Annotated in this window: 43 protein-coding genes, 1 tRNA gene and 11 pseudogenes (1 of these 55 running past the window's edge); 44 read left to right on the forward strand and 11 right to left on the reverse strand. The window is 54.8% G+C overall.

The features are described 5' to 3' along the window. Together JCM25143_RS15785 and mgrA are read left to right on the forward strand one after the other, a co-directional pair. Positions 1-512: pseudogene (locus JCM25143_RS15785) on the forward strand (hypothetical protein); the annotation flags it as partial. Between the two features lie 64 nt (positions 513-576). Next, entirely contained in the window at positions 577-1,575 is a 999-nt protein-coding gene (gene mgrA / locus JCM25143_RS01420) for an L-glyceraldehyde 3-phosphate reductase (RefSeq protein ID WP_025859777.1), read from the forward strand. A 40-nt stretch (positions 1,576-1,615) separates the two neighbouring features. Here the strand turns inward: mgrA and JCM25143_RS15790 are convergent. Next, positions 1,616-3,725: pseudogene (locus JCM25143_RS15790) on the reverse strand (TonB-dependent receptor domain-containing protein). Positions 3,726-4,001: 276 nt separating this feature from the next. Further along, positions 4,002-4,541, reverse strand: coding sequence for a hypothetical protein (locus JCM25143_RS20535; RefSeq protein ID WP_025859778.1), 540 nt, complete (start codon positions 4,539-4,541; stop codon positions 4,002-4,004). Positions 4,542-4,675: 134 nt separating this feature from the next. On the opposite strand from JCM25143_RS20535, the gene JCM25143_RS01435 reads away from it, so the two are divergent. Both JCM25143_RS01435 and JCM25143_RS01440 read left to right on the forward strand, forming a co-directional pair. Then, positions 4,676-5,416 carry an energy transducer TonB gene (locus tag JCM25143_RS01435; RefSeq protein ID WP_081773431.1) on the forward strand — a complete coding sequence of 247 codons (741 nt, stop codon included), beginning with the start codon at positions 4,676-4,678 and terminating at the stop codon, positions 5,414-5,416. Between the two features lie 51 nt (positions 5,417-5,467). After that, positions 5,468-5,542, forward strand: a tRNA-OTHER gene (locus JCM25143_RS01440). Positions 5,543-5,856: 314 nt separating this feature from the next. Here JCM25143_RS01440 and JCM25143_RS15800 read toward each other — a convergent pair. After that, positions 5,857-6,749, reverse strand: a pseudogene (locus tag JCM25143_RS15800) (LysR family transcriptional regulator). A 212-nt stretch (positions 6,750-6,961) separates the two neighbouring features. Here JCM25143_RS15800 and metF point away from each other — a divergent pair. After that, entirely contained in the window at positions 6,962-8,020 is a 1,059-nt protein-coding gene (gene metF / locus JCM25143_RS01450) for a methylenetetrahydrofolate reductase [NAD(P)H] (RefSeq protein ID WP_025859780.1), read from the forward strand. Between the two features lie 56 nt (positions 8,021-8,076). Here the strand turns inward: metF and JCM25143_RS01455 are convergent, their stop codons facing one another. From JCM25143_RS01455 to JCM25143_RS01465, 3 genes are all read right to left on the reverse strand, one after another. Then, on the reverse strand, positions 8,077-9,105 hold the full coding sequence (locus JCM25143_RS01455; protein ID WP_025859781.1) for a methionine synthase: 1,029 nt from the start codon (positions 9,103-9,105) through the stop codon (positions 8,077-8,079). An 11-nt stretch (positions 9,106-9,116) separates the two neighbouring features. Beyond that, positions 9,117-10,115, reverse strand: a complete 999-nt coding sequence (locus JCM25143_RS15805; RefSeq protein WP_234394847.1) for a putative oxygenase MesX — start codon at positions 10,113-10,115, stop codon at positions 9,117-9,119. A 665-nt stretch (positions 10,116-10,780) separates the two neighbouring features. Continuing rightward, entirely contained in the window at positions 10,781-11,506 is a 726-nt protein-coding gene (locus JCM25143_RS01465; protein WP_025859782.1) for a peroxiredoxin-like family protein, read from the reverse strand. 303 nt (positions 11,507-11,809) lie between these two features. Here JCM25143_RS01465 and JCM25143_RS22210 point away from each other — a divergent pair, with 303 nt between their 5' ends. From JCM25143_RS22210 to JCM25143_RS01495, 7 genes and pseudogenes are all read left to right on the forward strand, one after another. After that, positions 11,810-11,974 (forward strand): hypothetical protein, encoded by a 165-nt coding sequence (locus JCM25143_RS22210; RefSeq protein ID WP_159101572.1) that lies wholly within the window; start codon positions 11,810-11,812, stop codon positions 11,972-11,974. Then, positions 11,974-13,014, forward strand: a complete 1,041-nt coding sequence (locus tag JCM25143_RS01470) for an NAD(P)-dependent oxidoreductase (protein ID WP_025859783.1) — start codon at positions 11,974-11,976, stop codon at positions 13,012-13,014. Before JCM25143_RS22210 ends, JCM25143_RS01470 begins: the two co-directional genes overlap by 1 nt. A 67-nt stretch (positions 13,015-13,081) precedes the next feature. After that, positions 13,082-13,880: pseudogene (locus JCM25143_RS15810) on the forward strand (class II aldolase/adducin family protein). Positions 13,881-13,958: 78 nt separating this feature from the next. Next, entirely contained in the window at positions 13,959-14,942 is a 984-nt protein-coding gene (locus JCM25143_RS01480) for an ABC transporter substrate-binding protein (RefSeq protein ID WP_035370320.1), read from the forward strand. Between the two features lie 211 nt (positions 14,943-15,153). Then, the gene (locus tag JCM25143_RS01485; RefSeq protein WP_025859785.1) at positions 15,154-16,485 is read left to right on the forward strand and encodes an LLM class flavin-dependent oxidoreductase; all 1,332 of its coding nucleotides are present in this window, start codon (positions 15,154-15,156) and stop codon (positions 16,483-16,485) included. A gap of 623 nt (positions 16,486-17,108) precedes the next feature. Continuing rightward, positions 17,109-19,301, forward strand: coding sequence for a TonB-dependent receptor (locus JCM25143_RS01490; RefSeq protein ID WP_234394848.1), 2,193 nt, complete (start codon positions 17,109-17,111; stop codon positions 19,299-19,301). Positions 19,302-19,397: 96 nt separating this feature from the next. After that, positions 19,398-20,540 carry an acyl-CoA dehydrogenase family protein gene (locus JCM25143_RS01495; protein WP_035370322.1) on the forward strand — a complete coding sequence of 381 codons (1,143 nt, stop codon included), beginning with the start codon at positions 19,398-19,400 and terminating at the stop codon, positions 20,538-20,540. Positions 20,541-20,885: 345 nt separating this feature from the next. Here the strand turns inward: JCM25143_RS01495 and JCM25143_RS01500 are convergent, their stop codons facing one another. Beyond that, entirely contained in the window at positions 20,886-21,539 is a 654-nt protein-coding gene (locus tag JCM25143_RS01500) for a 2-hydroxychromene-2-carboxylate isomerase (protein ID WP_025859788.1), read from the reverse strand. A 450-nt stretch (positions 21,540-21,989) separates the two neighbouring features. On the opposite strand from JCM25143_RS01500, the gene JCM25143_RS23090 reads away from it, so the two are divergent. The 17 genes and pseudogenes from JCM25143_RS23090 to JCM25143_RS23140 all read left to right on the forward strand — a co-directional run bounded on the left by JCM25143_RS23090 (position 21,990) and on the right by JCM25143_RS23140 (position 33,095). Then, positions 21,990-22,532, forward strand: coding sequence for a Plug domain-containing protein (locus JCM25143_RS23090; protein ID WP_234394849.1), 543 nt, complete (start codon positions 21,990-21,992; stop codon positions 22,530-22,532). Then, positions 22,496-23,704 (forward strand): TonB-dependent receptor domain-containing protein, encoded by a 1,209-nt coding sequence (locus JCM25143_RS23095; RefSeq protein ID WP_234394850.1) that lies wholly within the window; start codon positions 22,496-22,498, stop codon positions 23,702-23,704. Before JCM25143_RS23090 ends, JCM25143_RS23095 begins: the two co-directional genes overlap by 37 nt. Positions 23,705-23,832: 128 nt before the next feature. Next, the gene (locus JCM25143_RS23100; RefSeq protein WP_234394851.1) at positions 23,833-24,381 is read left to right on the forward strand and encodes a TonB-dependent receptor domain-containing protein; all 549 of its coding nucleotides are present in this window, start codon (positions 23,833-23,835) and stop codon (positions 24,379-24,381) included. 6 nt (positions 24,382-24,387) lie between these two features. Beyond that, positions 24,388-25,365, forward strand: coding sequence for a LysR substrate-binding domain-containing protein (locus tag JCM25143_RS01510; RefSeq protein ID WP_035370311.1), 978 nt, complete (start codon positions 24,388-24,390; stop codon positions 25,363-25,365). After that, a complete protein-coding gene (locus JCM25143_RS23105; RefSeq protein WP_234394852.1) occupies positions 25,352-25,540 on the forward strand; it encodes a hypothetical protein in 189 nt (62 codons plus the stop codon). Before JCM25143_RS01510 ends, JCM25143_RS23105 begins: the two co-directional genes overlap by 14 nt. 5 nt (positions 25,541-25,545) lie before the next feature. Next, positions 25,546-25,836: a hypothetical protein gene (locus JCM25143_RS23110; RefSeq protein ID WP_234394853.1), complete on the forward strand. Its 291-nt coding sequence runs from the start codon at positions 25,546-25,548 to the stop codon at positions 25,834-25,836. A gap of 50 nt (positions 25,837-25,886) precedes the next feature. After that, positions 25,887-26,807 (forward strand): SidA/IucD/PvdA family monooxygenase, encoded by a 921-nt coding sequence (locus tag JCM25143_RS15820; protein ID WP_234394854.1) that lies wholly within the window; start codon positions 25,887-25,889, stop codon positions 26,805-26,807. An 86-nt stretch (positions 26,808-26,893) separates the two neighbouring features. Next, positions 26,894-27,806 (forward strand): annotated as a pseudogene (locus tag JCM25143_RS15825) (dipeptidase). Continuing rightward, complete coding sequence (locus JCM25143_RS01525) at positions 27,803-28,864, forward strand: extracellular solute-binding protein (protein WP_234394855.1); 1,062 nt, start codon at positions 27,803-27,805, stop codon at positions 28,862-28,864. Before JCM25143_RS15825 ends, JCM25143_RS01525 begins: the two are co-directional and overlap by 4 nt. Then, positions 28,857-29,639 (forward strand): ABC transporter ATP-binding protein, encoded by a 783-nt coding sequence (locus JCM25143_RS22560; protein ID WP_051542728.1) that lies wholly within the window; start codon positions 28,857-28,859, stop codon positions 29,637-29,639. The genes JCM25143_RS01525 and JCM25143_RS22560 overlap by 8 nt, the downstream gene beginning before the upstream one ends. A 5-nt stretch (positions 29,640-29,644) precedes the next feature. After that, positions 29,645-29,932: a TOBE domain-containing protein gene (locus JCM25143_RS23115; RefSeq protein WP_051542731.1), complete on the forward strand. Its 288-nt coding sequence runs from the start codon at positions 29,645-29,647 to the stop codon at positions 29,930-29,932. An 8-nt stretch (positions 29,933-29,940) separates the two neighbouring features. Continuing rightward, complete coding sequence (locus JCM25143_RS01535) at positions 29,941-30,795, forward strand: ABC transporter permease (protein WP_234394856.1); 855 nt, start codon at positions 29,941-29,943, stop codon at positions 30,793-30,795. Continuing rightward, on the forward strand, positions 30,792-31,148 hold the full coding sequence (locus JCM25143_RS23120; RefSeq protein WP_234394857.1) for an ABC transporter permease: 357 nt from the start codon (positions 30,792-30,794) through the stop codon (positions 31,146-31,148). The genes JCM25143_RS01535 and JCM25143_RS23120 overlap by 4 nt, the downstream gene beginning before the upstream one ends. 82 nt (positions 31,149-31,230) lie before the next feature. Beyond that, positions 31,231-31,584, forward strand: a complete 354-nt coding sequence (locus JCM25143_RS23125; protein WP_234394858.1) for an ABC transporter permease — start codon at positions 31,231-31,233, stop codon at positions 31,582-31,584. A gap of 21 nt (positions 31,585-31,605) precedes the next feature. After that, a complete protein-coding gene (locus JCM25143_RS23130; RefSeq protein WP_234394859.1) occupies positions 31,606-32,232 on the forward strand; it encodes a carboxylesterase family protein in 627 nt (208 codons plus the stop codon). Positions 32,233-32,379: 147 nt separating this feature from the next. Further along, positions 32,380-32,691 carry a hypothetical protein gene (locus JCM25143_RS23135; protein WP_234394860.1) on the forward strand — a complete coding sequence of 104 codons (312 nt, stop codon included), beginning with the start codon at positions 32,380-32,382 and terminating at the stop codon, positions 32,689-32,691. Beyond that, positions 32,646-33,095 (forward strand): hypothetical protein, encoded by a 450-nt coding sequence (locus JCM25143_RS23140; RefSeq protein WP_234394861.1) that lies wholly within the window; start codon positions 32,646-32,648, stop codon positions 33,093-33,095. The genes JCM25143_RS23135 and JCM25143_RS23140 overlap by 46 nt, the downstream gene beginning before the upstream one ends. A 248-nt stretch (positions 33,096-33,343) precedes the next feature. On the opposite strand, the gene JCM25143_RS01550 is transcribed toward JCM25143_RS23140, so the two are convergent. Then, positions 33,344-34,789, reverse strand: coding sequence for a sensor histidine kinase (locus JCM25143_RS01550; RefSeq protein ID WP_025859792.1), 1,446 nt, complete (start codon positions 34,787-34,789; stop codon positions 33,344-33,346). Between the two features lies 1 nt (position 34,790). After that, positions 34,791-35,552, reverse strand: coding sequence for a response regulator transcription factor (locus JCM25143_RS01555; RefSeq protein ID WP_234394862.1), 762 nt, complete (start codon positions 35,550-35,552; stop codon positions 34,791-34,793). Positions 35,553-36,076: 524 nt separating this feature from the next. Between JCM25143_RS01555 and JCM25143_RS21210 the strand changes: the two genes are divergently transcribed. The 4 genes and pseudogenes from JCM25143_RS21210 to JCM25143_RS15850 all read left to right on the forward strand — a co-directional run bounded on the left by JCM25143_RS21210 (position 36,077) and on the right by JCM25143_RS15850 (position 41,391). Beyond that, a complete protein-coding gene (locus JCM25143_RS21210) occupies positions 36,077-36,799 on the forward strand; it encodes a TonB-dependent receptor plug domain-containing protein (RefSeq protein WP_159101573.1) in 723 nt (240 codons plus the stop codon). 5 nt (positions 36,800-36,804) lie between these two features. Then, a complete protein-coding gene (locus JCM25143_RS15845; RefSeq protein WP_051542738.1) occupies positions 36,805-38,361 on the forward strand; it encodes a TonB-dependent receptor in 1,557 nt (518 codons plus the stop codon). A gap of 545 nt (positions 38,362-38,906) precedes the next feature. Next, a complete protein-coding gene (locus JCM25143_RS01570; RefSeq protein WP_234394863.1) occupies positions 38,907-40,403 on the forward strand; it encodes an amino acid permease in 1,497 nt (498 codons plus the stop codon). Between the two features lie 50 nt (positions 40,404-40,453). After that, positions 40,454-41,391: pseudogene (locus tag JCM25143_RS15850) on the forward strand (hypothetical protein). A gap of 64 nt (positions 41,392-41,455) precedes the next feature. Here JCM25143_RS15850 and JCM25143_RS25030 read toward each other — a convergent pair. After that, positions 41,456-42,417 (reverse strand): annotated as a pseudogene (locus JCM25143_RS25030) (multidrug resistance efflux transporter family protein); the annotation flags it as partial. Positions 42,418-42,662: 245 nt separating this feature from the next. Here JCM25143_RS25030 and JCM25143_RS01585 point away from each other — a divergent pair. From JCM25143_RS01585 to JCM25143_RS15865, 3 genes and pseudogenes are all read left to right on the forward strand, one after another. After that, a complete protein-coding gene (locus JCM25143_RS01585) occupies positions 42,663-43,127 on the forward strand; it encodes an Lrp/AsnC family transcriptional regulator (protein ID WP_025859796.1) in 465 nt (154 codons plus the stop codon). A 184-nt stretch (positions 43,128-43,311) separates the two neighbouring features. Continuing rightward, positions 43,312-44,693: pseudogene (locus JCM25143_RS15860) on the forward strand (NRAMP family divalent metal transporter). Between the two features lie 179 nt (positions 44,694-44,872). Beyond that, a pseudogene (locus JCM25143_RS15865) lies at positions 44,873-47,148 on the forward strand (TonB-dependent receptor). A gap of 41 nt (positions 47,149-47,189) precedes the next feature. On the opposite strand, the gene JCM25143_RS01600 reads toward JCM25143_RS15865, so the two are convergent. After that, the gene (locus JCM25143_RS01600) at positions 47,190-48,101 is read right to left on the reverse strand and encodes a LysR family transcriptional regulator (protein ID WP_025859797.1); all 912 of its coding nucleotides are present in this window, start codon (positions 48,099-48,101) and stop codon (positions 47,190-47,192) included. A 242-nt stretch (positions 48,102-48,343) separates the two neighbouring features. Here JCM25143_RS01600 and JCM25143_RS01605 point away from each other — a divergent pair, with 242 nt between their 5' ends. From JCM25143_RS01605 to atzF, 8 genes and pseudogenes are all read left to right on the forward strand, one after another. Further along, positions 48,344-48,823 carry a lipocalin-like domain-containing protein gene (locus JCM25143_RS01605; protein WP_051542751.1) on the forward strand — a complete coding sequence of 160 codons (480 nt, stop codon included), beginning with the start codon at positions 48,344-48,346 and terminating at the stop codon, positions 48,821-48,823. A 477-nt stretch (positions 48,824-49,300) separates the two neighbouring features. After that, a pseudogene (locus tag JCM25143_RS15870) lies at positions 49,301-50,259 on the forward strand (ABC transporter permease). Further along, positions 50,259-51,170 carry an ABC transporter ATP-binding protein gene (locus JCM25143_RS15875; protein ID WP_035370312.1) on the forward strand — a complete coding sequence of 304 codons (912 nt, stop codon included), beginning with the start codon at positions 50,259-50,261 and terminating at the stop codon, positions 51,168-51,170. Before JCM25143_RS15870 ends, JCM25143_RS15875 begins: the two are co-directional and overlap by 1 nt. Before the next feature lie 15 nt (positions 51,171-51,185). After that, on the forward strand, positions 51,186-51,665 hold the full coding sequence (locus tag JCM25143_RS01625; protein WP_025859799.1) for a CopG family ribbon-helix-helix protein: 480 nt from the start codon (positions 51,186-51,188) through the stop codon (positions 51,663-51,665). A 71-nt stretch (positions 51,666-51,736) separates the two neighbouring features. After that, positions 51,737-52,540 (forward strand): urea amidolyase associated protein UAAP1, encoded by an 804-nt coding sequence (locus JCM25143_RS01630; RefSeq protein ID WP_025859800.1) that lies wholly within the window; start codon positions 51,737-51,739, stop codon positions 52,538-52,540. Between the two features lie 20 nt (positions 52,541-52,560). Continuing rightward, on the forward strand, positions 52,561-53,190 hold the full coding sequence (locus JCM25143_RS01635) for an urea amidolyase associated protein UAAP2 (RefSeq protein ID WP_025859801.1): 630 nt from the start codon (positions 52,561-52,563) through the stop codon (positions 53,188-53,190). A 45-nt stretch (positions 53,191-53,235) separates the two neighbouring features. Continuing rightward, positions 53,236-56,774: pseudogene (gene uca / locus JCM25143_RS15880) on the forward strand (urea carboxylase). Between the two features lie 61 nt (positions 56,775-56,835). Further along, positions 56,836-57,671: the start of an allophanate hydrolase gene (gene atzF / locus JCM25143_RS01645; protein ID WP_025859802.1), read on the forward strand. The gene runs 976 nt beyond the window's last position; the window shows 836 of its 1,812 coding nt (coding positions 1-836); its start codon is at positions 56,836-56,838; the stop codon falls past the right edge of the window.

The raw sequence follows: 57,671 nt of genomic DNA on the forward strand, positions 1-57,671 counted from the left end.
GGCGCTTTTGTGGGCGGGCTGTTGCCCGGCCTGTTCCAGACCGCTCTGCGCTCACGCGAGCGGGCGCGGCGTCTGGTTATGGGTGTGGCGGCAGCTGCGTGGTGCCCATGCTGTTTGTTTACGACAGCCACACGGTTGTCGTCAGTCTGGGTATTTTTGCACTAACACTGATGGCCCATCAGGTTTTTTCTACCAATCTTTTCGCGCTCATGACCGAGTGGGCACCAGCCCCGCTTGTCGGGCGGATTATGGGGATTGGCGCATTCTGCGGCAATCTGGGTGGAGCCGGGCTGTTATGGCTGACAGGCTGGGTGCCCATGCCGGTGGTTCTGGGGCTGTGCAGCTTGTCCTATCTGGTAGCATGGGGGCTGTTATGGGTATGGGCCTCTCCCGACTGGTTGGAGCGCGTCTTTGGCGCGCCCCGGCAGGGTGGGGCAGAGGCGGCAGGGCCATCTCTGCACAGCCGGAATGCTGTGCGTGCGCCGGTCGAGCGCATGGTTCCGGCAGAGTAGCCACAGGTAGTTGAAGCGGCTTTGGTTTCATTTCGCGTTTTTTGTTTTCTGACAGGATTGTTTTATGGACTGGTTTCCTTCTCCCGCACGGTATGAGGCTGCATCTTTTCGGCGCTGTGGTCTGTCCGGTCTGGATTTGCCGCCTATTTCTCTCGGGCTTTGGCATAATTTTGGCGAGACAGATGTATTCGCAACCGCTCGTGCGGTAGTGCGGCGGGCATTTGACCGGGGCGTGACCCATTTTGACCTCGCCAATAATTACGGCACGCCTTACGGTTCAGCCGAGCGCAATTTTGGTGAAATCCTCAGGCGTGATTTTCAGGCTCATCGTGATGAGCTGGTGATCACCACCAAGGCTGGGTGGGATATGTGGCCCGGCCCATATGGTCAGGGTGGTTCGCGCAAATATCTGCTGGCATCGCTTGATCAGAGCCTTAAACGCATGGGGCTTGAGTATGTGGATATTTTCTATTCGCATCGCCCCACTCCCGATGTTCCGCTGGAAGAGACCGTTGGCGCGCTGGTGCATGCGTACCGGCAGGGCAAGGCGCTGTATGTTGGTATTTCCTCCTACGATGTAGCAGGCACGCTGAAAGCGGCTGAAATCCTGCAGCGCGAAGGCGTGCCTTTGCTGGTGCATCAGCCGGTTTATTCGCTACTCAATCGTGATATCGAGCACGGCCTGCTGGATGCGCTTGAAAAAATTGGCGCGGGCTGTGTCGTGTTTTCGCCGCTGGCACAGGGGCTGCTGACCGACAAATACCTGAACGGCGTGCCCGAGGAATCCCGTGCGGCCAAAAGCCGTTATCTGGACAAAGGCGCACTTACGCCTGCTCTCTTAACAGTCGTGCGTGAACTCAATGACCTTGCCCGTGCACGTGGTCAGAGCCTTGCCCAGATGGCCATTGCCTGGACCCTGCGTGACAGGCGGGTAACATCCGCTATTGCGGGAGCGCGTACTGTGGCCCAGCTTGATGAAACCCTCGATGCGCTCAAAAATGCTACATTTAGCGCAGAGGAACTGGCCCGGATCGACCGCAGTCTGTCCGCCCTTGAAGGTTAAGCCACAAAGGCCCCGGCCTGTGCCGGGGCCTGTCTGGTGTTCAGAACGATGCGGCAAGGCTGACATTGAAGGAGCGCCCCATGCCGGGCACGCCGATATGCTGGCCTGTGCTTTTTTCGGTTTCCACCAAAATACCACCCAGCGGCATGTAGTAACGCTGGTTGAAAATATTATCGATCCCAGCGCTAAGCGTCATCATATGCCATGTGTAGCTGCCCCCCAGATTGAGCAGCGCGTAACCCGGTGTGCGGGGTTCAAGGCGGATCTGGTCTACTGTGGTTTTGGATTTGACCAGTTCCAGCTCTACCCGCCCTGTCCACCGACCTACGGTTTCGTTCAGGGCCAGCGTGCCATGGAGCGGCATCTGCTGGTACAGGCCTGAATGGCTGACCATATCCTGCCCGCGTACCCAGCTGAGCGTGCCTGTCAGTTCGCCCTTGCCGTAGGCGGGCGTATTCCACACCGTGTAATGGCCGGATGAGTTGATGCCGTACATCTGGGCATCATGGTTGACGAACTGCAGGAGCGAGCCGTTCAGTTTATTGCTGCTGCTGGCCAGCGAGCGCAGCACCTGTACGTTGATGTAGTTATGAACATAGGTGTAATAGGGCTGTACTTTCAGTTCCCAACGGTTTTCCGCCGAAGGGTCGTGCCAGCGGAATGTCATGCTGGCGGTGTGGCCGACCTCGGATTTCAGGTCGATATTGCGACATAGCCGTTACCATCGCCAAACCAGCCGATCATGGTTGAGGCCATGGTGCCCCGGCCCCATGCGTAGCGCTCGTACAGGTTTGGTGCGCGGGATTTGCGGGCATAGCCTGCTTCAATATCCAGATCATCCCGCACACGGTAACGCGCCATGGCTGTGACATCGAAATTTACATCCGTGCGGGCGTGGTTGCGGGCATTGAAAGCCTGTGCCGCCTGCGCGTCTGTGGCGTTCATCATGCCGGTCCATGAATACGGGGCGACATTGCCGGTATCCATCATAACCAGATCATTGCGCAGGCCTAGCAGGGTGGACAGGCGCTCTGTCCAGTGGGCCTCCCATTCGGCAAAATGCCCCAGTCGGTTACGATGGCCGTTATTGATGGTGTGGAATGTATCCGGCCCCATCATCATGCTGCCTGCTATGGGCGGCCACCAGTCGTTCAGCCCCTCATGGTCGAAGGAGCTGCCAAGGCGCAGTGTGTGGGCCAGCCCGAGTGGGATCGTAGCCTTGAGCGCATATCCGGCGGTGCGGGAATCATCGTTCATTGGCATGTCGCCGGTTTTGTCGGGCAGCATGTTCATGGCATGGGTGACACGCCGCCAATAGCCGCGTGCTTCCAGAGTGCCCCAGTTGAATGTGCCTACGTATTTACCGTTCACGGCGGTGGAGCGGTTGTTGGTCATATCCATATACTGGTTGGGAAAACCCTCGCGCGGGGCATCCTGCTGGCTGAATGTGAGCACAAACAGGTGGTTGCGCTTGTGTATGCCCAGGGTAACATCATGCGTATAGCGCAGATATTCGGTAGACAGGACACGGCCAAGCCCGCCGCCTGCATCATAATCTCCCGACTCATCATACGATGCGTTGTAACGCAGGCTGAGTATATCATTGGCTACGGTCAGGCTGCCTGCGGCCGAATAGGCACCGCCATTGCTGCGATAGGTGCCGCGCGCGCGCCCTGTCACCAGAATTTTGCCATGGCGGGCAAAGCGCGGGTCTGCCCGCTCTACGTTGATGGTGCCGCCCAGACTGTCTCCCCCATTACTCACGGGGGTCAGGCCTGCCGTTGCGGTGGCGGTCTGCACGCTGTCGGGATCTATGTAGACAGGGCCGGGTTCATGTGGTTGGGGCAGGCGGGGGCGATGCGCACACCGTCTACCACGGTTGCCACACGATCATCCGCCATGCCGTTCAGCACTGGTAGGTTGGCCAGACGACCACCGCCGTAGGTGGAAACACCGGGCAGGTTCTGTAACAGCGAGGCAGAATCCGGGCTGGAAAGACGCGACATCCGCTGGCTTGCCTTATCGGGGCTGGAGGCGGAAAGCGGGGCATCGGCAAGAGAGGGTTCATCCTGCGTGCCATCGGCCTGCGTGGTGGAAATATCCACGCGGGGCAGGGTTACGATGGTTCCGGCAAATGCGGGCTGGATCATGCCAAAAAACGCAATGACCCATGGGCAGCCGTAAGCGATACGGCCGTTATTAAAGCGGGACATACTGAAACGGTCCTGAAACTGGAATCCTCGGGGGTCACGCGCCGGTTTTCTGCCTGACCGTGCCCGCGTGCATGACTTTTTCGCGCAGGCCAGTCAGGTGGCATGCTGCGGTAAAAGATGTGCGTTATGGCTGTCGAGCAGGGAGCCGGAATATCCCACCCATGCGGTGTTCCTGTTCAGGGAGCGCGCAGGGGCAGGTGCGTGACCGGGCTATTAAAGCTGTGCGAGGAAAGTGGGCGGGCCACAGGCCGGGGGTAGGCCGAGGCTGATAGCCGGACAATGCCCTATGTGTGCTGTTGGCAGGGCAGAACGGTGCCAACCCAGCAGCAGAGTAGGCAGCGTGATAGCGAAAGAAGGAATCGCTACGGTAAGGGTAAGGAAAGAGCAGAGCGGACAGCCACCGTTATCGTGGCTGTGTTCCGGGCAGTCCGAGGGCGGGGCCTGACCCGGCGGAGCCATGCCCGCCCGGTGGTAAAGGGGGGCGTGTGTGTCTGCCGGTGCGGGGTGGTGGGTATCCTGCGCGGCAGTGCCCATGTCCATGCCGGGCATGCCCATCGGCATGGCCTGATGCGCAGTTGTGGCGCTCTGATTGGGGGCGATATCGATCCCGGTAACGCGGATCAGGGTTGCACGTGGGAGTTCGTTGGGTAGCGAGAGCGTCTGTATGGCCTGCAGGCCCGTAAAGCCACCAAGCGTCAGCAGCAGGAGCGGCCAAAGCAACAGCTTTCTGAGCATGGGGTGGCGGACAGACATCACGAAATCCGGTTGCTACAACTGGGCCACATGCGCGGGGGCTAGGGCGCTCCGGTTGTGCGCCTGTTAGCGGGTCTCTGTCAAATATCCGTGTCCTATGGCATTCTTGGTGCCGGAAGGCAGGTTGAAACGGGATGACTAACGCAAGAACAATGCCCGGTGTAGATATGTGGCAACGCCTGATCCCTCCTGATGACAGGGCAGAGAGCGGGTTAGCGTCCCGTCATGGTTACGGGCGACTGGCTGGTGTTGTTGCGGTGGCGCTGGCGGTGCATGGGCTTGTTGCGGGGGGGCTTCTGTTCTGGCCGCGTGAACAGCCCGTAGGGAGCACGCAGGCAACAATAGCCATGGTTTTTGAGCCTCCCGCTCCCCCTGCTCCGCGTCCGGTGCCTGTGCCGGAACAAAATACGCAGCAGACCGAGACACAGCCACCAATGGTGACACCGCCTGCCGCAATGCAGGAAGAAAGCGATCTGCCATCCGCCTCTTTGCCGCGTAAACTGTCAGCCTCGCATCAGCAGATAACAGTAGCCCCGACTACATCCCTGACGGCACGCAGTGTTCCGCCGCAGGCTGCCCCGGTGCTTTCACGCCCACCTGCGGCGGCTCAGCCTGAAGGAGCGGAAAAACTGTCGTGCTCACCCGTGCATGCCCGTTATCCGGCCATGGCGCGCCAGTTGCAGGAAGAGGGCGAAGCCATGGTGCAGGTGGTGCTGGATGCCGGTGGTCAGGTGGTGGAGGCGCATCTGATCCGCAGCACGGGTTATGATGATCTGGATGAACAGGCGGTGCTAACCGCGCGCTCCATGCAGTGCACGCCCCCGACCCATCCCCCCCTGACAGGACGGATACCTGTGGCGTTTCACATCCAATAAAAAACTTGTGCATGGTGGGTTTTTCCCCTAGGAAGCGCCATGCCTCAGCTTGTCCTGTTCGTCTAGAGGCCTAGGACATCGCCTCTCACGGCGACAACACGGGTTCGAATCCCGTACGGGACACCATTGGTTTTGCTGGGTTTTTCAATCCAAAATTTCATTCAATGTCATCAGGAACCCTGTGTGCAGGCAATTCCTTTCAGGTATTCCGGGTCAAATTGTCGGTAAACCTTTCTTGGCATTGCCGGGTCTGTAGCAAGCGCAATCGACGGCCTGATCTATTGGCACCCTGTCCATAGCAACGCATGATGCAATGCTGTGCTTGCCGAAGATTTGATCGGCGGATGTTTGTGGGTTTTGGGAAAAAAGAGCGTTTTCTAATCTACTTACTCTCTGAAAAAGATGAGGCTGTTTCGTGATAAAGAACGGAATCTTTGACTTCAGGCGCGAGGTGAAGCTGCAAATTCAATAAAATCGCGCAGATAGCGAATGTCTTCATCGGTCTCCCGATGGCCAAGAAATATCTGCTTTGCAATGCCCTTTTTCCCAAGTCTGATTGGGTAAAGTTCAAAACGGGCGGCATATTCTTTTACAAGCCAGCGCGGAAGTGCTGCGACACCCCTTCCATGCGCCACCATGACCAGCATGATGTCGGTCGTTTCGATCTGCTTCTGCTGTCGTGGAGCAATCCCTGCTGGTTGCAGAAACTGCGTGTAAATATCAAGACGTTCAGACGGCACGGGATAGGTAATCAATGTTTCATCGGCAAGCTGTTCTGGCAAAACAAACTTTTCATTACGGAGAGGATGTTCGGGGCCAACAGCCAGCACGAGTTCATAATCAAATACCGGGGTGAACTTCAGACCGGGTTTGTAAAGCGGGTCAGGCGTGACCAGAATATCAATTTCGTTACTGAAGAGTGCGCCGATCCCACCAAACTGGAATTTCTGCCTGACATCTACATCGACTTTTGGCCATCTCTCCAGATAGGGCGAGACCACCTTGAGGAGCCACTGATAGCAGGGATGACACTCCATGCCGATACGCAGTGTGCCCCGGCCACCATTTGCAAATTGTTCAAGGCGGCTTTCCGCCAGTTCAAACTGTGGAAGCAGGCGGTTCGCCAAGGCTAATAGCCATTCGCCTGCCTGCGTGAGCACAAGGGATCGTCCTTCTCGCCGCCATATCTTGACGCCAAGCTGCTGTTCAATCTTGCGGATAGAATGGCTGAGCGCTGGTTGGGTCAGGTTCAGGCGTATCCCGCTGCCGTTAATGAACCTTCTCGCGCCACTTCCTGAATGATTGTCAGGTGACTGCGTTCCAAAACACCCATGGTTCACCTCGCCAATGCACAGGATTCATATAGTCATAAAAACATATCATTTCAGTTCATTTTCATAAACTCATATCATGACCTCCTACATGTTTCATTCGGATTTTTTTCATGGTCGCAACAGCCATTGCCGCAGGTTCCGATGCAGAGGTTAAAAGCAAACATCCTTTTTATAAGAGGGGCATGATAAACAGTTCCTTGTTAGGGCTGACATGAACCGCGCAGTCAAAAACTGGCTTTCCAGCCAGTCGACCGATCATAGCTCGTTGTGTGCCACGGATAGGCCTGTGCCAGGGCTCTCTTTCGAATTTGTTCCGCCGAGAACAAACGCGATGGAGCAGCGGCTCTGGCAGTGCATCAGGCATCTGGCGCCGCTTGCACCTAGTTTTGTCTCGGTCACCTATGGGGCCGGCGGAACTACACAGGCTGGCACGCTCTCTACCGTGTTGCGTTTGAAGCAGGAGACGGATCTTGTTCCAGCCGCTCACCTGACCTGTGTCGGCGCGACCCGTGAGGACGTGGATGACCTCGCCCATCGTTATTGGGATGCAGGCGTCAAGCATATCGTTGCCCTGCGTGGTGATCCTCCTACTGGCGCGGCTGACTACATCCCGCGGTCGGGTGGCTATGGCCATGCCTGCGACCTCGTGGCTGGCCTGCGTCGTGTTGCGGATTTCGAAATTTCTGTTGCTGCCTACCCCGAAACCCATCCTACAGCGTCAAGCCCAGAAGCCGATCTGGATAACCTCAAACGTAAGCTTGATGCCGGAGCGACACGGGCCATAACCCAGTATTTCTTTGATACTGAAACCTATCTGCGTTTTTTCGACCGGTGTCTGGCTGCCGGAATTACCGCACCGATCATTCCCGGCATTATGCCAGTTTCGAACTACGAGCAGATCATACGTTTCTCAGCATTATGCGGGGTAACGGTGCCAGCATGGCTGACGCATTTGTTCGAAGGAACCGTTGAGAACCCTGAACTCCGGCGTGTGGTCGCCAGCATCGTGGCGGTAGACCAGATCCGTCATTTACAATCTTACGGAATCAACGAATTTCATGTTTCAACGTTGAATCGCTCTGACCTGACTTACGCGATTGCCCATATGCTCGGAGCACGACCAACGGAGCACTGCGCAACGGAGAAATTGAGAGAATGTTCCGTAAGGGCTGAGAGTATTGATGAGCGAGAAGGCCTGCCAGATTTTGACGCCTCCGAACGGACACAAGAAGGTGCTCCTCCATTCATGCTGCGCACCCTGTTCGGGTGAGGTCATGGAGGGCATGAACTGCGTCATGCCCTCCATGACGCTCGACAGGCGGCCTGTCAGGCTGAGAGTTCTTTCCGAACGATTTCAGCACCCGCGCCCAGAGCATTGAGTTTGCCTCGTGCCACGGCACGCGGCAAAGGCGCCATACCGCAGTTGGTGCAGGGATAGAGCTTGTCTGCATCGACAAACTGCAATGCTTTTCGTAAAATATCCGCGACTTTCTCTGGTGTCTCAACGGTTTTGGTGGCCACATCAATGGCACCAACCATGACCTTTTTCCCACGAATAAGCTCGATCAGATCCATCGGAACGCGGGAGTTCTGACACTCAAGAGAAATCAGGTCGATATTGGATTTCTGCAGCTTGGGAAATATCTCTTCGTACTGCCGCCATTCGTTGCCAAGAGTATTTTTCCAGTCCACATTGGCTTTGATGCCATAGCCATAGCAGATATGAACTGCGGTTTCGCATTTCAGTCCCTCAATGGCTTTTTCTAGTGTAGCGATGCCCCAGTCATTCACCTCATCAAAGAAAACATTGAAGGCAGGCTCGTCGAACTGAATGATATCGACACCAGCCGCTTCCAGTTCTTTTGCTTCCTGATTGAGAATCTTGGCAAATTCCCATGCGAGCTTTTCGCGACTCTTGTAGTGTCCATCATGGAGTGTGTCGATCATGGTCATGGGGCCAGGTAGCGCCCATTTGATGCGTTTTTTTGTCAGTGTGCGTAGAAATTTTGCGTCTTTGACAAACACTGGCTTTTCGCGTGCCACGGCACCGACAACGGACGGCACACTCGCATCGTAGCGATTGCGAATTTTAACCGTCTGACGGTTCTCAAAATCAACACCACTAAGATGCTCAATAAACGTCGTGACAAAATGCTGACGTGTCTGCTCACCATCGCTGACGATATCAATGCCAGCGCGATCCTGATCGTCCAGTGTCAGGCGCAGAGCGTCCTGCTTGCCTTCAATCAGTTCTTCTCCCTGCAGTTTCCAGGGAGACCAGAGTGTTTCGGGCTGCGCGAGCCATGAGGGTTTGGGCAGGCTACCTGCCGTTGAGGTGGGGAGAAGCGTTTTCATGAAAGATGTCCTTATGTCTTGGATGGATCAGGCGGCGTAACTGGCAGACCACTGTTCAAGAATCGTATGATACGGCTTGATGAAATGCTCTTCCGTATATTTCCCCTGTGCGGTCGCCAACTGGTACGTTCCTCACGGTCGTAGACAATTCGGGTGTTGGAATAATCCTGATACTTCAGACTGGGCTGAAAAAAATCAGCCGCCGCCGCATTGGTGTTGTAAATTTCAGGACGGTAAATCTTCTGAAAAGACTCCATCACACTGATGGTGCTGATAAGCTCCAGAGTGGAGTAATCAGACAAAAGATCACCAAAAAAATAGAACGCCAGAGGTGCGACACTGTTGGCAGGCATGAAATAACGGACCTTCATGCCCATTTTTTCAAAATATTGATCTGTCAGTGAGAATTCACGCTGCTGGTATTCAACGCCCAGAACAGGATGCTGATTTTCTGTCCGGTGATAGGTTCTGTTCGTGGAGACACTAAGGCATATGACAGGAAGCTTCCTGAAGTTTTTCTTGTATGCACTGGAATTCATGACGCTCTTAAAGAGATTCCCGTGTAAATCACCATAGTTATCGGGCACGCTGAATTCTGATTTGTCTTTATTGTAATGAGGCAGCAATACGCTGAAGTCATAATCCCTCACATAAGAGGAAAAACTGTTCCCTGCCAGACCTTCTATGCGTTTGTTGTCTCTTTTATCGATGATTGTTGTGTAAAGAACTTCGATTAGAGGAAAACTTCCACGCGCTCCCGCAAAGGCGAGATCCATTTCTACGGTAACGATTTCAAGTTCAATGGAATAACGATCACCCTTAGGGTTATCCCATCGCGCCAAGTCATTAAAACGATTATCAATCATTTGCAGGACATTGCGCAGGTTTTCCTGCCGGCTCTCCCCTCGTGCCAGATTGGCGAAGTTGGTCGTGAGACGAGTCCTATCCGATGGATGGTAATTCTCATCAAAGCGGAGTCGGTGGATATTGAATGTTGAATCCTGAATCATTTTGGTTCTGCTTGCCTTTTCGCACGAAAAACCAGAATTTGGTTTGTGGTGGTTCAAGGGCCCCCAACATTTGTTTCTGATTTTCTTAAGCGGTAATGGTCATGTCTGCTGTTAAGTAGCGGTGCCTGTCTTATGCCCTAATGGAATAGTGAATGGAAATGATTTGAATTCATTTAACCATTAATTTCATGCATAATATGGGTCGTAATATTGTATCCAAAGAGACGAAAAGGCAGAATCTTGATGTGCTCGAACTTGTGGGTTTACGGTTAGAATAAAGACCGTGAACGACTGTGCATGAGATGGTCCCTGAATATAAATAAATACTTTTCGATTTATTGATGAAAATACGAATATAAAATCTGCGCAAAGCACTGTTTTTTTGCATATTAAGTATTTCTGCTCGGTGAAGGGAGGCTACATTGGGAGCCTAATGCCGCAAAAAGAAATATTTTTTACTATCATGAATATGAAGTCGGGCAACAATTAGTAGAATAATAAAAATTAATTTGGGTGTTCTCTGGTAGTATTTAAATATTTTTTCTTTACAATATCGCGGCGCAATACTGGTTCGAATTCCGCATGGGGTGCTATTGGCTTTGTAGTTTTTTATCATCTCTGATTGTCTGGACTCATATACTTAGCGGGTATGGCACAGTTTTGCGTCATGGCATCCCTTCATGATCCCAACGGAGCAAGGGGCATTTCAATCCGGTAGCTGCCAGAGCAGCCAGAACATGAGCGCTTTCCGTGCGGTTCATCCAGTCAGGAGAAACGTCAGCAAAATAAACGCGTCGACCGGGCCCTACGATCAATATGGTGGATTTTGGTAACTCCCAGACATTATCAAGACCGTTTATTGTGGCACTGCTGGTGCCTTGGGTAACGGCCGCCTGACGTGATGCCTCGTCATAGGTGTAGGTTATTCCCAGCGTGCGTGACAGGGCTAGTCCCCTATCTGTCAGAACAGGAAAAGGCAGGCTGTGACGTTTGACGATTTCAGAAAGGGCTATTTCAGGTTGGGGTGAAATTGCCACCAGAGGTACTCCGGCGGCATGGAGTGTTGGCCAGAGCGTTTTCTGATAGTGCGACAAGGCCAGGTTGCAGGCAGGGCAGCCAGCAAAACGGAAAAATACCAGCACTGCCGGTCCATGCCTGACCAGATCGTCTAAAGATACGGTTCCACCATCAACAGAAGGCAGAGTGAAGGCCGGGATTATATCCCCTTCATGCACGATGCGCGCGGCTGCTGCGGTGCCATGTTCATGCACAAGCAGAGCACGCTGATTGATGTTGATGGCTAGTGCTTCAGGCGCCCATGTAACTCTGCGCTCTTCTTCAAGAGCACGAAACTTTGCACGAAGAGAGTCGGCAGCTACGGGTGTCGTCATCAAAGGCCTCAATGGAAAAAGTGGGATCGTTCAATTCTCCCGTAAGACCATCTGCGTTTCATAAGGAGTTTTTGTCATCTTTTACTTGAGGCAAATTCATTGATCGAAATGCCTAGGCTGAAGCGGCGCAGAAACCATGGATTGTACTATGTGAAGGCCGTTTAAGGACTTCGGTAATTTGTGGACTTTGCAAGGCGTATTAACAGAGATGAAGTGCAGGTTGAGTATTCCTCACTTGATGCACATTAACTCTGGTGATTTCTTTCATATCACTGGGAAATGCTGTCATTAAAGGAGCTGCATATGTCACCTGAGCTGACTGGTTCTCTCAACATTCGCAGCTATCCAGATGGTTTGGTATTTGGAATATCAAGAAAAAGAGAAAAATATATAAAGATAAATTATAAAATGGTTTCTATCAGTCGTCGAATCTGCGCACATGGCGCAGACAGCATGCAGCAGCCATAATGGCGCCTTCACGTCCCCTCCTGCTTAACCAGATCGGCGCTCCCGTAGCGGGGGTTCTGGCAGAATACGCGCAGCAGGTCAGGATTCTGCCAGTCGGGAATGCAAATACCCTGCCATGGCTTACGCATGGGGCGGACATCCTCTTTACTGCGCCATCACCAGCATGGTTGCAAGCGCCCATCAACCCACCTGAAGAATGGCGGAGCGGGCCGCGCTGGGTACAGATTGCATCTTCTGGCATAGATGGTTTTCCAAAATGGGTGACACAGGACAGGATTGTAACCTGTGGACGAGGAGACGCAGCGACACCTATTGCCGAATACGTCATGGCGGCTCTTCTGCGGCATGAGCGACAGGTTGATGCGCTGCATCCCACCTCATCACGGGAATGGGAAAAAATCACGCTCTCGGCACGGAACGGCGTTCAGGCTGGGTCTCAAAACGCCATCCGTATGGGCACCTTACACGGGCGGGTTTTGGGGCTGGCAGGCTATGGTGCTCTTGGTCGCGCCATAGCTGCGCGGGCGCGCGTTTTCGGCATGCGTCTTTGCGTTTTGCGCCGCAAATCATGGTCAGCAGACAACGCGGACAGAAAGAGTCTTGAATATGAAAGCGATATTGAAAATTTCAAGATAGTAAAAACATTAGCCGAATTGTTCCGCGAGTCTGATCATCTGGTTCTGGCTATGCCACTAACAGAGGAAACACACAGGATCGTAAATGCTGATGTGCTCGCGCAAAGCCGCCCTGGGCTGCATCTTATCAATGTCGCGCGTGGTGGTCTGATCGATCAGGACGCGTTGCTGACGGCGCTGGATGCGGGCCGCCCTGCTTTCGCGACGCTGGATGTCACCACACCGGAGCCGCTGCCAGACGGACATGCGTTCTATATCCACCCACGCGTAAGCCTGACAGCGCATGTCAGTTGGGCCGGGCCGGAAGTGCGGGCCAATCTTGCCCAGCGTATCCGAACCAATCTCGCGCGCTATCTTTCGGGGGAGCCGCTTCTCGATACCATAGACCCCACGCGCGGTTACTGACTTCAACCCTATCCCATGGCCACAGGTTGTTCCCCAACGATATGGCCAGCAAACCGAAGGACAGAACATGAACGCCATTGCCCCTGACACAATCATTGCACCACAAGCTCGTGCATTCCAGCTTACCCCGCGTAAACCGGTAGCCTCTCACGAGGAAGAACGCCTGCACCGCAGGCAGCGTCTGGCCGCGACATTCCGCCTGTTCGGGCGGTATGGTTTCGATCAGGGACTGGCAGGACATGTTACCGCGCGAGATCCTGAATTTCCCGAACGGTACTGGATCAACGCTGGGTGTACATTTCTCACAAATCAGGACTTCAGATCTTCAGCTTGTTGATCATGATGGCAATATTCTGATCGGTAACAGGCCTATCAATACGGCGGGTTTCACCATTCACTCCGCCCTGCACAAAGCCCGTCCGGATGTTATCGCCGCCGCCCACACCCACTCCACCTATGGTAAGGCTTTTTCAGCACTTGGCACGCCGCTTCTGCCTCTGACACAGGATTCCTGCGCATTTTACGATGACCATGCCCTTTTTAACCCGTTTTCAGGTGTCGTGCTGGAAGACAGCGAAGGGGAAAAACTGTCCCAGACACTGGGTAATCGCAAAGCCATAATCCTACAGAATCATGGTCTGCTGACCGTTGGCACTTCGGTCGAAGCCGCCGCATGGTGGTTCATTACCATGGATAATGCCGCGCATGCCCAGTTGCTGGCTCAGGCCGCAGGCACGGTCAGACCAATCGCCCCGGATGTTGCCCGTAAAACGGCCTCTCAGGTTGGCAGCGATCTGGGCGGGTATTTTTCCTTTCAGCCGCTGTGGGACTGGATCGTGGCGCAGGAGCCGGATCTTCTCGACTGACGCCTGAGAAGACCGCTTCTGGCGTGGCGCTGTTTCTGCATTGTGTTGAATTTATCCCTCAATGATGAAGGGTTTTTCATGTCTGTACAGTTTTCTCGCCGTCGTCTGAACCTCGGGGCGCTGGCTCTTCTTGCGGGGAGCGTTACATCCGGCCCCCGCTCGGCCCATGCGGCGGACCTTTCCTCCGTTACGTTGCGCGTTGCCAGCTATCGGGGGTGGGATTCATCTTTGTTACCTGCCACCAATCTGGCTGATTTTCCTTACAAGGTTGAGTTCAGTGAGTTTAACTCGGGAAATCTCATCGCGCAGGCTATTCATGCCAACGCGGTCGATCTGGGGGCGTGGAGCGAAGTTCCCCTTGTTTTCATTGCCGCCTCCCGTGCGAATGTGAAGGTGGTTGCAACACTTGAGGGGCCATCGACCGATCAGGCCGTAGTGGTGCCAGCCAACTCTCCCGCCCGCTCCTTTGCTGATTTGCGCGGAAAGAAAATCGGCTATATCCGCTCCACCACCGCCCATTATTTTCTGTTGAAAATGTTGCAGCAGGCTGGTCTTGGCCAGACTGACGTAACACTCGTCCCGCTTGGGATGAGCCAGGGAGTGACAGCCCTGAAGTCTGGCAGTCTCGATGCCTGGGCTACATACGGATATATCATTCCGCTGCTTGAAAACGACGGCTCCGCCCGTATCCTGCAAAGCGCGCAGGATATTCTTTCGGGCCATTATTTTCTCGGGGCCAATCCGGCACGGTTGCCTGACCCTGCCTTTTGTGCGGCGGTGGCCGACTACTTCAGTCGGCTTGGAAAAGCTTATGCACTTATGGCGCATGATAAGAAACACTGGGCTAAAGTTGTGGCACCGATCGTTCAGTTGCCTCAGCAGGCTGTCCTGCGTGATCTGGAGGCGCAGAACCGTTCCTACCGGATACGGCCATGGACGGAAAACGATATTCAGAGTGCACGCATCGTTGCGGATACCTTCATCGAGCAGCGCCTGATACCGGCGGATCTGGATCTGCGGCATGTTTTTTCCGATGCATTGTTTTCATCACTGCATGGATAAAAAGAGAAAAAGGATGAATTTTGAATAAATAATAATATTACTTTCAAATGGATTATGTGTTTTTCTGATTTGTTTTGCATGACACATTTAATGAATTAAGATTTCTTATTATTATTTATTCATTTCTATCTCCACAATAAATTTCTGATTTGCCGCTGCCTCAACGATCGTGCGGCGGGTCTTTCAATCCATTGACGGAAAGCCAACCGACATGACACAAAAACGCAAAATCAGACTTGGTTTCATTCTGCATGGTGTGGGTCGTACCTGGGACGACTGGCGGCACCCAGACCGCGACGTGCGCGCCAGCACCAGTTTCGCGCTGTATCGCAAACAAGCGCAACTGGCTGAAAAAGGAAAGTTCGACTTTCTGTTTGTGGCAGACAGTCTTTCCATTAACGAAAAATCCAGTCCACATTATCTCAATCGTTTTGAACCTTTGACCATTCTTTCAGCACTGGCCGCCGTAACCGAACATATCGGCTTGGTGGGAACGCTGAGTGTCAGCTACACCGAACCTTTCAATGTCGCACGTCAGTTTGCCTCCCTCGATCATATTAGTCATGGCCGGGCCGGGTGGAATGTCGTTACGTCATGGCTGAGTGATACCGCCGCCAATTTCGGGGGAAAGGAGCATCCGGCCCATAGCGAACGCTACCGTATTGCGGCTGAACATCTGGAAGTTGTCCAAGGCCTGTGGGACAGTTGGGAGGACGATGCGCTGGTAGGTGACAAGGCCAGTGGAGTGTTCGTAAACCCTGACAAGCTGCACCGTCTTGACCACACCGGGCGTTACTTTCAGGCGCGGGGGCCGCTCAATATCGGTCGTTCTGCTCAGGGGCAACCGGTGATCTTTCAGGCTGGTGCTTCCGATACGGGTCGCGGCTTTGCCGCACGCCATGCGGAAGCGGTGTTCTGCGGTCCTGCTGATCTGGAGGAAGCCCGTATTTATTATAAAGACCTGAAAGGACGCGCCAGAAAACTGGGACGCAAGGCGGATGAGCCGCTCATTCTTCCGGGTGTGGCCCCCATTATAGGCCTGACGGACGAAGATGCTGAAGCGCGGTATCAGGAGCTTGTCGCCCTGACCTCCATCGACACGGGGCTGGGCCTCCTTGCTCGCTCTTTCAATGATCTCGATTTCCGGCAATATGATCTGGATGGTCCGTTTCCCGATGTCGCGCATATTGGCAATGAGAGTAACCAGAGTGCCTCTCAGCGCATTCTCAAGCGGGTAAAAGACGCCAATCTCACGATCCGGCAGATTGCGCTCGAACTGGCTACGCCCCGTGGTGATTTTGTTGGTACGCCAGAAAAAGTGGCGGATGCGCTACAAAACTGGTTCGAAACTGGTGGAGCGGATGGGTTTGTTGTTTTTGAACCGCTTCCCGGTCAGCTTGAGCTTTTCGTGGAGCACGTCATCCCCATTCTGCAAAAGCGTGGCCTGTTCCGGAATGAATATGAACATGCAACATTCCGCGAGAATCTTGGCCTGCCTTTTGCCGTCAACCGTTATGAGCTCAGGCAAACGCAGGTGGGATGAGGGTCACTAGAAACTGCATCTGGATCGGTCATGTCATCTGATTAGGCAATAGAGTTCAGGAAGAAATGATCTATAGCTGGCATATCAGGGCGCGTTACACAGAGTGGCACGCCTCGATATGCCTTTTTTGAATCCTGTATATGCGGGCAGCGGTTCTGTTTCTGGCTTTGTAGTATGCAGGGTTAAATAGTTCACAATTATAAAAATATACTTAAAATACTTCAGTTTTTTTTATAATTCTGTTTGATATAAATCACGGAAATTATTGGGGAATAGAATTGAAACTCCACGGAAATTTCCGATACAAATTTGTAAAGATGCAATTCAATGTGAATATTCCCTATATTTGAGGATATTTTATGTCCATATCAAGCAAAGCTTATGTAGTGAATGACATGGCCGCAAGAAAAATGCGTTCACGAGCGCCTCATGTTTTAGGGGCGGCATGGTGCGCAGTTCTTCTGAATGTTGCCGGATACGAGGCCAAGGCAGCGGAACACACCTCGCGGCCTTCTAAACAGGCCACCAGACAGCCAGATACAACATCGACAGCCATTGCAGGTAAAGAGCCGTCCGGGACGCATGGCAGAACAAAAACGACCAAAACTGCTGGCCGTGCTCTGGTGGGAGGTAGTGAGACACTTTCGGTGCGCGGTCGCTCACGGAATGAAAGGCGATTGCAGGAACTACAGAAAACGCCGGTATCAGCCTCGCTTCTGACAGCGCAGACACTTGAGCGTCTGGGTGTCCAGAACACCCGACAACTGGCGCGGTTGACGCCTAACCTGTATATTCCCAACAGCATGCCTGGTTATTCGGTCAATAATTATTTCATTCGTGGCATAGGAGAAATCGACCCGCAGGGTGAACCATCGGTAGGGACTTATATCGATGGTGTTTACCTGACCCGCAATATGGGCACCATGCAGGAATTGCTGGATGTGGGGGATATCCAGATCGACCGCGGGCCGGTGGTTTTTTCAGGTCACCAATCTGAAGGTGGGGCGGTAAGGATCAATACTCTCGTGCCGACCAATACGCGCCATGTCGCAATCCAGACCGGCTATGGCACGTATAATGAATATCAGGTGGGGGTCGCGGCCAGCGGTGCGCTTATTCGTGACAAGGTCTATGGCAGCATAGCCTTTGGCCGTCATGCCCGTGATAGCATCGACCATAACTACACGGTTAATAAAGGCACAAACGACATCGACTATACGCAGGCGCGTGGCAAACTGCGCTTCACGCCGAATGAGGATTGGGACATTACACTGGCATTTGACGGCACAGTGGATGGCAGCACAAACCGTGGTGTTGGTAACCTGCTCAATCCTTACATTTACGGCAACTATAACCGGATCTATCCTAAAAATAACTATAGCGAAGCAGGGTTTACCGCCAATATCCGCTATACGCTTTCTTCACATCTTTCCCTTCATGCGACGACCGGCATACGGGGTTACGACGATAAAGGCATGTATGACAATTTTGGCGATTACTATTCACGCGCCACACAAAATCTGAATTACCGTAACCGTGCCTATTCAGAAGATATCCACCTGCATGGAGATTACGGCAAGGTCAGTTTCAACACGGGGGCTTACTTCCTGTATGAAGCATGGCTTACGCAGCGATGGGCGAATAACGCGCAGGGTACGCTTGCCACGAATACCGCGCCCGATGTGCTGACCATCCCGGTTTTTGGCAACATAAATCAGCTTAACCGTAACTGGGCTGTCTATGGGGATGCCACATACCATATCACCCCGACCCTGACCTTTACGGCGGGCCTGCGTTTTAACTGGGAAAGTCATTCGAATAGTGAAACCCTGTCCTATCTGGGGCCTGCCTCTTCAAAATATGTTGCAACCCCGACAGAGGCACTTGCTGCCCTGAACTGGGGCGCGCCAACCGGCCTTGCCTGGCAGGCTGATGCATCTACAAGCTACGTTCAGTTGCTCCCCAAGGGTGTATTGAGCTGGCAGGCTCTGCCCAATCTCATGACCTATGTGTCGATTTCACAAGGGGGTAAATCTGGCGGTTTCGATTTTCGTGCTCAGACCCCAAGCGCTACAGGCGCGTTACAGGCCACTACGCCTTATCGGCCGGAAACCGTCACTACATACGAAATCGGTGTCAAGGCAGACCCGGTTCCGGGTCGCGTACGTTTTAACGGTGCCATCTTCTGGAACCAGTTTGACGATATTCAGTTGACCGTACCCAACGCGCTGACCGGCCTAACCCAGCGTTATAATGCAGGTAACGGACATTCGGCCGGTGCCGAGATTGAAACCTCCATCAAGATTACAAAAGATCTAGACCTGCATTATACCGCCTCTTACCTCTATGCTGTTCTCGACAGCTATTCGGGAACGAGGCAGCAGGTTACGCTGGCCAGCGGTCAGGTTTACAATACAACACCCTATGCCGGGGCTGCCCTACCTTATTCTCCTCGTTTCCAGACAATGGGTGCGCTGACCTACCATCTTCCGCTTAACCTGCCCGGACGGTTTGAAATTGGTGCGGATGTTTCCTTCCAGACTGCCGCCTATACCAGTTCGGCCATTAATCCGCAGACCCGGATCGCGCCACAGACTTATATCAACGCCATGGCCAGTTGGAGCAGTCCCGACAGGCACTGGAGTGTTCAGGCGACAGGCCGCAATCTGCTCGATCACAGATATATCCAGTCTGAAAGCCTTGGGTTGATGAAGGAAACAACAAAAACCGGTGCCACTGTGTATGCACCGTATTACGAGGGCGTGTATTTTGCTGATCCACGCACGATTTTTGTATCAGCCAAATATTCATTTTGAACGTCAGATGGAATTTCTGAACCTGTCTGGCATGCACAAAACCGGTTTGACAGCAAATGGATTAATGGCACTATGAACGGATCATGGATCAATACAATGCCTGATATCGCAAGTGATGTGCCAGATGAACTGGTGCGGCGCTTCGCCTCGCGCGCAGCCGATTCCGACCGTAAAGGTGAGATCGGGTTCGAAAATATCGAAGACCTGCGCAAGGGGGGGTATCTCGCTTTGGCGGTGCCACGGCAGCAGGGCGGCGGCGGTGCCTCATTGCGCGAAATTGCGACTGTTGTGGGAAAGGTAGCGGAAGGTGACCCTTCTACGGCGCTTATTCTCGCCATGCAGTATCTTCAGACCGTTGCTATCGTGCGGTCTGAAAGGTGGCCGGGCACCGTGCGTGACGAAGTTATTGAAACCATTGTCCGTTCCGGTGCGCTGCTCAACGCATTGCGGGTCGAGCCGGAGCTAGGAACCCCGGCACGCGGTGGTATTCCGGCTACGCGGATACGCAGGGATAAGAACCGTTATCTGCTTTCAGGCCGCAAGATTTTTTCCACCGGCTCCTCAGCGCTGCATTGGGGAGTCGTCTGGGCCGCCACAGCGGAAGAGACCCCACGCATTGGTCAGGTTCTGGTGCCGCTTGCCTCACCGGGCATAAGGATAGAGAAAAGCTGGCACCATCTTGGGATGCGCGCTACCGGCAGCGACACGATTATTTTCGAAGATGTAGAAGTGCCCGAGCGCTATCTCATCAATTTCGAAAGCAATCATGTCAATCCGGAAACCCCTGCGCTGGCTACTTGGCACATGGTTATTGTTCCTGTGCTGTATGATGCAATCGCACGTTCAGCCCGTAACTGGTTGATAGACTTTCTCGAAAGTCGCGTGCCGACTGCGCTTGGGCACCCGCTTTCGACACTGCCGCGTTTTCATGCTGTGTTGGGAGAAATCGACGGGTTGCTGCTTACCAACCGTGCCTTGCTGGAATTCGCATTGGTGCGGGCAGAAAATCTTATGATCAGTCCAAGCGAAGCCGCGCAAGTCAAGCGCCTGACAACTGAAAACGCCATTATGGCTGTTGCTCGGGCTGTTGAGGTGACAGGCAACCCCGGTCTTAGTCAGGACAATCCGCTCGAACGCCACTACCGTAATGTTTTGTGTGGGCGCATTCATACACCCCAAGCGGATGCCGTTCTTGAAGGAGCCGGGCGGGCTGTGTTTGAAAACCAGCGTGGCAACTGAACAAGGGCAGGGGGTGGCCTGTCAGTCGGTGGATGTTACGGCGAAGAGAAATGGCTTGTGCCGTACAAAACGGCAGCTTTCGTGTTCATTTTTCTTGCGCGTCTGATCAGAAAAGAGGTGAGTGATTTATTTCTGAAAAATAGAAAATATACGTATAGAATGAAATTTATAGTGTGATTTAATTTACATAATACTTATTGAGTTTTGGTGTTTTGTTCGGGTTATAATGAACGAAATTCTAAGGCTATATTAAAGACCTAGGAGTTTTTAGCTCTTTATATGCCTAGTCCCGACTTTGCGGTAACGCAAAGTCGGATTAGGTGTCGAACAAACGCCTCGAAATGCTCAAACAGTATTTTCTTTTTCCATAACCGCATGACTGAGCGTTTTCATGCTCTGCAATTTACGCTGTAAAAAGTCCAAACGGTCCTGACCCCAGAACAGTTCATTACCCAAGACGTAAGTGGGTGTGCCAAAAATGCCCAGATGTTCAGCATCTTCAAGGTTTTTGAGCCACGCTTCCATGACTTCTGGTGTGTCTGATGCTGCCAGAAGGGTTTTCCCGTCTGTACCTGTTGTTTCCTCCACCAATGCGCAGAGTGTCTCAGGGTCTGCTATGTCCCGGTCTTGCGCCCATAGTGCGGACTGGATACCCCATGAAAGTCCAGCTCCATCCAGCCCCTGTAGATCAGCCGCAATAACCAGACGTGCGGCGGGTTCGATGGTTCGGCATGGATAAAACTTTGGGTCCAGATTCAGGGGTAGATTCAGGAAGTCACGCCACCGACGTAATTCCACACGGTGATATTCCTGACGCGCGACAGGCCTTGTGCGCAGAGGAATGCCCCCATTAGCCTGAATAATACGGATAGGCCGCAGAATCAGACTGGCCCCTTCCTGCGCAACGATCTGCCTGAGCTTGGGAAACCCCAAATATGCCCATGGGGAGGAGATGCCATAAAAAGCTTCTACCACAGGGCGTGTATCGGTTTTGTTCATGATGGATGTCCTTATCATTACAGAAGACATTGTCTGAAGGGCGTGTATTCTTGCGTGGTTGAACGACTCCTTGCGTGAATTACCGCTGTTTGTCGCCCCCTCGCTTTTGCAGCCTCTGCCTCAAAGTGTTCGGTTCATAGTTTTGCCAGGCGTTTTGAACCTTCTTTTCATACAAAATAATCTTGGCATATAGATTCAGTGCAACACAATTACACTAATTAATAACGTATTAATATTTTGTAACTGTATGTTATAATTGTATTTTTTATGAAAAAATGACCCATTTCGTTTTCGATCCTCAACAGGGATGTGCCACGTATGGGCTTCCAAGGCATGAGGTTATTGAATTTATGTTGTCATGTCATTCATAAACATCATATACGTATGACGAAGGTATATTGTTGATTTATATATTCACTAATAGTGAATGTGTTTTGTGGAGCCTGTGCCATGGTCTTTGTTACCGCGAAAGTGCATTTCATACCGGTAGCGTTCGCCCTTACTTGCGTAAGCTCGGTAGCGCTGGCGACCACGGCACCTACGAAAAAATCGGGAACAGACAAGATCAGCCATCCGGCGCCTCGCACCGCGTCAGGTGTTGGGAACGCACATCCCAAGGCGGTTAACGGCCGCCAGGAAGATCTGTTTGTCGTGTCTAGCCGTGCGCCGAATGGTGTTAGCAATACCACGCCGGGTGGTGGGCTTTTGCCTATACAGACCGCGCCGCGGTTGCAAAGCGGTGTAACGCGGGATTTCATAGCCAAACAGGCGCAGACATCCAACGCGCTGAGTCTTCTCCAGATGTCACCCGGGGCCGTTGTCGGCAGTGCCGATCCTTTGGGCCTGTCAGATCATGCCGGTATCAGCGTACGTGGGATGGATGTCAGTGAACTGGGGCTTGTTTTTGAAGGTATGCCGGCTGGCGATCCAATTTATGGCATTGCTGACACTGCGGAATGGCAGATACGGAAAATATCTCCCGTATTAATCTGACACAGGGCAGCAGTGATATCGCAACCCCGTCCTACAGTGCGGTTGGCGGGCAGATCTCGGCAGAACTTCGGAACCCTTCAAGAAGGCGCGGTGGCTTTCTGGAACTGAGCGGTGGCACCCATGCCACGAACAAGGATTTCCTGCGTTTTGACACGGGCGAACTAGGGCATTCCGGTGTATATGCTTTTGTTTCAGGCTCTTATACTCGTAACAACAACTGGCGTGGCCCCGGCACAAACCGCCGTTATCATGTGGATGCCAAGCTGACCAAGAGCTGGGGTGAGGGAAGCCATACTGCTGTAGTGTTTACGTGGAACACGGTAGATGAATCCCCCACACGTTACCTGTCGCTGTCTCAGTGGCAGCAATATGGCCGGTCCTATAACTACGCAGGACAGTACACCCCCGGTTCCACGGATTATTACCGGCAATTCCAGTATGACCGTACATCGGTCATGATCAGCGCGCCAACGCATTTCATACTGACCAACAGCCTGAGCGCCGATGTTACGCCCTATTATCAGTGGATGAGCGGTTCTGTCCCCAGTGCGACAACGCTAAGCCCGGGCAAGATCTATTATGGCAACGAATCTGCCGGAACGATTGATTTTCCGACCGTTTACGACGGCAAGGCCGCCGTTGCGGCTATAGCGGGTTCCAACAGCTATAATGCAGGGTTCACGGGTAATCTTGCCCTGCACACTGGTATCAATACGCTGCGTGCTGGCTACTGGTATGGCAATCTGAACAAGAATTCCCTGTACGATTACGCTCCGATCAGCAGTAACGGCAGTATTATGGATGGCACTATCCGCACCCAGTCCGGAGCCGTGCTGGCGACAAAGAATTTCCATCTTATGCAGCAGGTCAACGGTTTTTATATCGAAGATACACTCTCCCTGCTCGACCACCGTCTGGATATTACGGCTGGTTTCAAGGAAGTTCTGATGTCCCGGTCCGGCACGAACAATATTCCCGGGGCAACGTATAGCTGGTCCACCAACACGGCTACGCCGCTGCCGCGCATGTCTGTCAGTTACAAGATCACGCCGCAGGATACGGTGTTCTTCAATGCCTCCACCGGCTTTCATGCGCCTGCGTCCGACGTGCCCTATTATGACGCATTCAACATGTCTACCGGCAAGCTTGCACCCGCGGCCGCACCGATCTGAAAAATGAATATGCAATCAGCGAGGAACTGGGCTTCAGGCATACGGGACTGGTCAATGTTTCTGTCGGTCTGTTTAACTATAACTTCACGAACCGTCAGGTATCCAGCTCGGTGTATGTCGATGGTGCCTTGACCACCAATTTCATCAACGCAGGCGGGCAGACAACCCGTGGTGCTCAGGCTGAACTCGCGCTGCGGCCATGGCACTATTTCAGCCCCTATGTGTCCGGGCAGTACCTGCATGCCACTCTCGACAACAACCTTGCCGTCGGGAACGATTATCTGCCGACAAAAGGCAAGACAGCGATCATGAGCCCCAAGTTTACGGCATCAATCGGCATCTCCTATGATGATGGACGCTTTTTCGGGAATGTCTATTTCAATTATGTCGACTCCCAGTATTCGACATTCATGAACGATGAGAGCATTCCGGCCTACAAGACTGCCAACGCCACACTGGGCTATCGCATGAAATCCTTTGGCTTCCTGCGTAGTCCGCAGATTATGGTTAATCTGATCAATATCGGAGACAGCAATTACCTGTCGGGGGTTTATTCGGCAAAGACCAATGCCAAGACAACCCGGGGTATCTATGGTACATCCATCGCCGGGAGTGCACCCACCTATTACCTTGGTGGTGGTTTTGCGACTGTTGTTGGAATTAGCACAGGCTTTTGATATTTCATGATAACGATGCGGCAAATCGAGGCGTTCCATGCTGTCATATCCATTGGCAGTATGACAGGGGCTGCGAAATATCTGGGACGAACGCAGTCCGCTGTCAGCCGCCTCATACTGGAACTGGAACAGGCTACGGGGCTGACGCTGTTCCAGCGCTCAGGTACACGGCTTCGCGCGTCGGAAGATGCCATGCTGCTTTACGAGGAAGTTCGGCGTTCGTTTATCGGCCTGCGCTCTATCGAGGACAAGGTGCGCGAAATTGCCAGCGGTGTGGGCCGCAGGCGGATTAATGTCGGGGCAACGCCGGCCCTTGCAAGTGGGATCGTTCCACGGGCCATAGCCCGCATGAATGATGACAGCACAACCACCCTGACAGCCATGACATCGGAAAGTGTATGCCATGCCGTAGCTGATGGCGGGATCGACCTCGGACTGGTCACGCTGCCTCTGGAGCATGAAAACGTGCACCTGCACTGGATCGGAGAAGCACCCTGTGTGGCGGTTCTGTCAGAGCAGGATCCGTTGGCGCAAGAAGCCGTGATCTCGCTTAAACATCTTTCTAACCGGCAGATACTGACAGTCGCTAATCCTTTTCGGCTCAGGGGCGTGGTTGACGTTGCGCTGAAAGCCAACGGCATCAGCACACAGGCCAAGCTTGAAACCAACACCTCCCTGACAGCCGTCTTAGCGGCACGGGAAAACCTGGGTATTGCACTGGTTGAGCCGGTTACGGCTTACGGTATTCCCGTGCAGGGTACGGTGGTGCGACCACTGGCCGAAATCATACCTTGGGTCTGGAGTGTTCTGACACCTGTTTTCAGGCCCTTGAACACCGAGGTCGAACGTCTGATCGAAAGTATCGGCAGCCTTGCGGAAGACTTGATCCCGGGCTTTCACCGGCATCCGCCTGAAGATCTGGAAAAACTTCAAAAGCGACTGTTCAGAGCAGGCGCGGAGGACAAAGCTCGTGGCACACGATAATGGCCTGACCAGACTGGAAGAGCGGCTGAAACGTGAAATGGAAGAGCTGAATCTTCCTGCTCGTTCATGGGTTTCCCAGACAAGCCAAGCAAACAAGCCTGATTATGATGTCATTGTCATTGGTGGTGGCATGCTGGGGCTGTCTGCCACTGCGGGCTTGCTGTTTCAGGCATAACATCGGTGATCTGCCTCGACCGCGCGGAACAGGGGCGTGAAGGGCCGTGGTTGAATTACGCCCGCATGCCTACCCTACGAACCCCTAAAACTGCTGTGGGGCCAGCGCTCGGTGTTCCTGCCCTGACATTCCGTGCGTGGTTCAGTGCGCAATATGGTGCCGAGGCCTGGAACGCGCTGGATAAAATTCCAACCCCGATGTGGATGGCGTATCTTTGCTGGTACCGTAAGGTTCTGGATTTGCCAGTGCGCAACCAGACAAACGTGACGGATATCGCCTTTTGTGACAATGGCTGATAGCAGTCTCGGTCAGGGGGAGTGACGCACCGCTGACGGCCCGCCGTGTTGTGATCGCTACCGGAATTGACGGGCTGGGACAGCCAGCCCTGCCGCCGGTAGCCAGTAAAATGTCTACGAAATTTTACGCACATTCATCTGACATGGTGAATTTCGAAGCCCTGCAGGGTAAACGGGTTGGCGTGGTGGGAGCCGGAGCTTCTGCCATGGACAATGCGGCGACAGCGTTGGAAGCTGGTGCCAGCAGGGTGGATCTGTTTGTCAGGCGGGCGCACCTGCCCGATATCGACAAGTTCAGCGGTATCAGCAATGAAGGGCTGATTGTCGGGTACGTGAGCCTGCCGGATGAAATTAAATGGAAAATCATGCGCTCAGGGTATGAGTTTCCGGTTCCGGCCCCGCGTGACAGCGTGCTGCGTGTTTTCCGGCATGCCAATGCCCATATGCGTCTGGGCAGCCCGATTGTGGATGCGCGAGAGTATGCCGATGGACTGATTGTGCGGACTCCCCATGGCGAGGTGGAACTGGATTACCTTATTTTTGCAACCGGTTTTGCCTGCGCGCTAGACAAAAGGCCCGAACTGCGCAGGCTTGCCCCTCTGGTACGCCTATGGGAGGACAGCTTTACCCCCGCAGCAGGGGAAGACTGCGCCGGGCTTGCCGCACTACCCGATCTGGCAGACGATTTTTCATTTAAAGCCAAAAGCCCCGAACATGCTGCTGAGCTTTCGCGTGTTTACGCATTCAGTTTCGATGCAACACTCAGCCATGGCAAACTGACTAGTGGTGCGCCCGGGCTGACCGAGGCAGCCCAGCGTCTGGCGCGTGGTATTGTTTCCTCCCTGCTGCGGGAGGATGCAAAAATCATCTTGAAACAGTTCGAGGATTACAGTCGTTCCGAACTGCAGGGCAACGAATGGTCGCCAGAACAGGTTGTAACAACCGCTCACACAAAAGAGACAACGCCATGACACGTGATGCGCAAACGCTTTACAGCAATAGCCTGGTAATAGACGGTCTGCAGACCTGTGCATGGAGCCGACCTGTTTTTGAGGAAATGCGTGCCGCTGGCCTGACTGTAGTCAATGCTGCTTCCCTCCTGTGGGAAAACTTTAGCGAAGGCATGGCATATATCCGCACATGGGAGCAGCTTTTCGCCGATAATGCGGATCTGATTATGCCGATCCGCAATGTGGACGATATTGAAACGGCTAAACGCACCGGCCGGACGGGTATCACCATTGGCTGGCAGAATACGTCTCCTCTGGAAGACAGGCTGGATTATATCCGCCTGTTCAAACTGCTCGGCGTCAACATCATGCAGTTGACTTATAATACGCAGAATTATTCTGGGGCCGGATATCTGGAACTGCGCGACAGCGGGCTGACTGGTTTCGGGCGTGAGGTCATTGCTGAAATGAACGCCAAGGTGTGCTGTGCGACCTCAGCCACGTGGGTGACCTGACGGCAGCCGAAGTCATTGAGCACTCGCGCAAGCCGGTTTGCATTTCGCATGTGCTGCCCCGAGCCCTGCACGATGTAAAACGTAACAAACCTGATGACCTGTTCCGGGCCTGCGCCGCCAAGGGCGGTGTGATCGGTCTTAGCCTGTTTGCACCCGGATTGAAGGCTGGCAACGATGCACGATAGAAGATTATCTGGACGCGATGTCTTATGTTCTGGACGTTGTGGGTGAAAACCATGTCGCTATCGGCACGGATTTCAGTACGGGGCACCCCCGGCCTGGCCCGTGGCAGGTATGGGCCAACCGCGATAAGGGCTATGCCCGGCAACTGACCAATTTTGCCCAGACGGTTATCCGTAAACCGGCAGGCATTGCAACAATTACAGAAACACCCAACCTTGTTCCGGCCATGCTCCGTCGTGGCTGGTCGGAGACACGGATTACAAAAATTCTCGGGGAAAACTGGCTCCGTGTCTTCCGCGAAACATGGACAGCAGAAACATGACTACGCCTCTGCTCCTGAACCGGCGCGGTTTTCTGCTCGGGGGTACTGCGGCAGGTGCTACACTTGCTACAGGTGCCCGCGCGGAAAACATGACCGTATTGACGGTCGCCGGTTTCGCAGGGCCGTTTCAGAGTATTTTTCGCTCGGTTGTCATGGATACGTTCGAGCGCAAACGGCCGGGTGTCAGGGTCGTTTATAGACCGGTCATGAATTCTGCTCAGATGCTGGCCATGCTGCGGCTGGAGCGTCAGGCCCCGCAGGTTGATGTGGCCATTACCGATATTTCAATCTCCTTTCTGGCAACGGCTGAAACGCTTCTGGCGCCACTGGCACCGGCAGCCGTGCCCAACCTTGCTGCACTGCCCCAATGGGCACAGCCTGACGGCATGATGGGCGTTGCATTTTCAACCGATAATCTGGCTCTTTTATACGATACGCGGGTTCTGAAATCGCCACCGCAAAGTTGGCTCGATCTGGCAAACCCGGATCTGTCCGATCAGATTTGTCTGCCTGTGGAAGACACAAGGGGGGTTGTGCTCCTGCCTTTGCTGACCCGTATGCAGGGAGGGGATTACCGGCAGAGCATAGAACCCGGCCTGGCGCTGATGCGCCGCTTCGCACCTCTGGTTGCGACATGGAACGCCCAGCCTGATCTGTATACTCTTTTGCTGGCTGGAACTGTGGCACTAGGCGTTGGCTGGAACGGGCGTGGACGCATGATCGCACAGGCCAATCCGGGGACATTGTCCGCAGTAATCCCGCGAGAAGGTAGTGTCGCGCAGATCAATACACTCAACCTGACCGCCCATGCGCCTGCGGGCGATCTGGCTCAGGCGTTTATCGATCACGCCCTTTCAGCGGATGTTCAGGCAGCGTTTGCGGCCCGGGCGTATTATGGGCCGGTGAACACCCGTGTTGTACTGCCCGAAGCCCTGAAACTTGCCATATCAGGTCCGCCGGATGTCGCGGCAAAAGCCATGCAACTCGACTGGCATTTTGTCAGCGCGCATTACAGTGAATGGGTACGCCGTATCCAGCGAGAGGTTATCAGTGGTTGATGCTGCATCCTACCTGACTATCAGGAACCTGCACAAAACCTATCCCGGTTCGGAAGTGCCTGCCGTAGCGGATGCCTCCCTTATGCTCGAACGCGGGCGCATGCTTACATTGCTGGGGCCATCGGGCTGTGGCAAGACTACATTGCTGCGGATGCTGGCCGGGCTGACACTGCCTGAGTCAGGTCTGGTGCTGGTCGGTGGCCGCTCCATGGTCGGTGTGCCCCTGCACAAACGCAATATGGGCATGGTGTTTCAGTCCTATGCCCTGTTTCCGCATCTGAATGTTACGCGCAATATCGCCTTCGGGCTGGAGGTGAGGGGGCTGAACGAGACTGCCCGCCGCAAACGCGTAGGCGACATGATAGACCTTATGCATCTGGGCGGGCTGGAACACAGGCGCGTTGCCGATCTTTCAGGCGGGCAAAGGCAGCGTGTCGCTCTGGCCCGTGCTCTTGCGATCGAGCCTGATATTCTCTTGCTGGACGAGCCTCTGGCCAATCTGGATGTCAAGCTGCGGGGCATCATGCGTGATGAAATCCGCAGCCTGCAACGCCGTCTGGGCATTACCTCGGTATTCGTAACACATGATCAGGAGGAAGCTCTTTCGATTGCGGATGTTGTGGCCGTTATGTCTGGCGGGCATATTCGCCAGATCGGCACTCCTGTCGAGATTTACGACCGTCCTGCCAGCCGTTTTGTGGCATCCTTTGTTGGGCGCGGCAATTTTCTATCAGCCGCTTCGTACATACGGGCAGTGCTGATGTTGACGGTTTAGGCCGCATGCCCATTCCAGAGGACATCATACCATGGGATGGTGCGGGCACCCTGTTTGTACGCCCGCACCATATCCACCTTGGCGCACCACAGGCCGGCGCTTACACATGCACCGCCAGAGTGGAAGATATTGTCTACACGGGAGATCGCTACCTTATCACCGCACAGGCCGGTCAGTATCGCTTGTGCGTGGAACAACCGGCCCCCCTGCCTGCCGGAATAAGCCTCGGGCAGGATGTGCCTCTTTCATGGCTGCCAAGGGACGTGCGCTTTGTCGCGGAGGACAGGACATGAGCGGGAGCATGCAGGCGTATCCCCGCTGGTTGCGCGGGCTTCTGCTTGCTCCGGGTCTGCTGGCACTAGCTGTCACCTTTATACTGCCGCTCATATGGCTGGGCCGGATATCGGTTCTACCCAGAAGTGGGGATGGTGTGACCCTTCCCGGGTTTACGCTACAGGCTTACCAGCATGTGCTTGGTGACGGGTTTTACTGGTGGGTGCTCTGGAAAACGGTCTGGCTTGGGGTGCTGACAGCAGCCCTTGCCGTACCTATGGCTTTTCCCATTGCACTCTTTCTTGCCCGCACGACAACGCGCTGGCGTGGGGTTCTGGCTGCTTTGGCGATAGCGCCGCTTCTGACATCAACAGTTATCCGTACCTATGGCTGGATGGTTATTCTGGGGCGGCATGGCATGATTAACGACATGCTATTGTGGTCGGGGTTGCTGGCCACGCCTGTCCGGCTTGATAACGGCACACTGGCGACGGTTATCGCATTGACAGAAATTCTGATGCCTTATGCCATCATATCGATCCTGAGTAATCTGGGGCGTCTGAATATGGAAATCGAACAGGCCGCAGCCCTGTTGGGAGCAACCCCTGTACAGGTGTTCCGCCGCGTTGTTCTGCCTTTGGTTCTGCCCGGGTTGATGACGGCAGCATTGCTGGTTTTTGTTCTTGCTATCAGTTCGCTTGTTACCCCCCAGCTCATGGGGGGCGGGCGGGTGTTTGTGCTTGCGACTGAAATTTTCAACGAAACAACAGTAACCCTGAACTGGCAGGTTGCCGGAGCACTCTCCATTCTGCTGTTGCTCCTGTTCGGTGGGGTCATTTCTGTCTACCAGCGCATTCTCAGTCGTATGGAGGAGCGGTTTTGAAACGCTCTGTCGGTCTGTGGTGCTGGAGGGGGCTGATTGTCGCCCTTTACGCGTTTTTGCTGGCTCCGCTTGTAGTCGTGCTTGTGGTCTCGTTCGATACTAGGCCCTACCTGCGTTTTCCGCCCGAGCACCTGTCTTTAGGGTCTTACGTTGCGGTTTTGCACAATACCGCGTTTTTGCATGCGGGGCTGCTCAGCATTCTGGTTGGGGGGGCTGCGGCTTTGGTATCGCTCGCTGTCGGTACTGCGGCGGCCTTTGCGTTGGGTGGCAAGGCTTTTCCCGGTCGGGCTATTGTGCAGGCCATGCTTTTTTCCCCCATGGTGGTGCCCCATATCGTACTCGCGGTCGGCTGATGATGACATTGCAGCCGTTTGGGCTGCTGGATACGCTGAGCGGTCTGGTTATCGCGCATGTTGGCATTACTCTGCCTATGTTGTGCGCATCGTATTATCAGGACTGAAAAGCCTCGACCCCGCATGCGAGGAAGCTGCATGCCTGCATGGAGCGACACCCTGGCAGGCATTCTGGCGTGTGACGCTGCCCGGATTACGTATGACACTGCTTGCCGCCGGGCTGATAGCCTTTCTGTTTTCGTTTGACGAGGCCGTTATCGTTCTGTTCATCGCAGGACACCGGGCCACGACTTTGCCGCTTGCAATCTATCATTATATCCAGTTCAGGACAGACCCACAGGTGGCCGCCCTGTCCGTTCTGGTTGTCCTCGCCAGTATGATCCCTGTGGTCATAATCGAGCGCGGTATCAACATTCGTCGCGCTCTGGCAGGATAGAACGGGAGAAATTCAGGACCTATGGCTAACGTAACACATGTGCGCACGCAGTATGGTCTTCTGGAAGGCCGTGTGGTCGACGGGGTTCATACTTTCCTGGGCGTTCCCTATGCGGCCGCCCTGCGGCCCGGCAGACGCTTTGCCCGGCCGCAGGAGCCAGATACCTGGATCGGTACCCGCCCGGCCCTGACACATGGGCCTGTATGCCCGCAGGTTCCTACCTATGGGCCGGTGGGGCATGGCGCAACATCCGTGCTGAACGCAGGAGAAGACTGTCTGACACTGAATATCCGCACGCAGGATATCCATGGCAAGGCTCCTGTGCTGGTCTGGGTGCATGGGGGGGGATATGCCGTTGGTTCGGCAAACGAGCGGGTTCTCCAGAGTGGTGCTTTTGCGGCCAGCGGCATTGTGGAAGTTACGCTGAACTACCGATTGGGGGCTCTGGGTTTTCTGCATCTGGACGATGCACCGGACAATCGTGGGCTGCTCGATATCATCCGTGCGTTACAGTGGGTGCGTGACAATATTGCCGGTTTCGGGGGCGATCCTGCACGTGTGACCCTTGCTGGCCGGTCGGCAGGTGGCTTTGCCGTAGCAACCTTATGGCCATGCCAGAGGCGCAGGGGCTTTTTTCTCGCGCTTTGATACAATCCGGCGCGACACCCGCTGTCCTACCCATGCATTGCGCTCAACGCACAACAGAGCGGTTCCTGTCCCGTCTTGGCATCAAGGCCAGCGCATTGGAAACGGCAGACCTCACACAGATCCTGAATGCTCAAAAGCAGATATGCGATGAGTCCTATAACAACCATGACTGGCAACGCGATGGTTCCGTCACGGTTGTTGGTATTCCCTTCCAGCCTGTTATCGACGCATACCCTGCCAGAGCACCCCGAGCAGGCGGCAGCACAGGGGCGTGCAGCGCCCGTGCCAGTCATGATCGGCACAACATCGGCGGAATATCTCACGCATTCACGTATGCACCCGCACCTGACCTATCATGATCTTGTCCCTTTGCTGGACCACGTGTGCGTCCTCTGGGTACAAGCGGAAAAACCATGGTCGAACGCTACCGCCATGCATTGCCCGAGCACAGCCCCATAGGACTGTGGCGCGCTATCGCAGGGGATCTGGTATTCCAAAACCCCACAACACGCTATGCATCTTTGCTCTGCCAGACCCAGCCGGTCTACAAATATCTGTATGGGGATATCCTGCCCGATGAAACGGGCGCCGCGCATGGAGCTGAATTGGCAGAAGTTTGGTGGCGGGACGGTCTGCGCGTTCAAGATCTTCCCCAACGCTATCATGGGTTGAACGCAGTTTCTGCACGGCGGGTGCATGAGATATGGCGTAGCTTTATTGCCGATGCGGCACCAGTTCTACCACAAGGGTCTCATTGGCCCTCTTATAACCTTTCAAGTCCGACACTCCTTGCTATTTCAGATAATGCAGTGCGTCATTTGGAAGACCCTTTTGTTGCAAGGGAGTCTCTATGGCATTCTTGATCGCCTAAGGGTGAGACGGATCAAGAACCTGATGCGCCAATGATGGGTTGGTATTGCGGAACAGAACTGCCCATTCAGAGCGACATCATCCCGATGCAGGTCGAAATTGGCTATTATGTGCAGAGCACGGACTTGCCTGAACCAGATACCCCGGTAATGGTTAGACATTTTCTGGGGGGCACGTCGAATGAAAAAAGCCCATCTGTGTATTGGAAAAGTTTTTTTCAGAAAAGCCGTTTGGAAATCAGTCACTTCCCTGCATTACCAGTATCCTGTACTCTTATTACAGGTGGGGGAACGTCACGCGTGAGTTTCCGTCCGGCTTCCGGTAGCCGGATTTCGCATCGCACACCGGGTTCGTTATCCAACAATCTGACAGTTCCCTGATGCAGCCGGACAACGGCTCTGACCATACTCAGGCCAAGGCCGGTGCCGGGTATTGATCGACTGCGGTCAAGACGAACCATTTTTTCAAAAACACGTTCTCGTTCCTGCGGTGGAATGCCCGGGCCATCGTCTGCAACCGCGATCATGACAGCATTGCCAGCCATGCCTGAAGAAACAGTAATCGTGCTCCCGCGCGGGCAGTGATTGGTGGCATTTTCTATAAGATTTGCCAACATCTGCATGAGAAGGACCCGGTTGCCTGAAAGAGGCAAGGCTTTGCGATCAAGCCTGAGGATCAGCTTTTGTCCCCGCTCTTCGGTAATGGGCCGATAGAGCTCGGTAACGGAGTGGAGAATTTCATCAAGCACAATGTCCTGAGTGTCTGGAATGCCTTCCCCAGATTCTATCTGGGCGATTTTCAATAAGGTAGAGAAAATTTCGAGGGCTTCGTCCAGATTGACCTTAGCAAGGCTCAGAGTGTGTTGCTGAGAGTGCGATAGCCCTTCATGGGCGATCTCATCAAGGTGCTGGCCAAGATGTGCGAGGGGGCGCCTCATGTCATGAGCGATATCATCTGTAACCTGACGGATACTTTCGATCAGCCGTTCGTTTTTATCGAGCATCGCATTCAGGCTGGCTGCCAGATGCTCGAACTCATCATTTGTCGTATTCAGCGTCAGCCTGCGCGATATGCTGCCTTTCATGATGTCGCGGGCTGTCTGGCTGATTGTCTCGATCTTGTTCAGGACAAGGCGGCTGACAATAAACCCGCCAGCAAAGCCGATTACGATAAAACTGGCAGCACTCCATGCGAGTGTGAACCAAAGGTCACGGCGTAAAGTCTGCACAGGTTCCGCGTCGATCCCGACAAATAGATACCCGCCGTCATCCAGAAGTACACCATATCCAATTACAGGACGATGATCGCGGGGGAGTGAACGGTGGGTCCATGAAAGTGTGCGCCAGCCAGTCTGTGGCCTGAGAGGCAGCATGTTACCCACGACGATATGCTTTTGTGCGTCTTGCAGAAGGTAATAGAAACCGGGCTCATTCCTGACCAGTTCGGTCATAACTGGACGCAGATGCGGGATATCATGAATGACAGCATCGGAAAGCGCTTCATCCCGTTCGTTGGAAATGACCTTCTGTAACTGCTGCCTGAGAAGGTGCAGGCTATGGTACCCTGAAACAGCCATGACGGTAATGCCGCAGACCACAAAGCATCCAGCAAACATTGCCATGATACGGAATGAAGAACTGCGGAAAACTGAAAACGGGTAAGGGGATGTACCCTGCTTCTTGTGCATGTTATTGGGTCCGCAAAATATAGCCATGTCCTTTGACTGTATGAATCAAGGGTGTTGCGTCCCTACCCAGTCTTTCTCTCAGGCGGCTGATATGGCTTGCAAGCAGGTTGCTGTGGATTGGAAAATCAATGTCCCAGACGGTCTGTAACAACATTTTATGAGAAAGAATAACGTTTGGGTTCCTCATGAAATATTCGAGTAATTTCAATTCCTGTGCTTGAATGTAAAGTTTTTCTCCGGCTCGTCGTACTTCGCGGTTCAGTAGGTTGATTTCGACATCGGCGAATGTCAGGGTTACTTCATTCTGGGGCTCCCTGCCGCGCCGTAGCAGGCTCTCGATCCGTGCGGAGAGTTCCATCAAGGCAAACGGCTTGACCAGATAATCATCTCCTCCATGCCGGAGGCCGGTAACACGGTCATGAATGCCATCCATCGTTGTGAGAAAAAGCACGGGGGTCTGAATATTGTGGCTGCGCAGGTGGGTCAGGATAGTCAGGCCATCAATGCCCGGAAGGCGGCGGTCGAGGATGATACAATCCCATGATCGGGTCATAGCCAGTTCCTGACCGCGGAGCCCATCAACAGTGGTTGTGATGTGGATATGTGAATCCTGAAAGAAACGCTCGATATATGTAACTGTCATGCTGTCATCTTCGATAAGAAGGACATCAGCGGCAGGGCTGAATACAAGCTCGCTCATGTGTTGCTCCCAAGAGACCTCTCTAAGCATGTGCAGTTGCACGAACCACAACGCCAGCAGCAAGGTGAGGGGAACATTACCAATCGATGGTGCAGGAACATGTGCGCGCCATAAAAACGTCAGTGAGTGCCGCTTGCCATGACAGCAAGCGAATGATGAGCCGTATGTATGCGGTGTGGCAGTGGTAACGCATTAACGTCAGCGAAAGTTATATGAAAGAGCATGATGCAAACCAGTCTGCCATTGCGTAAGTCGTTAAAAAAGTAATTGCTGTGGGAGTTTTCTCAATAAAATATGGTGTAAATTTTATTTCAATATTTTTTAGTTTTTGTGGGAATTTTTACTGCTTAATCTGGTGGGTATAATCAGGCTGTCCACACAAATAGTGTCGGTTTGTTATGTCCGAACATGCAGTGCTGAGAGAATTATGCCAGAGTGTGTTCTGGTCGTAAATCGAGTTTTGGCATCATACGTAAAGGGGGAGGGTTTCTATAATTAACAATTCCCAACACTGCGAGAACTGGATTGTCGAGACAAAAAAATAAAAATAGAGAATGAGATGCGTTCTCATAAAATGGTTTGGCGATATGTCGGTTCTTCGTGGTTTTTCTCGTGTGTTTTATTGCTCTTTCATGACGGGATGTCTCGCCGGGACAGCGTTGCAGTCTCAGGCTTATGGTGCAGAGACCCTTGTGCAGAAAGCGAAAGCCACACAGGAGTCAGGTTCCGTGCCGGCTCCAGGTGGAAGTGCTCAACCACACGATAAAAAGACTGCCGATAGCAAGAAAACGGAAGCGCAAGAACACCTGATAGTTTGGGGTAAAGCCAGACCGAAACTGACCGGGAATTCTCCGAATAAAAAATATACCGCGTCATTGCTCGACACCCCGCGCTCTATCTCTGTGGTGACGCAGGAGCAGATGAAGCTGGTTAATGCGACCTCATTTGAAGAAGCTATGCGCACTGTGCCCGGTATCAGTTTCCGAGCAGGTGATGCCTATGCCGTTCCGGGGGGTAACTACCCAGTAATCCGGGGTTTTGGTTCTTATAGTAATATGTTCATTGATGGCCTGCGCGATAGTGGTGTTACCCAGCGTGAAGTTTTTGACGTTGAAGAAATGGAAGTTCTGAAAGGCCCCGGCTCAGTATATGGTGGCCGTGGTGGTCTGGGCGGGCAGATCAATATTACCACGAAGAAAGCCCAGCTTGGAAACCTGACTTCCGGGCAAATCGGTTTTGGCACGGCAGCCTACAAGCGTGGCACGATTGATATCAACCGCCAGATAGGTTCATCCATAGCATTTCGCTGAACGCCATGGGAGATGACGGCTATACGGCTGGCCGTGCGCCGGTTGGCGGCCATAAATGGGGTGTTGCGCCTTCATTGTCTTTCGGGCTTGGTACACCAACACGGCTGACCGTAGGGTATTATCATCTCTCGTCATATGACATGCCCGACTATTCTGCCCCTTACAGCAAAACCACACACGAACCGCTTGATATTCCCCGGCATACTGTTCTCGGATTAAAAGATCGTGATTTCGAGCGCAGTACAACAGATATGGGCCAGATTATATTCGAACAGGATATCTGGCGTGACTTTGTTTTTCGTAACACGTTGCAATGGACGAGCACACAATACGATTATATTGCCACAAACCCGCAATGGCAGAGCACTTCGCCCGCGAGCCAGATTATCGAGCTGGAAGCAAAATCGGGTCTGTTTCATACGGATAATTTTCAGGAACAGGCTATGGTGTCCGGGACGTTCAATACAGGCCCGATCCATCATTCCATCAACACAGGTATAGAAGTATCGCGTGAGCGTTCCACCCGTAACGAATATTACATTAAGGATGCCGCGGGGAATAACCTGCGTAACGGCGGGCCGTGCTCCATAGCGTATAACTGCATTCTGGCATCGAATATAGGAGGGTGGAATCCGTCAAACCCCTGGACTGGTTCTTACACCATTGGAGAGCCGGGGATAGCGGCACTGAATACCAATGTGGATACGGGTTCTGTCTATGCGTTTGATACCATGAGCATGTTGAACGACCACCTGCTGATTAATGGAGGGGTGCGTTTTGATCGTTTCATGACTTCGGCCGTGCAGGGTAATGTCGGGCTCAGTAACAATCAGAGCTTTATCAACTATCAGGCGGGCGTGGTTTATAAACCGATCAAGCCGATCAGCCTGTATTTTTCTTACGCGACAGCGTCCAATCCTGTCGGCGTTGATGCGGGTGCCGATGGCCAGATTGCCCTATCGACCGCGAACAACAAGCTGGCGCCTGAAAATGGCAGGAATATTGAAGTCGGTGCCAAGGCGGATCTGTTCGATGGTCGGTTTTCTATTACCGGCTCCCTGTTTGATGGAAAAATGACCAATGCACAGGTTTCGGATGGGTATGGCAACCAGATAGACGCGGGAACGCAACGCGTTCGTGGTGCTGAGATCAATGTTGCCGGTAACATTACACCACGCTGGGAGGTATTCGGTGGATGGACCTATCTCGACAGCACCGTGGTGAGTGGTGGGCCGACCAATGCCAATGTGGGCAAGAGATTCCCCTATACGCCGGGGAACTCCATAGCCTTGTGGAGCACATATCGTCTGCTGTCACATCTCAAGGCGGGTGGGGGCATCACTTATATGAGCAAGCGCTATACGAACGTAAATGATTCAACATGGGTTCCGGGGTATGTGCGGATTGATCTGGTAGCGGATTATCAGATTACACATGCGCTGGACCTGCAGGTTAATCTGCAGAACCTTACAGATAAACTGTATTATGATAGAATTTATACCAACTATTCACGCATTGCGGCAGGGCGTGCATTGACATTCCAGTTGAGTTTTAAAATGTAATACGGATTCTTTTCCGGTTTTTATTGATATGGCATGGCGCGTATGCGGGTTACTCTGTGTCATTCGCTGCGCGTCTGCCAGAGGCCTTGCGGGCCTCTTCAGTCTGAGTGGTGCGGGCTGTATGGAGGCACCGTCTAACTGGCCACTCCACATATAGGAAAGGCCTGTGTAGTGGGTCTCTATATAGCGACCTCCCGTGGCTGGTGCCTGTATTTGATACAGCAGCGTGGCCCCGTGTTGCCTATCTGGAATGCCAGAGCCCTTTTTGCGTCCGGCGACGGGAATATGAAAATCATTCAATCTATTTGGTGATTCTTCTCCTGAAAATATCAAGGCTTTTTTGAATATTATTCTGCGGAATGTAAAAAATATTTCATTCCGTTGGTGAATAATGGAATGGTGTCACATATTTTTATCTTTTTATAAAATATAATAAAAAATTGATATATTACTTTGAAAATACACATCATATAAATTCTGTTAGTGTTGATATTGTAACGAATACGCTCTCTGGCGCGCGGTACATGCAACATGGAGAAGAAAAATTGAGCTTCTTTAAAGAACCAGTGCAGAAATACCCGGCGCATAAGAGCGCGGAAGGGTATCATCTGGCGTTGGATAAACGACAGATCCAAATGATTTCCATTGGCGGGGCGATTGGCACCGGGCTTTTTCTAGGGGCGGGGAGCCGGTTGCAGGCTGTCGGGCCTGCTCTGGCCGTGGTGTATCTGGTCTGCGGTATTTTTGCGTTTCTGATGCTGCGTGCCTTGGGGGAACTGGTGATGTACCGCCCCACCAGCGGTAGTTTTGTATCCTATGCACAGGAGTTTCTGGGGCCGCGTGCTTCTTATATGGCCGGAGCACTGTCATTTTTCAGTTGGGCCATGACTGGCATTGTCGATATTACCGCCGTAGCGCTGTACATGCATTACTGGGGTGTTTTTGCCGCCGTGCCGCAATGGGTCATGGCATTGATGGCGCTTGTGGTCATTACCACCATGAATCTTGTCGGGGTGAAATGGTTTGGCGAGATGGAGTTCTGGTTCTCGCTCATCAAGGTAGCGGCTTTGATCGCATTTTTTGCCGTAGGCTCCATCGTTCTGGGTATGCACACGCCTGTGGCGGGAGTTATGCCGGGCTTTTCATTGGTGACGGAGCATGGCGGGCTTTTTCCCCATGGGATCATGCCAGCGCTCACCCTTATGCAAGGGGTGGTGTTTGCTTATTTTGGCATAGAGATGATCGGCACGGCGGCGGGTGAATGTCAGAACCCGCGTGAAGTTGTACCTGCGGCTATTAATAACGTTATCTGGCGTATCGCTATTTTCTATGTTGGTACGGTTACGCTTCTGGTGTTGCTGCTGCCGTGGTCTTCCTATCAGGCAGGTGTGAGCCCGTTTGTGACATTTTTCTCCCGTCTGGGGGTGCCGGGCATGGGCGGGGTTATGAACCTTGTCGTGCTGACGGCAGCACTCTCCAGCCTTAACTCCGGTCTGTATTCTACGGGGCGTGTGTTGCGCACCATGGCTCTGGATGGTGCGGCACCGCGTTACCTTGCGCGCATGAACAGGCAGTCGGTGCCTTCTGCGGCCATTTTGACAACGGTTGCCATTTATCTGGTTGGGGTAGGGCTGAATTACTTCCTGCCGGCCCAGATTTTTGAAATTGTGCTCAACATGGCCTCTTTGGGTGTTATCAGCACATGGTGCTTCATTCTGGTGTGCCAGATGAAGCTGCGGCAGGCTATTGTGGCAGGGCGTATTGCCCCAACCAGTTTTGCCATGCCCGGCGCACCCTATACCACATGGGCAACACTGGTTTTTTTTCTGGGTATTCTTGCCCTGATGGCGTTTGACTACCCCACGGGTACTTACTCTATTGCGGCGGTTCCCGTGCTGGCTCTGCTGCTTGTGGCCGGATGGAAACTGATGGGTGGTCGCCCGCTGCCTATAGAGCCCCAGACAGAGTTTTCCGCCATTCTGACGGATGCCGCTCCCCCCCGCCCAGACTCATCCGCGACGGATGGGGAGCACACGGTATGAGCCCGAAAGTGAATATTCTGGCCTGCGCCAGAGCGCTGTGTCTGAGCGGTATGGCCGCAGTCATCGGTGGGTTTGTCGTGCAGGGCCATCCGGCCAAGGCGGAGCAGTGGTATACGGGGTCTCTGGTTTCTCCTTCAGGGCCTTTGTCCAAAAAAGGCATGTTTCTGCTCGAACCTTACATGTATTACGCGGTGCCGTCTGGCATGATCGGCCCGCATAATGATGCCGTGCCCATGAGTTCGCCTCGCCAGCAGTCTGTGACCAGCCTGACAATTTACCGATATGCGATTACGGACACACTGAGTATCCAGAGTGAGCCAACCATCAGCTATCGCTGGAAGCATGGCGAAAACACCAGCAGTGGCCTGAAACTGGGTGACGTGCCGGTGGATCTGATGTGGCGTTACCTGACGGCTGACCCTGCGCGCTATATCCCGACGTTGAACCTGATTACCGGTGTTTCCTTTCCCACGGGTGATTATTCCAGTCTGGGGCGGGCACAGGATGGCGTAGGCACCGGGTTTATACCTATCGCGTGGCGTTGACGGAGCAGTCCACCTACACCTTGCCTAATAACCATGAACTGCGCCTGCGTGTCTGGGCGACGTTTCGGCGCGCACTCACGACAGCTCATCTGCATGACATGAGCAGTTACGGGACAACGCAGGGGTTTCAGGGGCGGGCGCAGCCCGGCATGTATGGCGGGGCTGGGTTTTCGCTCGAATACGGGCTGAACCAGCGCTGGGTGCTGGCGCTGGATGTGGCGCGTGACTGGTCTAACGGCACAAAGCTGCGCGGCACTTATACTAATACGGGACAGGTGGTTTCTCAGACAGGCGCACCGTCTGGTGACTGGCAGATTGCCCCTGCGGTTGAATATAACTGGAGCCCCCGCTACGGCATTATTGCTGGTGTATCGGTCTATTATGCGGGGCATAACACCGAGCGGGTCGTATCGCCCCAGTTTGCGTTTAATGCCCTTTATTGAAGGGTGGGGCGGCGGCTTGGTGTTCCGGGAGCGTTTGTGTGCTCCCGGATGGTTCATGCTCAAGGCTCTGCGCGGCACTTTCCTCGCTCAGGGCAAAGCCTGTCAGCCCGCCCATAACGGCAGCCAGTCCGGCATAGTCCGCAAGCCCAAGGGACAGATGACCGGTCAGCAGGGTTTCGCCCAGCAGGGTAAAGGCGACTTCCCCCGCCTGTGTCGCATCAACTGCTGCGATCAGATAGGGGTTGGAGGATGTATTGCGCGCATGAATGAACAAAGGCGTGGCGAGGCAGCCTGCTACCAGTGCGATAATACCGGTAGCGGTAATCTGCCCCAGATCGGGTGCGGGAGGACGAACGACGATAACCAGCCCGATAAGAAAGGGCAGGGCTCCCAGTGTCATCAGCAGCACGGCGGCCAACGGGTCTTGCAAGGGGCGGTAGAGCGGTGCGGTATTGTGGCGCAGGCGGTTGAGCAACTGGTTGCCAATGGGGTAGCAGAAAGCGGCGATACAAAGCGGCACCACACCCGCCATGACCTGCTCCAGCGGCACACCGTCCAATAACCGGTTGGCGTTCAGCCCGATGATACCTATGAAAATCAGCCCCAGAAACACCAGCCGCGGAGTGGCACTTTCTCCCCAAAGGCGCGCAGCACGATAGGGGTGGCGATAAGGGTGCTCTGCCATGTAGCTGCAACAATCCAGCCCGGCGCATGGTTGGCAGCAAAACAGCAGCATGCGTAAAACATGCCATAGCCAACACTGCCAGCCCCCAGCCAGAAACCGGCCCGGTGCATGAACAGGCGCCCCAGCATGGCCAGATAGGCGGGGCCTTTGCTTGCCAGCAACCACAGCGTAAGCAGGGCTGCTGTTTCGATATAGCGCAGGGCCGCACTCCATACCCATGGCCCACCTTGCAGGCTGATGACGCGGTTTAGAATAAAGGTGGTGGAAAACAGTGCGGAGGCGATTAGCCCCTGACAGATCAGGCGTGGGGCACGCGTCGTATTTTGCGTGGTGGTATGCACCGCGTTCCGGCCAGTTGGTCTTGTAACCGGCGGGCTTGTATGAGAGGGAGAAACCGGATGACCGGAGGCAGGAAAATCTGGCATATCTGTGCTGGGGCTTCTGTAATGGCAAACAGGCAGAATATACCGGCAATCTATTGGAATGTGTTTTCGTTTTTTGCTGAAGTTTGAGCATATTAAACGAGAGTTTTTAAAAAGTTCGGAATAATCATGCAGATATATACGGAAATGCGGAAGATTTGATCATGGCGGACGTGCTGGACAGAACCGACCGGAAGATTCTGCGTCTTTTGCAGGGTAATGGGCGTATTTCCAACGCGGACTTGGCTGAGGAGGTCAATATCAGCCCGGCCACATGCCACCGCCGCCTGCAACGCCTGTTTGATGAAGGATATGTCAAAGGCGTGCGCGGCATGGTCAATGCCGACAAGGTCGATCTGGGAACGCTCGTGCTGGTGGGGGTTGTGCTCGATCGTTCGACACCAGACAGTTTTGCCGAGTTCGAGGCGGCCGTCAGCCAGATTTCCTCCATTCTGGACTGTTACCTGGTGGCGGGGGACTTTGATTACTTTCTCAAGATCCGGGTGCGTGACATGGCGGATTTCAACCGCCTGCACGCGACAAAACTTATTACCCTGCCATCTGTCCGGCAGACACGTACGTTTTTCACCCTGAAAACCGTAGCAGACACGCGGCCACTGGATTTCTAGCCCCTTGCTTCCATCACGCCTGTGCAGGGTGGTGGTTGACGCTTGCGATCCCGTGCTCGTGGTAATGTCATGCGCTTTGGAATGCTGCTGTAGTATAAGGCCACACATAGAGCGACGGCTTCTGTCATGGTCTTGTGGTGTCTGAAAAGCCATGTGGTGCCGGGCAAAGGAGCGCGGGGCAGGTATGGTGGATCAAGAAAACAGGCCGACTACTGTCGAAGCCGTATCCGCTTCCAGCGGGCAGGCTCACGGATCCGCTCCGGCAGAAGATAACGACCCCGAATGGCCCAGCCCGGTTGTAGGGCCGAGTCGGCCTCGCCTGTTCAGCGTGTTGGGGCCGGGGCTTGTGACCGGCGCATCAGATGATGATCCGAGCGGCATTGCCACTTACTCCCAAGTGGGGGCGCAGTTCGGTTACGGGCTATCCTGGTCTTTGGTGGTGACCTACCCGCTCATGGTTGCCATGCAGATGATCAGCGCACGGTTGGGGCGCACAACAGGGCACGGGCTGGCTGGCGTATTACGGCTTTATTGCCCATCCTGGCTGCTGAGTGCGATGGTTGTTCTGCTGCTGGTGGCTAATATCGTTAATCTGGGGGCAGACCTTGGCGCCATGGCGGATGCGCTAAACCTGCTTTTGCCAAGTGGCCGGGTTCTGTATGTGCTGCTGTTTGCCGCCGTGGCCATTTCCATGCAGTTGTTCTTGCAATACACGCGCTACGTGGCAGTGCTGAAATGGCTGACACTCGTGCTTTTTGCGTATTTCGCGGCGCTGGCCTGTGTGCGGGTGGACTGGTGGACGCTAGGCCGCCAACTTGTCTGGCCGGATTGGCGCAGTACGCATACCGCAGGGTACTGGACAGCCCTTGTTGCCATTCTGGGTACAACAATCAGCCGTATCTATTTTTCTGGCAGGCTTCCGAAGAAGTGGAGGACATGCATGTCTATCCCCGTCGGGTTAACCTGGTAGATGCACCCGCGCAGGGTAAAAACGCCCTGAAGCGGATCAGGATCGATACGCTGGTGGGCATGGCGTTTTCAAATCTTGTCGCGCTGGCCATTCTGGTTACGACCGCCGCCACGCTCAATGTGCATGGCGTGACAGATATCCAGACCTCCGCACAGGCGGCCGAGGCCCTGAGGCCGATTGCCGGACGTTTTGCATCCCTGATCTTTACCTTGGGTATTGTGGGGACAGGGCTTCTGGCCGTGCCGGTTCTGGCAGGCTCTGCTGCTTATGCCGTGGGCGAGGCCCGTCAGTGGCCAACCGGGTTGGAGCGCCGCCCCAAGGAAGCGCAGGCGTTTTACGCAACATTGGTTCTGGCGACACTGGTGGGCATGATCCTGAACTTCGCCCCTATCGACCCTATCAAGGCACTGTTCTGGAGTGCGGTTCTGAATGGCGTGGTGGCGGTGCCCGTTATGGTTGTGATGATGATTGTGGCCAGCCGTGCTGACATTATGGGGCGGTTTGTCATTCGTGGTCTGCTGAAATGGCTGGGCTGGGCCGCAACACTCATGATGGCGGGTGTGGTTGCAGGCATGCTGTGGAGCTTTGGCGGCTAGGGCGTATCGCTGTTTTTGGCGCATGAGAACGGTTATTTGGTTGCATCAGCGGTGTGCCACCCCTCGCTAATACAGGCAGTGTGGAGGGTATGTCACGGTGTGGAGGCAATGCACCAAATGATATTGACAATTATTCTTAATTAAGAGAAGGCTCACAAAATTTTCCAGTGTGAGTCTGTATCATGAGCTTCCGTGCCCTTTGTCTGAACACGCTTTGCGTATCTGCTTTGCTGTCCGGTGTGGGGCCAGTGCGGTTTTTTGCTCTTTCCGCAGCCCATGCGCAGGACGGTACAGCCCAGAACGCCGCCCCGGCAAAGAACGCGGCAAATCCGAAACACATGACCAGCCCTGTTGCCCAGTCTTCTGCTTCGTCACAGGTTGCTGCGCCGGTTGTGGCCGGCAAGGAAGAGGATCTGGTGGTTAAGGCCTCGCGCAACAACCGCATGTATGTTTCCAGTGGTGGCGATCTGGGGGCGCTCGGGCACAAGAAAGGGCTGGATGTGCCCTTCAATATCCGCAGCTACAACGCCAGCCTTATTCTTAATCAGCAGTCCCAGACATTGGGAGATGTGCTGCTTAATGATCCGACTGTCAGAACAACGACAGGTTACGGTAATTACGCTCAGCTTTTCCAGATTCGTGGCTTTACCCTGTATGGTGATGATATCGCCATTGACGGCCTGTATGGCGTAACACCTCGCCAGCTTGTGTCGCCCCAGCTTTACGAATCAGTGCAGGTGCTCAATGGCGCAAGCGCGTTCCTTAACGGTGCGGCTCCCGGTGGCTCCGCCATTGGTGGTAATGTCAATCTTATCTCCAAACGGGCCGCAGCAACCGACATCACCCGGGTTACGGGTGATTATACCAGCAGCGCTCAGGGTGGCGGCGCGGTTGATATCAGCCGCAGGTTTGGTCAGGACCGGGCTTACGGTTTTCGTTTCAACGCCGCTGGTATGGATGGCGAAACCCCCATTGATGGCGAACGCCGTGCCGATATCGCGCTGGGTGGCGCGTTTGACTGGCACAATGACGATACCCGCATCAATATGAACATGAACTACCAAAAACAGCAGGTTTTTGGTGGGCGCAGTGCTATTATCGTTTCCAGCCTTGCTACGGGTATGCCTGCGCCCCTGCCGACTTCGCCTTCAAAAAACTGGGGCCAGCGCTGGGCTTATACGGACCTGTCCTACCTGTTTGGCACGATGGGTATCGAGCATGACTTCGGGAAAAACGTGACTGTCTATGGAAAATTCGGTGCACAGAGTGGCAACGAAATGGGCAATTATGCCACTACCACTCTGACGAATTCTCGCACAGGCGCGGGTAATGTCGGGGCAATGGCTACGGCCTATAACGTCATGAACGAAGCAACGCAGGCCGGTGTGCGTGCCCATGTGGAAACAGGTTTCATCAAACACGAAATCAATGCCGGGGGATCGGCTATCTGGGAGGAGTCCGATTCTGCCTATGCTATGAGTCTGGTCGGGGTGTCGGGTAACATCTATAATCCAACACAGTTTACCCCGAATGAAACCTATGCCCGTGGCAATATGAGCGATCCGGGGCGTGTTTCATGGAACAAGCTTTACAGCCTGTTCTTGTCGGATACGATGACCTTCTGGCATGACCGCATTTCTTTGACGGGTGGTTTCCGGTATCAGGATATTCTCTCCAACTCCTATGCGTATGGCAGTGGAGAGATGCAGACACATTATAATTCGTCCGCGTTTTCTCCGGTTATTGGTCTGGTCATTCATCCGGTCAAACATGTTGCCGTGTATTTCAATCGTATTCAGGGGTTGTCTGCGGGTTCAGTCGTTGGCTCCACCTATGTCAATGCCGGGCAGGTTTTCGCTCCGTATGAAAGCACGCAGTACGAAGTGGGGGCCAAATACGATATTGGCCGTTTTTCGGCAGGCGTTGCGTTCTACCAGACGTCCATGCCGTATGGGGTGGTGGAGCCTACGGCAATACAGGCCAGTTGCTCTATAGCCAGAACGGTCAGGAGAGAAACCGGGGTATGGAACTGACCTTTAATGGCGAAATCATACGTGGGCTGCGCTTTAACGGTGGTCTTACTTTGATTGATGCCAAACAGGTACGGGCGGCAAGTGAAGATAATAATGGTAAAACAGCTATTGGTGTTCCCAATTATACCATTAACGGCAACCTCGAATATGATGTGCCATTCGTTAAAGGTCTGACTTTGGTTGGGCGTGTTATCAGCACGGGCAAGCAGCAGTTCAACAACGCTAATAGTGCACATCTGCCCGCATGGTCACGTTTCGATCTGGGAGCGCGTTATACGTTCCTTGTGCGGGGTAAGGCGCTGACCACGCGCTTTGAGGTCGACAACGTCGGTAACCAGCGTTACTGGGCCTCTGTTTATCAGAGCAATCTGATCATGGGTGACCCGGAAACCTTCAAGTTCTCGATAACGGCTGATCTTTAAGGTGTGTTGCCCGGCATTGTATTGATTGCCGGGCAGCCTGATCAGAACCCTCCCGAACTGTGCAGGAATTCTCGCAGGGCCTGCAAAAAGGTGCGGACATTGGCACTGGCGTTGTGGCGGGGGGGCATGACAGCGTAAAGATCTGTTTTTTCTCCATACAGGTCGGGGAATATACGGATCAGCTTGCCGCTTTCTATATCCTGCGATACATCGCAGAGTAGTTTGTAGGCAATGCCTTGCCCGGCCAGCGCCCAGTCATGGATAATTTCGCAACTGGTGGTGGACAGGCGGGAAGGCACGGTAATGACATCGCGCTTTTCGTCGTCACCAATGGCCCAGCGGTTCAGCACGGTCATGGTCTTGTGGCGGCGCAGGCATAGGCAGTCATGGTGGATCAGTTCCTGCGGTGTGCGCGGGAGTGTTGTGCGGGCAATATAGGCGGGTGATGCACAAAGCACGCGCCGGGTCGTGGCCAGCAGAGTTACGGTGGCCCCCTGTGTGTCAGGCATGCCCAGCCTTAGGATGACATCAAGGCAGTCACTGAAATCGTGCAGGCCTTCACCCGCTAGCGCCAGGCTGATCTTGAGCTTTGGGTAGCGTTCGCTGAAGCTGGCGATAAAGGGCGCAATCTGCCTGCGGCCTAGTTCAACGGGAGCACCAATGCTCAGCGTGCCCTGCGGTACGGTATTGGCGATGGACAGATCGTTCTGAAGCTGGTCAATATCGGCAATGATCTGCACGCCGCGTTCATAAAGCACCCGGCCTGTTTCGCTGGGGCGGAAGTGGCGTGTGGTGCGTACGATCAGGCTGGCGCCCAGACGATCCTCCAGCCGCGACAGGCGGCGCGAGACCACGGCGGGCGATGTGCCCATGCTGCGGGCTGTGGCGGAAATGCTTCCAGCCTCGACCAGCACCGTAAAGAAGCGCAGGTCGCTGATCTCGTCGTAAGACATGAAATGCTCCATTGTTGCATCAGACGCAAAAGCGTTTTTCCGGTTTTGTGACTACCGGCGCCATGCCGCTTCAAGACATAGTGATCCAGCGTAAAGGCCATTCTGTGGCGCACCCGCTTCTGACGTGCCGCCAACGATAGCGGCGGCACCCGGACAAGGGAACGCGGCGAATGACCGGACGCTAAACAGATAAGAACGATGCCGCCACATGTATGGCGGCACGGCACGTCCGCGGAGAGATCATGTCAGACCATAGCCAGACCATTACACCCTCGACCAGTGCCCCCTTGACCGGTGCCGCCCTGAAAGCCGCTCTGGTGGGAACATGGGAACTTGTTTCCTATCAGGTAGAGGAAGAGGAAAGCGGCGCGCTGATTGATGCCATGGGAGACCATCCGCGCGGGCGCGTCGTTTTTACGCAGGATGACTGGGTGGCCTTCAACCTTGAGGGTACAGGCCGCACGCCAGCCAAGAACGATGCTGACCGTGCCCAGCTCATGCAGACACTCGTGGCCTATATCGGGCGCTATCATATTGAAGACAATCAGTGGATCACGCAGGTGGAAACCGCATGGGCACCCGAATGGGTAGGCACCCAGCAACGGCGCACCGTGACTGTAAACGGGAATACCGCGGACGTGATTACGCCTTGGCGGCTTATGCCTAACTGGGGTGGCGGGCAGATGTCGCGCAGCATCATTCGCTTCCGCCGGGCCCGCTAATAAAGCAAGGCGCAGGCCGGGCGGCTATGCCCGGTTTGGGCTACATGGCGGTTCGCACCGTCCGTGTTGGTGAACACCCCTTCCGATACTGGATTCGGAAGGGGTTTTTTATATGGATGTGCTGATGGTGCGCTGCGTGCTTGCGCAAGGTCTTGGGTGTGCGGGCAACGCCATATCCTTGTTTTTCAATAAAATTGATGCGGGAAAGCGGGGAAGGGAAGGGCGCTAAGACGCAGCTTTATTCCCTATTCAGAACGATTTTTCTGGCAATCAGGAGGCGGTTTGCGCTAATGAGTAATACGATTTGTTGACACGGTATTACTAATTGAGCATATCCTTGGTGGCGCAGGGACGAAAAGCAGGGGGAAAGAACCTTCTGCAACAGGAGTTTCGTTCTCAGATTGGCGCCGGGGAATGACATTGCGCCGCTGGGCCTGCTGGCACAGACGGTAGCGGGACAGTACGGGAGAGCGGGCGATGTCACGCATGTCCGGATGGGCACTATACGGAAAGGTCGGCCGGAAAAGCCGCGTGGTTCTGGGTGGGCTTTCCATCCTTCTGCCGCTGCTGCTCTGGAGCGCTGTCAGTTATGTACCATTCATCTGGCACCCTCAGATACTGGTGACCGACCCGGGTGGGGAAGATTATCTGGAAGAAGGCATGCGCATGAAGCGTGCCGATTTCGAGCGTGCCGTGCAGGAAATGCACGCGGCAGGGCAGAAAGCGCCAGAAGGTGTGCCGGTCAACCCGGTTTACCTGCCTTCGCCCGGCGGTGTGTTTTCCGCTTTTGTTCAGGCTTTCATCCAGCCTGATTCGCGTGGGCCGGAAAAATCCATCCTTCAGGCGTTCTGGCACAGTATCCAGATTATTTTCTGGGGCTTTGTCATTTCTTCCGTCATCGGGGTGCCGCTGGGCGTTCTGTGTGGGGCTCTGCCTGCGCTTTCACGGCTTGTTGAACCTTCGGTGGACTTTCTGCGCTATCTGCCTGCGCCGGCTTTCGGGGCGCTTATGGTGGCTATTCTGGGTATTTATGATGCCCCCAAGATTGCCATTATTGTTATCGGCACGCTGTTTCAGCAGATTCTTGTTATTGCCAACACTACGCGCAAGCTCGATTTCGGCCTGATGGAGGCCGCCCGCACGCTGGCGCGCGGGGCAAGAAGCTAATGTTCTGCGTGGTGGTGCCCGGTATTCTGCCCGATCTCTACCGCGACCAGCGCATTCTGCTGGGCTGGGCGTGGACGTATCTTATCGTGGCGGAACTGATCGGCACATCCTCGGGTATTACGTGGTTTATTACCCAGCAGGCCCGGTATCAGCACTTTGCCAATGTTTACGCAGCCATGGCGCTGATCGGGATCGTCGGTCTGGGCACAGACATGCTGCTCGGCTTTGCCGCGCGCTTTCTGTTCCGCTGGAAGCAGGAGACTGAGTGATGAGTGCAGACAACGGTAAAACAGTCGACTATCGCGTGCTGCCTGCTGATGTGGCGGAGCGCATGGAGCGTATCAAGGCGCGCGATGTGGTGCTGCGGGTGGAAAACCTCGGCAAAATCTTCGCCCAGCGTGGCCGTGAGACGGTAGCGCTTGAAGATATCAACATGAATGTCCACCGCCGCGAATTCGTGTGCGTGGTCGGGCCTTCGGGTTGTGGCAAATCCACGCTGGTGCGGATTCTCGCCGGGTTGGAGCAGGCGTCTTCAGGGCGGATTCTGGTGGATGACAAGCCGGTTGAAGGCCCCGGGCCTGACCGTGGCATGGTGTTCCAGAAATACACGCTCTTTCCGTGGCGGACTGTGTGCCAGAACGTCATGTTCGGGCTTGAAATGGCTGGCATCAGCAAGGACGAAAGCCGGCGGCAGGCCATGCAGTGGCTACAGGCCATCGGGCTGGAACGCTTTGCGGAATCGCTGCCGCACCAGCTTTCGGGTGGTATGCAGCAGCGCGTGGCCATTGCCCGTGCCCTAGCGGCCCAGCCCCGCGTATTGCTGATGGATGAACCCTTCAGCGCGCTGGACGCCCAGACCCGCGTGCGGATGCAGACCCACCTGATGGAGATCTGGCGCAAGATCGACATCACCATCGTCTTTATTACCCATGATCTGGATGAGGCCATTTATCTGGCAGACCGGATTCTGGTGCTCAAGGCGCATCCGGGCCGGGTGGAAGAGGTGATAGAAGTGCCGCTGTCGCGCCCGCGCCGGGCAGAGCAGATGACCAGTGCAGAGTTTCAGGCGACCAAGGCTCATCTTGAATCGCTCATTCATGCACCGGCAGAGGAAACGCCCGATGAGTTCGAGGGTACGGAAGTGCCTCTCCTGACACTCGTCACGGATGTTGTGGAATAAAAGGGAGCACGGCAGATGGCCCGCAAAAAAGCAGAAGAGCAGGTCAGCCGCATCAGTGTCTCTCTCCCGCCGCACATCCTGCGTGAACTGGATGGCATGGTGGCCGACAAGGGATATGTCAGCCGTTCGCAGGCCATCCAGCATATCCTGCATGAAGCCCTGACCGACTGCCGTCAGGAAGATGATAACGAAATCATGGCCGGTGTAATCGTGCTGTTTTATAACAACTCGACAACCGGCCTGCAGCAGAAACTGGCCGATATGCAGTATGAGAACGTGGCGGAAGTCATAAGCTCCCTGCATGTCAACCTGATCCGGCGGCAGACTCTTGAGGTTGTTCTGGTTCAGGGGCGGGTTGCCAAGCTGCATGAAATAGAAAACAGGTTTTCAACCCTGCCGGGCGTTATTTCCGGCCGTATGCACCTGATTGCTTCCCTTATTCCCCCGTTGCACGAGGTCGGACGCGAGGCCTTGGTGGATGTGGGGCCTGTATAAGTTCATGGTGATGCCGTGATGTGAAACCCGCTGTGGGCACGGCATTCTTTTCGGATAAAGAGGACAGAACCATGCAGATCGATCAGCAAAGTCCGGAATGGTACCGGGCCCGTTACAACCAGCTGCGTGACCGCGCTCTGGGTGAAGAGCGTGCGGAGCGCTCCGGGCAGGGGTTTATTGCCATGGACGACACGGCTGTACTGCACCGTGAAACCGTGCCGGGCGGGTGGTACTGGAGCACGTTCGTGCCGCGCGGTCAGGCTCTGCGCCTGATCAATACTGCGGGCAACAAGGGTGTGTCCGTCATGCTGTGGAACGCGGATGACCTGAGTGAGCGCTTCAATGCCGGTGATACGCTCAAGCTGCAGTGGACAACCCAGCTTAGCACGGGCCGTGTGCTGTTTTCCGATATGGGGCGCGTTCTGGCCTCTATCATTAACGATACCTGCGGCACGTCCGATACCATCATGGGAGGCAGCACGCCGTCTTCCAACGCGCGTAACTTTGGTAATCCCGCCCTGCGCAACACCCGTAACAACATGCGCCTGATTGCGGGCAAGCATGGGCTGGATGTGCGTGACGTTCCCGCCTGCATCTCGTTCTTTTCCCATGTGAGTGTCGGGGCCGAGGGCGGCCTGTCATGGGTGGATGGTAGCGTGCAGCCCGGCGGTGTGGTGGACCTGCGCGCGGAAATGAACCTCCTTGTCGGGGTGTCCAACTGCCCGCATCCTTTCAGCCCGGACAGCACATTCGCACCCGGCCCCATTGATGTGGTGCGCTGGCAGGCTCCGGCCCCGGCTGCGGATGATTTGTGCCGCACGTTCTGTGAAGAAGCACAGCGCGGCTTCGAGAACACTGACCCTCTTTTCGCCTGATAACCGAAAGGCACGAAATCATGAGCAATGTTTCCTCTTCCGTCGTGCTCGATCAGGTTGTGCCCGCGCGCGCACCCTGGTCTGCGGTGGTGAAAAAAGGCCAGACCCTGCGGATCATCGATCTGGAAAGCCAGCAGGCGGTGGACGCCCTTTTTTATAATGCCAACGCCTATTCCGAGCGCTACAGCGCACAGGAAACGGTGATCGCTCAGGGTTCTGCCTATATTGGCAAGGGCACCGGGCTCTATTCCAACGAAGGGCGTGTGCTGATGACGCTGGTGGAAGACACCTGCGGCCGTCATGACACGCTGGCCGGTGCCTGCAGTTGTGAATCCAACACCGTGCGCTTTGGGCATGAGACAAAATACATGCATGCTTGCCGTGAAAATTTCCTGATCGAAGTAGGAAAATACGGCATGGGCAAGCGCGATATTGTCGGCAATGTCAATTTTTTCATGAACGTGCCGGTTCTGGAAAATGGCGAGCTGGTGATTGACGATGGTCTGTCAGACCCCGGCGGGTATGTTGACCTTCTGGCAGAAATGGACACGCTGGTGGTGTTGTCCAACTGTCCGCAGGTCAACAACCCCTGCAACGGCTTTGTACCCACGCCTATCCGCGTGATTATCAGCGAAGCCGTTCCGGCCTGAAACTGCCGGGGATCCGGCGTGTAAAGTTTGTTGGAAAGACCTGACATGTTCTCGAAAGTTCTGATTGCGAACCGTGGTGAAACCGTCCGGCGTATCGGCCGCACCCTGCGCCGGATGGAAATCGGCTCGGTTGCTGTCTGCTCCGAAGCGGATCGCTTCGCGCCACCCGTTCTTGAGGCAGATGAAGCCGTGCTGATCGGGCCTGCAGCGGTTGCACAGAGCTATCTGAACATGGATGCCATTTTGCAGGCCTGCCGCGATACCGGCGCGCAGGCCGTGCATCCTGGCTATGGTTTTCTGAGCGAACGCGCGGAGTTTGCCGAGCGTCTGGCGGCAGAGGGAATCCGCTTCATTGGCCCGCGGCCCGAGCATATGCGCGCGTTTGGTCTCAAACATACGGCGCGTGCTCTGGCGCAGGAAAATGGGGTGCCGTTGCTGCCGGGTACGGATATTTTGTCCACGGCGGATGATGCGGCGCGTGAGGCTGAGCAGATCGGTTATCCGGTCATGCTCAAAAGCACTGCGGGCGGTGGCGGTATCGGCATGCAGGTCTGTCAGGACGAGGCGGCCCTGCGCACCTGCTTTGAGGCCGTGTCGCGTCTGGGTGGCAACAACTTTGGCGATGCCCGCGTCTTTTTGGAAAAATTCATTGCCAGCGCACGGCATATCGAAGTGCAGATTTTTGGCGATGGCCGCGGCGGTATTCTGACACTGGGTGAACGTGACTGCTCCTTGCAGCGGCGCAACCAGAAGGTGATCGAGGAAACTCCCGGCCCCGGTCTGGATGAAGCTACGCGGCAGGCCCTGCGGCGCGCGGCCAAGGCGCTGTGTGGCGCGGTGCAGTATGAATCAGCCGGAACGGTCGAATTCATTTACGATACCCAGAGTGGCCGCTTCTACTTCCTTGAGGTCAACACCCGCCTGCAGGTGGAACACTGTGTGACCGAAGAAACCTTCGGGGTCGATCTGGTGGAGTGGATGATCCGTCAGGCGGATGGGTCCTTTACCCTGCCTGAGCAGGATAGTCTGGTGCCGGTTGGTGCTGCGGTAGAAGCGCGTATTTACGCCGAAAATCCGGCTGAAAACTTCCGTCCTTCTACCGGGCGGCTGACACAGGTTTCCTTCCCCGCTGGCGTGCGGTGGATGGCTGGGTTGAAACCGGCACGGAAATTACCCCGCATTATGACCCCATGCTGGCCAAGGTGATTGCAACCGGGGCCGATCGGGCGGAGGCGCTGCGTAACCTGCATAACGCCCTGTGCGCGACCCGGCTGGACGGGCTGGAAAGCAATCTTGATTACCTGCGCGCCATTACGGCGCACCCGCAGGTGATCGCAGGGGCCGTGACGACAGGTTTCCTCAACGTTTTCTCCTATATGCCCAACACTATGGAAGTGCTGGCTCCGGGCCTGCAATCCACCGTGCAGGACTGGCCCGGTCGCGTTGGTTACTGGGATGTAGGCGTGCCACCTAACGGGCCGATGGATGACCGTAACTTCCGTCTGGCAAACCGGATTGTCGGGAACGCGCAGGGTGCGCCTGCTCTGGAACTGACAGTTTCCGGGCCGGTGCTGCGCTTCAATGCTCCCGTTACCATCGCGCTGACAGGCGCGCTCATGCCCGCCACACTGGATGGCGAGGTGGTGCCGTACTGGCTGCCGGTGACTGTAAAAGCCGGGCAGGTGCTGGCTCTGGGGCAGATCAAAGGGGCTGGGCACAGAACCTATCTGGCGGTTGCTGGCGGGCTGGATGCACCGCAGTATCTGGGTTCCAGCTCCACCTTCATGCTGGGGCAGTTCGGTGGACATGCCACGGGGCAGCTACGTACGGGCGATGTGCTGCGTTTCCATGCCAGCACCGCGCAGCCCGAGGGTGAAACGGTGCCTGAAGGCGAACGCCCGGTGCTGACCAGCGAGTGGGAAATTGGGGTGCTGTACGGCCCCCATGGCGCACCTGAGTTTTTCCAGCCTGACGATATTGCCGACCTGTTTTCCAGCACTTACGAGGTGCATTTCAACAGTGCGCGCACAGGGGTGCGCCTGATCGGCCCCAAGCCGCGCTGGGCGCGAACCGATGGGGGCGAAGCCGGGCTGCATCCGTCCAATATTCACGATAATGCCTATGCTATCGGGGCTATCGATTTTACCGGCGACATGCCCATTCTGCTGGGGCCTGACGGACCGAGCCTTGGTGGGTTTGTCTGCCCTGCCGTGGTGGTACGCGATGAGTTGTGGAAGCTCGGCCAGCTTCACCCCGGCGACAAGGTGCGCTTTCGCAGGGTGATGCCGCCTGCGCTGTCTCTGCCGTTCCTTTCCGCGCCGGTGGAGGGGGATAACCCCGTGCTGCATCGTTCGGAAGGGACGGTGCCGGTCGTGTATCGTCGGGCGGGTGAGCAGTATCTGCTGCTGGAATTTGGCGAGCCGGTGCTCGATATTCCCCTGCGCCTGCGTGTGCAGCTTATGCTTGAGGCTCTGCGGGCGAAAAACGTGCAGGGTATTGTAGACCTGACACCGGGCATCCGCTCTCTTCAGGTGCATTACAACCCCGACGTACTGCCCCTGCCGGAGCTGATGACGCTCCTGCATGAAATTGAGCAGGCACTGCCCGAGAATGATGATGATATCGAGGTGCCCAGCCGTATCGTAACCCTGCCGCTGTCGTGGGATGACGAGCAGGCGCGTCTGGCCATGCAGCGTTATCAGGAACTGGTGCGGCCCAATGCGCCATGGTGCCCGTCAAACATCGAGTTCATTCGCCGGATCAACGGGCTTTCCTCGATTGAGGATGTGAAGGACATTATCTTCAACGCCTCCTATCTGGTTATGGGGCTGGGCGATGTTTATTTGGGCGCGCCGGTGGCGACACCGGTTGACCCCCGGCACCGTCTGGTCACCACCAAATACAACCCGGCGCGTACATGGACACCCGATAACGTGGTGGGCATTGGCGGCAGCTATATGTGCATTTACGGCATGGAAGGGCCGGGCGGGTACCAGCTCTTTGGCCGTACCATTCAGGTGTGGAACACATGGCGTAGCACGGATGCGTTTGCGCCCGGTCGCCCATGGCTACTGCGCTTCTTTGACCAGATCCGCTTCTACCCTGTCTCGCATGATGAGTTGATGGAAGCACGCGCCGCCTTCCCGCATGGGCGTTTTCCCGTGCAGATCGAGGAAACGACGTTCAGCCTGAAGGCATATCGTGCGTTCCTGAGCGAGCATGAAGAGGAAATCCGTATCGCCAAGGATCGCCAGCAGGCGGCGTATGAAGTGGAGCGGCAGGACTGGATTACCAAGGGGCTGGATACGTTTGAAGAGGAAGTCACCACCCCTCAGGCGGAAGAAAGTGCCCTGCCCGAAGGCCATGCCGCTGTGGATAGCCCGGTGCCGGGCAGCGTGTGGCAGATTCCCGTGGCCGTGGGTGATCGCGTAGCCGTGGGAGATGCGGTGGTCATTATCGAATCCATGAAGACGGAAATGAAGGTGGTTTCGCCCGTCGCGGGTGAGGTGGTGGAAATCCTGTGCCGCAAGGGGCGCGAGGTGCGCGGTGGTGAGCGCGTTATGGTGATCCGCACAGAAAACTAGCACAAACCCATGGCGCGACCTGCTGTCGCGCATGGTGGACAGGGAATCAGGAGAGGGCATCATGACTTTGCCAGCCATGCTACAGATTGATGAAATCCTTGCCGCGTACCGCTCTGGTGCGCTGCGTCCGACCGCGCTGGTAACAGAGGTGCTGGAGCGGGTTGACGCCTATGCCCTCAAGGACCCCGCAGTGTGGATCACCCGTGCGGGGCGCGAAAAGCTTCTCGCCCGTGCGGCGTTTCTTGAAACCCAGCCGGTAGACAGCCTGCCGCTTTATGGTATTCCCTTTGCGGTCAAGGACAATATCGACGTTGCAGGCTACCCCACTACGGCGGCCTGTCCCGATTTTGCCTATGAGCCGCAGGCCAGTGCCGAGGTTGTGGCCCGGCTGGAAGCCGCGGGCGCTATCATGATTGGCAAGACCAATCTTGATCAGTTCGCCACCGGGCTGGTGGGCACGCGCTCACCTTACGGCCAGCCGCATTGCGTGTTTGATGACCGGTACGTCTCCGGTGGTTCCAGCTCCGGTTCGGGTGTTGCTGTGGCAGCGGGTCTGGTTTCGTTCTCGCTGGGGACAGATACGGCGGGTTCTGGCCGGGTGCCTGCGGCTATTAATAATATTGTCGGGCTCAAACCCACACGCGGCGCGCTAAGCTCGACTGGCGTGGTCCCTGCCTGCCTGTCGCTGGATTGTGTGTCCATTTTCGCAACCAGCGTTGCTGATGCCCTGAAGGTGGAGGCGCAGGCCGCCGCGTGGGATGGCGCGGCACCCTATTCACGCCCGATGGCGCACCATGCCCTGCCACAGCAGACCTTCCGCTTTGGTGTGCTGGCAGAAAAAGACCGCTTTTTTGATGGTGATGCCCAGAACGCTGCCCTGTACGAGCAGGCGATCAG

Origin of the sequence: Acetobacter papayae JCM 25143, assembly GCF_000613285.1 — a bacterium.
Taxonomy (GTDB): Bacteria; Pseudomonadota; Alphaproteobacteria; order Acetobacterales; family Acetobacteraceae; genus Acetobacter; species Acetobacter papayae.

Excerpts from the sequence above, each read along its gene's own strand:
- mgrA (WP_025859777.1), top strand. The coding sequence starts at position 577 with ATGGACTGGTTTCCTTCTCCCGCACGGTATGAGGCTGCATCTTTTCGG.
- JCM25143_RS20535 (WP_025859778.1), bottom strand. The coding sequence starts at position 4,541 with ATGTCTGTCCGCCACCCCATGCTCAGAAAGCTGTTGCTTTGGCCGCTC.
- JCM25143_RS01435 (WP_081773431.1), top strand. The coding sequence starts at position 4,676 with ATGACTAACGCAAGAACAATGCCCGGTGTAGATATGTGGCAACGCCTG.
- metF (WP_025859780.1), top strand. The coding sequence starts at position 6,962 with ATGAACCGCGCAGTCAAAAACTGGCTTTCCAGCCAGTCGACCGATCAT.
- JCM25143_RS01455 (WP_025859781.1), bottom strand. The coding sequence starts at position 9,105 with ATGAAAACGCTTCTCCCCACCTCAACGGCAGGTAGCCTGCCCAAACCC.
- JCM25143_RS15805 (WP_234394847.1), bottom strand. The coding sequence starts at position 10,115 with ATGATTCAGGATTCAACATTCAATATCCACCGACTCCGCTTTGATGAG.
- JCM25143_RS01465 (WP_025859782.1), bottom strand. The coding sequence starts at position 11,506 with ATGACGACACCCGTAGCTGCCGACTCTCTTCGTGCAAAGTTTCGTGCT.
- JCM25143_RS22210 (WP_159101572.1), top strand. The coding sequence starts at position 11,810 with ATGTCACCTGAGCTGACTGGTTCTCTCAACATTCGCAGCTATCCAGAT.
- JCM25143_RS01470 (WP_025859783.1), top strand. The coding sequence starts at position 11,974 with ATGGCGCCTTCACGTCCCCTCCTGCTTAACCAGATCGGCGCTCCCGTA.
- JCM25143_RS01480 (WP_035370320.1), top strand. The coding sequence starts at position 13,959 with ATGTCTGTACAGTTTTCTCGCCGTCGTCTGAACCTCGGGGCGCTGGCT.
- JCM25143_RS01485 (WP_025859785.1), top strand. The coding sequence starts at position 15,154 with ATGACACAAAAACGCAAAATCAGACTTGGTTTCATTCTGCATGGTGTG.
- JCM25143_RS01495 (WP_035370322.1), top strand. The coding sequence starts at position 19,398 with ATGCCTGATATCGCAAGTGATGTGCCAGATGAACTGGTGCGGCGCTTC.
- JCM25143_RS01500 (WP_025859788.1), bottom strand. The coding sequence starts at position 21,539 with ATGAACAAAACCGATACACGCCCTGTGGTAGAAGCTTTTTATGGCATC.
- JCM25143_RS23090 (WP_234394849.1), top strand. The coding sequence starts at position 21,990 with ATGGTCTTTGTTACCGCGAAAGTGCATTTCATACCGGTAGCGTTCGCC.
- JCM25143_RS23095 (WP_234394850.1), top strand. The coding sequence starts at position 22,496 with ATGGCAGATACGGAAAATATCTCCCGTATTAATCTGACACAGGGCAGC.
- JCM25143_RS01510 (WP_035370311.1), top strand. The coding sequence starts at position 24,388 with ATGATAACGATGCGGCAAATCGAGGCGTTCCATGCTGTCATATCCATT.
- JCM25143_RS01525 (WP_234394855.1), top strand. The coding sequence starts at position 27,803 with ATGACTACGCCTCTGCTCCTGAACCGGCGCGGTTTTCTGCTCGGGGGT.
- JCM25143_RS23115 (WP_051542731.1), top strand. The coding sequence starts at position 29,645 with ATGCCCATTCCAGAGGACATCATACCATGGGATGGTGCGGGCACCCTG.
- JCM25143_RS01535 (WP_234394856.1), top strand. The coding sequence starts at position 29,941 with ATGCAGGCGTATCCCCGCTGGTTGCGCGGGCTTCTGCTTGCTCCGGGT.
- JCM25143_RS23130 (WP_234394859.1), top strand. The coding sequence starts at position 31,606 with ATGGCTAACGTAACACATGTGCGCACGCAGTATGGTCTTCTGGAAGGC.
- JCM25143_RS23135 (WP_234394860.1), top strand. The coding sequence starts at position 32,380 with ATGAGTCCTATAACAACCATGACTGGCAACGCGATGGTTCCGTCACGG.
- JCM25143_RS23140 (WP_234394861.1), top strand. The coding sequence starts at position 32,646 with ATGGTCGAACGCTACCGCCATGCATTGCCCGAGCACAGCCCCATAGGA.
- JCM25143_RS01550 (WP_025859792.1), bottom strand. The coding sequence starts at position 34,789 with ATGCACAAGAAGCAGGGTACATCCCCTTACCCGTTTTCAGTTTTCCGC.
- JCM25143_RS21210 (WP_159101573.1), top strand. The coding sequence starts at position 36,077 with ATGTCGGTTCTTCGTGGTTTTTCTCGTGTGTTTTATTGCTCTTTCATG.
- JCM25143_RS15845 (WP_051542738.1), top strand. The coding sequence starts at position 36,805 with ATGGGAGATGACGGCTATACGGCTGGCCGTGCGCCGGTTGGCGGCCAT.
- JCM25143_RS01585 (WP_025859796.1), top strand. The coding sequence starts at position 42,663 with ATGGCGGACGTGCTGGACAGAACCGACCGGAAGATTCTGCGTCTTTTG.
- JCM25143_RS01600 (WP_025859797.1), bottom strand. The coding sequence starts at position 48,101 with ATGTCTTACGACGAGATCAGCGACCTGCGCTTCTTTACGGTGCTGGTC.
- JCM25143_RS01605 (WP_051542751.1), top strand. The coding sequence starts at position 48,344 with ATGTCAGACCATAGCCAGACCATTACACCCTCGACCAGTGCCCCCTTG.
- JCM25143_RS15875 (WP_035370312.1), top strand. The coding sequence starts at position 50,259 with ATGAGTGCAGACAACGGTAAAACAGTCGACTATCGCGTGCTGCCTGCT.
- JCM25143_RS01625 (WP_025859799.1), top strand. The coding sequence starts at position 51,186 with ATGGCCCGCAAAAAAGCAGAAGAGCAGGTCAGCCGCATCAGTGTCTCT.
- JCM25143_RS01630 (WP_025859800.1), top strand. The coding sequence starts at position 51,737 with ATGCAGATCGATCAGCAAAGTCCGGAATGGTACCGGGCCCGTTACAAC.
- JCM25143_RS01635 (WP_025859801.1), top strand. The coding sequence starts at position 52,561 with ATGAGCAATGTTTCCTCTTCCGTCGTGCTCGATCAGGTTGTGCCCGCG.